This window comes from Anabaena subtropica FACHB-260 (genome assembly GCF_014697105.1).
Classification (GTDB): Bacteria; Cyanobacteriota; Cyanobacteriia; order Cyanobacteriales; family Nostocaceae; genus Trichormus; species Trichormus subtropicus.
Genome location: NZ_JACJRF010000012.1, coordinates 1 through 57,671, shown reverse-complemented (window position 1 = coordinate 57,671; position 57,671 = coordinate 1). Strand labels below are relative to the sequence as shown.

General features: G+C 40.9%; 52 protein-coding genes, 1 tRNA gene, 1 pseudogene and 1 other annotated feature (1 of these 55 running past the window's edge). Of the genes and pseudogenes, 27 read left to right on the top strand and 27 right to left on the bottom strand.

Annotated features, from left to right (window positions below; genetic code table 11):
• A protein-coding gene (locus H6G18_RS09475; RefSeq protein ID WP_190406841.1) for an nSTAND1 domain-containing NTPase crosses the window boundary here: on the bottom strand, positions 1-1,254 show its start. Its footprint begins 4,053 nt before the window's first position; only the first 1,254 of its 5,307 coding nucleotides appear in the window; it begins with the start codon at positions 1,252-1,254; its stop codon lies off the left edge, out of view.
• Positions 1,255-1,323: 69 nt separating this feature from the next.
• Positions 1,324-6,465, bottom strand: a complete 5,142-nt coding sequence (locus tag H6G18_RS09470; protein WP_190406840.1) for an nSTAND1 domain-containing NTPase — start codon at positions 6,463-6,465, stop codon at positions 1,324-1,326.
• Between the two features lie 509 nt (positions 6,466-6,974).
• Between H6G18_RS09470 and H6G18_RS09465 the strand changes: the two genes are divergently transcribed.
• Positions 6,975-7,190 carry a hypothetical protein gene (locus tag H6G18_RS09465; protein ID WP_242040258.1) on the top strand — a complete coding sequence of 72 codons (216 nt, stop codon included), beginning with the start codon at positions 6,975-6,977 and terminating at the stop codon, positions 7,188-7,190.
• Positions 7,191-7,345: 155 nt separating this feature from the next.
• Here H6G18_RS09465 and H6G18_RS09460 read toward each other — a convergent pair whose 3' ends face one another.
• From H6G18_RS09460 to H6G18_RS09440, 5 genes are all read right to left on the bottom strand, one after another.
• On the bottom strand, positions 7,346-8,326 hold the full coding sequence (locus H6G18_RS09460) for a metal ABC transporter solute-binding protein, Zn/Mn family (RefSeq protein ID WP_190406902.1): 981 nt from the start codon (positions 8,324-8,326) through the stop codon (positions 7,346-7,348).
• Positions 8,327-8,398: 72 nt separating this feature from the next.
• On the bottom strand, positions 8,399-8,674 hold the full coding sequence (locus tag H6G18_RS09455) for a hypothetical protein (RefSeq protein WP_206757210.1): 276 nt from the start codon (positions 8,672-8,674) through the stop codon (positions 8,399-8,401).
• 73 nt (positions 8,675-8,747) lie between these two features.
• Positions 8,748-9,020 (bottom strand): hypothetical protein, encoded by a 273-nt coding sequence (locus H6G18_RS24705; RefSeq protein ID WP_242040257.1) that lies wholly within the window; start codon positions 9,018-9,020, stop codon positions 8,748-8,750.
• A 152-nt stretch (positions 9,021-9,172) separates the two neighbouring features.
• Complete coding sequence (locus H6G18_RS09445; RefSeq protein WP_190406836.1) at positions 9,173-10,234, bottom strand: WD40 repeat domain-containing protein; 1,062 nt, start codon at positions 10,232-10,234, stop codon at positions 9,173-9,175.
• Positions 10,235-10,359: 125 nt separating this feature from the next.
• The gene (locus H6G18_RS09440; RefSeq protein WP_190406835.1) at positions 10,360-11,331 is read right to left on the bottom strand and encodes a CobW family GTP-binding protein; all 972 of its coding nucleotides are present in this window, start codon (positions 11,329-11,331) and stop codon (positions 10,360-10,362) included.
• Positions 11,332-11,613: 282 nt separating this feature from the next.
• Here H6G18_RS09440 and H6G18_RS09435 point away from each other — a divergent pair, with 282 nt between their 5' ends.
• Entirely contained in the window at positions 11,614-12,117 is a 504-nt protein-coding gene (locus tag H6G18_RS09435; protein WP_190406834.1) for a phosphate-starvation-inducible PsiE family protein, read from the top strand.
• Positions 12,118-12,491: 374 nt separating this feature from the next.
• On the top strand, positions 12,492-13,643 hold the full coding sequence (gene nifV / locus H6G18_RS09430; RefSeq protein ID WP_190406833.1) for a homocitrate synthase: 1,152 nt from the start codon (positions 12,492-12,494) through the stop codon (positions 13,641-13,643).
• 15 nt (positions 13,644-13,658) lie between these two features.
• Here nifV and H6G18_RS09425 read toward each other — a convergent pair whose 3' ends face one another.
• The 3 genes from H6G18_RS09425 to argS all read right to left on the bottom strand — a co-directional run bounded on the left by H6G18_RS09425 (position 13,659) and on the right by argS (position 17,273).
• Positions 13,659-14,171: a hypothetical protein gene (locus tag H6G18_RS09425; RefSeq protein ID WP_190406832.1), complete on the bottom strand. Its 513-nt coding sequence runs from the start codon at positions 14,169-14,171 to the stop codon at positions 13,659-13,661.
• Positions 14,172-14,339: 168 nt separating this feature from the next.
• Complete coding sequence (locus H6G18_RS09420; protein ID WP_190406831.1) at positions 14,340-15,179, bottom strand: hypothetical protein; 840 nt, start codon at positions 15,177-15,179, stop codon at positions 14,340-14,342.
• Positions 15,180-15,506: 327 nt separating this feature from the next.
• On the bottom strand, positions 15,507-17,273 hold the full coding sequence (argS, locus tag H6G18_RS09415; RefSeq protein ID WP_190406830.1) for an arginine--tRNA ligase: 1,767 nt from the start codon (positions 17,271-17,273) through the stop codon (positions 15,507-15,509).
• A gap of 112 nt (positions 17,274-17,385) precedes the next feature.
• Here argS and H6G18_RS09410 point away from each other — a divergent pair, with 112 nt between their 5' ends.
• Positions 17,386-18,093, top strand: a complete 708-nt coding sequence (locus H6G18_RS09410) for a Uma2 family endonuclease (RefSeq protein WP_190406829.1) — start codon at positions 17,386-17,388, stop codon at positions 18,091-18,093.
• Between the two features lie 17 nt (positions 18,094-18,110).
• Here H6G18_RS09410 and H6G18_RS09405 read toward each other — a convergent pair whose 3' ends face one another.
• Positions 18,111-18,662 carry a Uma2 family endonuclease gene (locus H6G18_RS09405; RefSeq protein WP_190406828.1) on the bottom strand — a complete coding sequence of 184 codons (552 nt, stop codon included), beginning with the start codon at positions 18,660-18,662 and terminating at the stop codon, positions 18,111-18,113.
• A 30-nt stretch (positions 18,663-18,692) separates the two neighbouring features.
• Complete coding sequence (locus H6G18_RS09400; RefSeq protein ID WP_190406827.1) at positions 18,693-19,358, bottom strand: peptidase M15; 666 nt, start codon at positions 19,356-19,358, stop codon at positions 18,693-18,695.
• 135 nt (positions 19,359-19,493) lie between these two features.
• Between H6G18_RS09400 and H6G18_RS09395 the strand changes: the two genes are divergently transcribed.
• On the top strand, positions 19,494-19,883 hold the full coding sequence (locus H6G18_RS09395) for a hypothetical protein (protein ID WP_190406826.1): 390 nt from the start codon (positions 19,494-19,496) through the stop codon (positions 19,881-19,883).
• Between the two features lie 193 nt (positions 19,884-20,076).
• Here H6G18_RS09395 and H6G18_RS09390 read toward each other — a convergent pair whose 3' ends face one another.
• The 5 genes from H6G18_RS09390 to H6G18_RS09370 all read right to left on the bottom strand — a co-directional run bounded on the left by H6G18_RS09390 (position 20,077) and on the right by H6G18_RS09370 (position 24,741).
• Complete coding sequence (locus H6G18_RS09390) at positions 20,077-20,271, bottom strand: heavy-metal-associated domain-containing protein (RefSeq protein WP_190406825.1); 195 nt, start codon at positions 20,269-20,271, stop codon at positions 20,077-20,079.
• A 418-nt stretch (positions 20,272-20,689) separates the two neighbouring features.
• Positions 20,690-21,793: an AI-2E family transporter gene (locus tag H6G18_RS09385; protein ID WP_190406824.1), complete on the bottom strand. Its 1,104-nt coding sequence runs from the start codon at positions 21,791-21,793 to the stop codon at positions 20,690-20,692.
• Positions 21,794-21,881: 88 nt separating this feature from the next.
• Positions 21,882-23,315: a bifunctional orotidine-5'-phosphate decarboxylase/orotate phosphoribosyltransferase gene (locus H6G18_RS09380; protein WP_190406823.1), complete on the bottom strand. Its 1,434-nt coding sequence runs from the start codon at positions 23,313-23,315 to the stop codon at positions 21,882-21,884.
• Between the two features lie 78 nt (positions 23,316-23,393).
• Positions 23,394-24,116, bottom strand: a complete 723-nt coding sequence (locus H6G18_RS09375) for a molybdopterin-dependent oxidoreductase (protein WP_190406822.1) — start codon at positions 24,114-24,116, stop codon at positions 23,394-23,396.
• A gap of 25 nt (positions 24,117-24,141) precedes the next feature.
• Positions 24,142-24,741, bottom strand: coding sequence for a cytochrome b/b6 domain-containing protein (locus H6G18_RS09370; protein ID WP_190406821.1), 600 nt, complete (start codon positions 24,739-24,741; stop codon positions 24,142-24,144).
• 220 nt (positions 24,742-24,961) lie between these two features.
• Here H6G18_RS09370 and H6G18_RS09365 point away from each other — a divergent pair, with 220 nt between their 5' ends.
• The 3 genes from H6G18_RS09365 (at position 24,962) to H6G18_RS09355 (ending at position 27,403) form a co-directional block, all read left to right on the top strand.
• The gene (locus tag H6G18_RS09365) at positions 24,962-26,689 is read left to right on the top strand and encodes a peptidoglycan-binding protein (protein ID WP_190406820.1); all 1,728 of its coding nucleotides are present in this window, start codon (positions 24,962-24,964) and stop codon (positions 26,687-26,689) included.
• A 187-nt stretch (positions 26,690-26,876) separates the two neighbouring features.
• Entirely contained in the window at positions 26,877-27,113 is a 237-nt protein-coding gene (locus H6G18_RS09360) for a DUF433 domain-containing protein (RefSeq protein ID WP_190406901.1), read from the top strand.
• Positions 27,110-27,403 carry a DUF5615 family PIN-like protein gene (locus tag H6G18_RS09355; RefSeq protein WP_242040254.1) on the top strand — a complete coding sequence of 98 codons (294 nt, stop codon included), beginning with the start codon at positions 27,110-27,112 and terminating at the stop codon, positions 27,401-27,403. The genes H6G18_RS09360 and H6G18_RS09355 overlap by 4 nt, the downstream gene beginning before the upstream one ends.
• Before the next feature lie 141 nt (positions 27,404-27,544).
• Here H6G18_RS09355 and H6G18_RS09350 read toward each other — a convergent pair whose 3' ends face one another.
• Entirely contained in the window at positions 27,545-28,282 is a 738-nt protein-coding gene (locus H6G18_RS09350; RefSeq protein ID WP_190406819.1) for a Ycf66 family protein, read from the bottom strand.
• 328 nt (positions 28,283-28,610) lie between these two features.
• On the opposite strand from H6G18_RS09350, the gene gndA reads away from it, so the two are divergent.
• Positions 28,611-30,041: an NADP-dependent phosphogluconate dehydrogenase gene (gene gndA / locus H6G18_RS09345; protein WP_190406818.1), complete on the top strand. Its 1,431-nt coding sequence runs from the start codon at positions 28,611-28,613 to the stop codon at positions 30,039-30,041.
• Positions 30,042-30,121: 80 nt separating this feature from the next.
• Here gndA and H6G18_RS09340 read toward each other — a convergent pair whose 3' ends face one another.
• The 3 genes and pseudogenes from H6G18_RS09340 to H6G18_RS24700 form a co-directional block, all read right to left on the bottom strand.
• The gene (locus H6G18_RS09340) at positions 30,122-31,252 is read right to left on the bottom strand and encodes a serine/threonine-protein kinase (protein ID WP_190406900.1); all 1,131 of its coding nucleotides are present in this window, start codon (positions 31,250-31,252) and stop codon (positions 30,122-30,124) included.
• 72 nt (positions 31,253-31,324) lie between these two features.
• A pseudogene (locus H6G18_RS09335) lies at positions 31,325-31,607 on the bottom strand (type II toxin-antitoxin system RelE family toxin).
• Positions 31,594-31,980: a hypothetical protein gene (locus H6G18_RS24700; RefSeq protein ID WP_242040252.1), complete on the bottom strand. Its 387-nt coding sequence runs from the start codon at positions 31,978-31,980 to the stop codon at positions 31,594-31,596. The pseudogene H6G18_RS09335 and the gene H6G18_RS24700 overlap by 14 nt, the downstream one beginning before the upstream one ends.
• 149 nt (positions 31,981-32,129) lie before the next feature.
• Between H6G18_RS24700 and H6G18_RS09325 the strand changes: the two genes are divergently transcribed.
• The gene (locus H6G18_RS09325; RefSeq protein ID WP_190406817.1) at positions 32,130-33,161 is read left to right on the top strand and encodes a hypothetical protein; all 1,032 of its coding nucleotides are present in this window, start codon (positions 32,130-32,132) and stop codon (positions 33,159-33,161) included.
• A gap of 58 nt (positions 33,162-33,219) precedes the next feature.
• Here H6G18_RS09325 and H6G18_RS09320 read toward each other — a convergent pair whose 3' ends face one another.
• From H6G18_RS09320 to H6G18_RS09310, 3 genes are all read right to left on the bottom strand, one after another.
• The gene (locus H6G18_RS09320; protein WP_242040250.1) at positions 33,220-35,535 is read right to left on the bottom strand and encodes a two-partner secretion domain-containing protein; all 2,316 of its coding nucleotides are present in this window, start codon (positions 35,533-35,535) and stop codon (positions 33,220-33,222) included.
• Between the two features lie 176 nt (positions 35,536-35,711).
• Entirely contained in the window at positions 35,712-36,020 is a 309-nt protein-coding gene (locus tag H6G18_RS09315; protein WP_190406816.1) for a hypothetical protein, read from the bottom strand.
• Between the two features lie 174 nt (positions 36,021-36,194).
• Complete coding sequence (locus tag H6G18_RS09310; RefSeq protein WP_190406815.1) at positions 36,195-37,022, bottom strand: carbohydrate ABC transporter permease; 828 nt, start codon at positions 37,020-37,022, stop codon at positions 36,195-36,197.
• A 173-nt stretch (positions 37,023-37,195) separates the two neighbouring features.
• On the opposite strand from H6G18_RS09310, the gene H6G18_RS09305 reads away from it, so the two are divergent.
• From H6G18_RS09305 to folE, 5 genes are all read left to right on the top strand, one after another.
• Positions 37,196-37,891 (top strand): aldehyde oxygenase (deformylating), encoded by a 696-nt coding sequence (locus H6G18_RS09305; protein WP_190406814.1) that lies wholly within the window; start codon positions 37,196-37,198, stop codon positions 37,889-37,891.
• Between the two features lie 237 nt (positions 37,892-38,128).
• Positions 38,129-39,148 (top strand): long-chain acyl-[acyl-carrier-protein] reductase, encoded by a 1,020-nt coding sequence (locus tag H6G18_RS09300; protein ID WP_190406813.1) that lies wholly within the window; start codon positions 38,129-38,131, stop codon positions 39,146-39,148.
• A 99-nt stretch (positions 39,149-39,247) separates the two neighbouring features.
• Entirely contained in the window at positions 39,248-40,228 is a 981-nt protein-coding gene (locus H6G18_RS09295) for an acetyl-CoA carboxylase carboxyltransferase subunit alpha (RefSeq protein WP_190406812.1), read from the top strand.
• A gap of 361 nt (positions 40,229-40,589) precedes the next feature.
• Entirely contained in the window at positions 40,590-41,315 is a 726-nt protein-coding gene (locus H6G18_RS09290; protein ID WP_190406811.1) for an SDR family oxidoreductase, read from the top strand.
• 162 nt (positions 41,316-41,477) lie between these two features.
• Positions 41,478-42,185, top strand: coding sequence for a GTP cyclohydrolase I FolE (gene folE, locus H6G18_RS09285; RefSeq protein ID WP_190406810.1), 708 nt, complete (start codon positions 41,478-41,480; stop codon positions 42,183-42,185).
• Positions 42,186-42,234: 49 nt separating this feature from the next.
• Here the strand turns inward: folE and H6G18_RS09280 are convergent, their stop codons facing one another.
• Positions 42,235-42,903 carry a phosphoribosylanthranilate isomerase gene (locus H6G18_RS09280; protein WP_190406809.1) on the bottom strand — a complete coding sequence of 223 codons (669 nt, stop codon included), beginning with the start codon at positions 42,901-42,903 and terminating at the stop codon, positions 42,235-42,237.
• 115 nt (positions 42,904-43,018) lie between these two features.
• Here H6G18_RS09280 and psaK point away from each other — a divergent pair, with 115 nt between their 5' ends.
• Entirely contained in the window at positions 43,019-43,273 is a 255-nt protein-coding gene (gene psaK, locus H6G18_RS09275; RefSeq protein WP_190406808.1) for a photosystem I reaction center subunit PsaK, read from the top strand.
• A gap of 482 nt (positions 43,274-43,755) precedes the next feature.
• On the top strand, positions 43,756-45,522 hold the full coding sequence (locus H6G18_RS09270) for a choice-of-anchor I family protein (protein ID WP_242040248.1): 1,767 nt from the start codon (positions 43,756-43,758) through the stop codon (positions 45,520-45,522).
• 158 nt (positions 45,523-45,680) lie between these two features.
• On the opposite strand, the gene H6G18_RS09265 is transcribed toward H6G18_RS09270, so the two are convergent.
• Complete coding sequence (locus H6G18_RS09265) at positions 45,681-46,229, bottom strand: phycobiliprotein lyase (protein WP_190406807.1); 549 nt, start codon at positions 46,227-46,229, stop codon at positions 45,681-45,683.
• A gap of 538 nt (positions 46,230-46,767) precedes the next feature.
• On the opposite strand from H6G18_RS09265, the gene H6G18_RS09260 reads away from it, so the two are divergent.
• Both H6G18_RS09260 and H6G18_RS09255 read left to right on the top strand, forming a co-directional pair.
• On the top strand, positions 46,768-48,183 hold the full coding sequence (locus H6G18_RS09260) for an efflux RND transporter periplasmic adaptor subunit (RefSeq protein ID WP_190406806.1): 1,416 nt from the start codon (positions 46,768-46,770) through the stop codon (positions 48,181-48,183).
• Positions 48,184-48,323: 140 nt separating this feature from the next.
• Positions 48,324-51,569 carry an efflux RND transporter permease subunit gene (locus tag H6G18_RS09255; protein WP_190406805.1) on the top strand — a complete coding sequence of 1,082 codons (3,246 nt, stop codon included), beginning with the start codon at positions 48,324-48,326 and terminating at the stop codon, positions 51,567-51,569.
• A gap of 406 nt (positions 51,570-51,975) precedes the next feature.
• Here H6G18_RS09255 and H6G18_RS09250 read toward each other — a convergent pair whose 3' ends face one another.
• Positions 51,976-52,920, bottom strand: a complete 945-nt coding sequence (locus H6G18_RS09250) for a glycosyltransferase family 2 protein (protein ID WP_190406804.1) — start codon at positions 52,918-52,920, stop codon at positions 51,976-51,978.
• A 149-nt stretch (positions 52,921-53,069) separates the two neighbouring features.
• Between H6G18_RS09250 and rplS the strand changes: the two genes are divergently transcribed.
• From rplS to rplL, 8 genes are all read left to right on the top strand, one after another.
• Positions 53,070-53,432, top strand: a complete 363-nt coding sequence (gene rplS / locus H6G18_RS09245; RefSeq protein WP_044522592.1) for a 50S ribosomal protein L19 — start codon at positions 53,070-53,072, stop codon at positions 53,430-53,432.
• Between the two features lie 142 nt (positions 53,433-53,574).
• Positions 53,575-53,647, top strand: a tRNA-Trp gene (locus H6G18_RS09240).
• 195 nt (positions 53,648-53,842) lie between these two features.
• Positions 53,843-54,064, top strand: coding sequence for a preprotein translocase subunit SecE (gene secE, locus H6G18_RS09235; protein WP_190406803.1), 222 nt, complete (start codon positions 53,843-53,845; stop codon positions 54,062-54,064).
• A complete protein-coding gene (gene nusG / locus H6G18_RS09230; RefSeq protein WP_190406802.1) occupies positions 54,064-54,696 on the top strand; it encodes a transcription termination/antitermination protein NusG in 633 nt (210 codons plus the stop codon). The genes secE and nusG overlap by 1 nt, the downstream gene beginning before the upstream one ends.
• A gap of 6 nt (positions 54,697-54,702) precedes the next feature.
• On the top strand, positions 54,703-55,128 hold the full coding sequence (gene rplK, locus H6G18_RS09225; protein WP_190406801.1) for a 50S ribosomal protein L11: 426 nt from the start codon (positions 54,703-54,705) through the stop codon (positions 55,126-55,128).
• 94 nt (positions 55,129-55,222) lie between these two features.
• Complete coding sequence (rplA, locus tag H6G18_RS09220) at positions 55,223-55,939, top strand: 50S ribosomal protein L1 (RefSeq protein WP_190406800.1); 717 nt, start codon at positions 55,223-55,225, stop codon at positions 55,937-55,939.
• Positions 55,940-55,989: 50 nt separating this feature from the next.
• Positions 55,990-56,155 (top strand) — a sequence feature (ribosomal protein L10 leader region).
• Positions 56,156-56,215: 60 nt separating this feature from the next.
• Positions 56,216-56,761, top strand: a complete 546-nt coding sequence (gene rplJ / locus H6G18_RS09215; RefSeq protein WP_190406799.1) for a 50S ribosomal protein L10 — start codon at positions 56,216-56,218, stop codon at positions 56,759-56,761.
• Between the two features lie 86 nt (positions 56,762-56,847).
• On the top strand, positions 56,848-57,240 hold the full coding sequence (gene rplL, locus H6G18_RS09210) for a 50S ribosomal protein L7/L12 (RefSeq protein WP_190406798.1): 393 nt from the start codon (positions 56,848-56,850) through the stop codon (positions 57,238-57,240).
• Positions 57,241-57,671 lie beyond the last annotated feature (431 nt).

The following is a 57,671-nucleotide window of genomic DNA, read 5'->3' as shown; positions in this document are numbered from 1 at the left end:
ATCTAAGATGATAATTTGTTGGGTGACAGAAGAACGGCGTAACTGTTGTTTTATCCAAGAACGACTCAACCAAATATCATCCAACAAAACTAATGCTGCTTCTCCTGTAGGTGTTTCCTCTAGTCGTCCACGCAGATATAACAAGACGGTGACTGGTTCTGTGGTTTTGTATTGTGGTAGTTGATTGTGAGAACGCAGGCATTCTTTAATTGTTTCGCGGATATTTTGGGTAGTTGTTGTTGTGGAACGGGTTAAATATTCTAAGGTGAAATTTCCAGATTTACCTAATATTTTACAAAAATCCAAAGCTACTTGAGAGCCGCTAATGCCCTCAATGATTAAGGCTTTTCTTTGTGTTAGAATCGGGGCGATCGCTCCCATTCTACCAATAATTAATTCCCCAATTCCTTCGACAATTCGCTTTGGTGTTTGCAGGGGATATTCGCTATAAAGTTCGGTATCTCCTTTACCTCGTTTCTGCTGGTTAATTAACCTTAATTGTTGATTGGTTTTATCTATATATTGTAATGTTTGATGATAAACATAACGATATAATCCGTCAGCAGAAATGACTCCCTGATGATCAGCCGCATCACCACGCAAGCCCCGCATTAAATAATAAGTAAATACCCCATGTCCCAGTTCGGGAAATTCCCATGATTGCTGGTCTGTGTCGCAAGATAGCAAAGCATAAAAGCCCTTACTATTAGCAGCACGTTGTTGTAAAACTGCTACTAATTGCGGTGTGGGATTTAAGCCTCGCAGTGTCATTCCCCCACTATGACAAGCATCGAGCCAAACTAACTGATTTTGGACACCGCTATTACTTAAAAATTGTAATAATTCTTGAACAGCCAACCCTGTATTTTCTAAGTCATCTTTTTGTGTATCGGCTAAACATAAATATGCTTGCTGAGTGTTTGGTTGTAGGACTCCATGACCAGAGAAATAAAATAAGATAGTGTCAGCAGGTTGGGCAGATGCAGTAATTTGCTGTAAACTGGTGCAAACATCAGCTAATAATGGTAAGTCTTTCGCAAAATCATGATGAATTTGAATTTGTTTTTGAGAAAATTGCTCTTGGGTTGCACTTGTTAAAGCCTCTGCCAATACCTGACAATCAATTGCTGAATAACGCAAGCATGGCAATTGCTGATCCTGGTATTCATTAACACCAACCAACAGTAACCACAGTTTCGGGGCAACGGTGTTTTTGGTTTGATTTAAACTACTAGTTGCAACAGCGCGGGGCATTTTAATTAGTCAATAGTCAATAGTCAATAGTCAATAGTCATTGGTCAGTTTTACCTTACTCCCTACTTGCTACTGTCCAAAACACAGTTGATACTCTTGTGTAGTTATATTAGGGTTGGTCGTGAGATAATTATGCAGGCGATCGCAAGCTTTGTTCAGTAAATCATCCAGATCCAGAGTTTGTAGTTCTATCCCTTCCATGTTCCAAAGTTTGAGTGTAGCATCCTGTCCACCCGAAACGAGGATTTTACCATCAGGACTAAAACTTACACTCTTGACACCACCGCGATGTCCTAAAAAAGTCTTGAGTAAAGTGCCATTACTAATATTCCACAGCTTAATTGTGCCGTCATCACTAGCGGAGGCTAAGGTTTTACCGTCTGGGGAAAAACTGACGTTATCAACTAAGTCTTTATGTCCTTGGAAGGTCTGGAGTAATTGACCATTTAAATTCCACAGTTTGATGGTTTTATCTTGACTAGCTGAAGCCAGAGTTTTACCATCGGGTGAAAAATTGACACTCCAGACACTAGCGCTGTGTCCTTGCAATGTTCTGATTAGCTTACCGTCTAAACTCCAAATTTTGATGGTTTTGTCGGCGCTGGTGGAGACAATAGTTTTGCCATCTCGACTAAATTTGATATCAGTTACCCAACCATTGTGGCCTTTCATAGTTTTCAGCAAGCCACCATCTACACTCCACAGTTTGATGGTTTTGTCAGTACCACCAGAAGCTAAAATTTGATTGTCAGGACTGAAACTCATACTAGCTATCCAATGACTGTGACCTGATAGGGTACGCAGCAAACGACCATAACGGTTGTAAAGATAGATAGTCTCGCCACTAGCCAAGGCTACTTTATTTTCGTCGGTGGTGAAACTCACGCTAGTAACGTTAGCAATGGGAGAGGAGAAGGTTTTGAGTAATTTACCTTGCAAACTCCAGAGTTTCATGGTGCTATCAGAACTCAGGGAAGCAATAGTATTAGTATTAGGGATGAATCTGACGCTATTGACACTATCGTTATGTCCATAAATAGTTTTTGGTAGTGTGAGATTGACATTCCACAGTCTGACAGTGTTATCATCACTGCCTGAGGCTAACATCTTGCCATCTGGACTGAAGCTTAAACTATTGACTTCATGGTTATGACCAGAAAAAGTTCCCAGCATATTACCACCACGAGACCAGAGGGTAATAGTTTTATCAGCGCTGGCGGTAGCAATCAATTGACCGTTGGGTGAAAAAATTACTTGCCAAACAGCTTGATTATGTCCCTCTAGAGTTCTCAGTAAAGTACCGTTACGACTCCAGAGTTTGACAATATTATCTGCACTAGCCGAGGCAATTATTTGTCCATCTGGGCTAAAACTCACACTTAAAACTTCTTTTGTATGGGATGGAATAGTTGTTAATAAACGACCGTCTAGACTCCACAGTTTAATTGTACCGTCATCACTGGCGGAGGCGATGGTATCACCTTCTGGTGAAAAACTGACACTCTTGACATTTTGGCTATGTCCGTTGAGGGTAAGTAGTAATTTACCTCCACGACTCCAAAGATTGATGGTACTATCATCACTACCAGAAGCGATAATCTTACCATTGGGTGAAAAGCTGGTGCTATTTACACTCTGATCATGTCCTTTGAGTGTGGTGATTAATTGACCATTGCGTTGCCAAAGTTTAATTGTGGTGTCTGCACTACCAGAGGCTATTATTTCACCGTCTGGGGAAAAATTGACACTGTTCACTCCATCATTATGACCTGCGAGAGTGGTGAGTAACTTGCCATCTCTACCCCAAAGATGGACGGTGTTATCGGCACCACCAGAAGCGATGATTTCACCATCAGGTGAGTAACTGACGCTAGTTACCCAAGAATTGTGTAGTAAACGGTTGTGTTCTTGGGTGCTGTAGACTGCTTGTTGGAGGATAGTTGCAGTTTGAGTGCGGGTATCTAAAGGGATTCCCAGCCTAATTTTTTGTACTTCCTTACCCGCTTGTACACTAGCCATCAGTGCTTCTAGTTGCTTGTGGGAAAGAAGAAAGTTTTCCGACAGGGAATTTAAAGCTTGGATTTCTTGGAGTTGGGCTTGTTGGGTTTGCTGGTAAGCAAAAACAGCTAAACCAAAAGCCGTCAAACCCAAAGTACTGATAATAGCTACCGCCCTTTGTGCTTGTCTGAGTCGGCTTTGTTCCTTGCGCTGCTGCCGTTGTCTTTCTTGCAGACAAGCTTCGATGAAATGTTGGACATCCCCAGATAATTCATCAGTGTAATTGAGATAAATGTCCTCGGCTTCTACTAGACGTATACCTTGTAATAAAAAATCAGGTTGTTGGTTATGTTGTTGCCATAAAGCCGCAGACTGTTCAATTTGTCGATGCGATCGCAATCTACTACGATTTTCCTCCAACCACCAGCGTAATGTTGACCAGTGACGAATTATCACTTCATGGGCTACTTCTACTGTGACCGAGGAAATGTTGAGTGCTGTGTGCTGAGTATTTGCTGAGGTTATTCCCTCTACCCCCTGCCCCCTGCCCCCTGGCTCTTGCCCCCACTCTCCATTCATCACTACCAACTTAGCAGCAGCCAATGCTTGCAGAGTCCTTTCTACCAATGCAACGGGATATTTTTTGACAATTAATTCTGATTTCAGTACCCGTCGCCGAGTATCTTCCGTCCCTTCACCTAACTGTGTCAGTGATAAAAAAATCCACCGCGCACATTCTTGGGCTTCTGGGTCTAAACTATCGTAAATTCCTTGGGCTTTCTTTTCTAATGCTCCTTTAATCCCACCCAGGTATTGCTGGTAAGCTTGTAAGGTAATGACACCATTATCTCGATATTCCCACAACTGTTCTAAGACAAATTCCAGTAGTGGTAAATCTCCTGGGGAATTATGTAACTCTTGCAACAGCACTTCCACTAATTCCGGGTCTACTGTTAACCCGACTTGTTCGGCGGGGTGAATAATAATCCGACGATACTCTTCTTGTGTTAAGCAAGGTGGTAGCAAAACACTAGACTGCTGCAATAGCTTCACCAAAGCCGGGATTTCTAAACAAGGAGCAATGAAATCTGCCCGTAAGGTAATAATTAATTTAAATTTATCTGGTGATGACTCCAGCGCCCCTAAAACTGTGTCGAGGAACTTCTGCCTATCTTCAGTAGAAGTAAGGGTAAATAATTCCTCAAACTGGTCTATTACCAACACTATCATCGGTTCGCTACGCTGATTTAGCCAATGAGTAAACCCTTGCTTACCTTGGGATAAAATCCCCTCCAGCTGCATTTGTTGGTAAACCTTTTCCCTTTCTGTACCGCTATCTACTAAACAGTGTGATAAATTTTCTAAGGGATTTTCTCCAGGGCGGAGGTTTCTCATCCACCATTCTTGACTCCCTGGTAATTGCTTACCACGCCGGAGTTGGGCAATTAAACCAGCCTGAACAATTGAAGATTTCCCGCTTCCCGATGCACCAACTATGGCAATAAATGATTTAGTTGCCAAGTCGGCTATGAGTTGTTGAGTTAGGGTTTCTCTACCGTAAAAATACTGGACATCTTTTTCTTGGAAGGCTTGCAATCCTCGATAAGGGCAAATACCTAAATCAACAGTGACATTTGAGTGATTACCCTTAGTGGCTATACTTGCGGGAATAATTTCAATTACGCCTTGTGTACCAGATAGCCAAATATGTAATGGTAATGTGGAGGATAGTTGCAATTGACTAATCCAAGCGGCAGCTGATAGGCTTGGTTGTGCTTGGGCTGCTTGTAGGGTAGAGTGTAGAACTTGAATGAATTGTTCAGGGTTTTCTGGTGATGGGGCAGCAGCTATGATACATTGTCCCTGCTCAAACCCCAGTTGTAAATCTTCTACCCAATCTTGTAAGGATATGTGACTGTGGTTGCCGAAAGGACTGTCTAAGATGATAATTTGTTGGGAGTAGAGCGATCGCCTCAATTGTTGTCTTAACCAAGAACGACTCAACCGGATATTTTCCCCCACTACTAACACAGGTTCACCATCTACGGTTTCGTCTAATCTTCCATGCAAATATAAAAGTACTGTGGCAAAACTTTCTCGGGAATTTTCTGTTTCTATGTCTCTGCTTTTTAAGCAATGCCCAATTATAGTCTGTAAGTCTTGACTAGTATGAGCTAACGGCCAATACTCAATCTCAAAACCTCCTACAGTCCCCAAAAGTTTACTGAAAGCCAGAGTCGTTTGATTAGTCGTCAGTCCTTCCACAATTAAGGCTTGTCGGGAATCGGGAGACACAACTAACGCAGGCTTGATTCCCAGAATTACTTCCCCCACACCTTCGACAATCCGCTTGGGTGTTTGCAATGGATATTCTGAATAAACTTTTGTATCCCCTCGGCTACGATTTTGTTGATTAATTAGCCGTAATTGCTGGTTAGTTTGTTCGATATATTGACGTGTCTGGTGATAAACATAACGATAAAGTCCGTCAGCATCAATCAAACCTTGTATGTCTGCTGCTTCACCCCGCAACCCCCGCATCAAGTAATAAGTAAATACTCCATGTCCTAATTCGGGGAATTCCCAAGACTGTTGATTGGTATCACAGGAAAGTAAGGCGTAGAATCCTTTACTCTGTTTTGCCCGTTGGCGTAATAACTCCACCATCTGGGGTGTAGGATTGGGCAAAGATGGTTGTGTGTTGTGACTCTTTGCACCCCTAAAGGTGAGACTACCGCTATGACAAGCATCCAACCAAACTAACTGCGTCTGTGCTTGACTGTCTCCTAAACATTGCAAAAGTTCTTGTAAACCTAAACCTGTGTTGAGTAAGTCGTCTGTTTGAGTATCTGCTAGACACAAAATCGCTTGTTGAGAATTTGACTCTAGCATTCCGTGACCAGAGAAGTAAAATAAAATCGTATCCTCTGGTTGAGCCGTATTAGTAACTTGGTTTAAACTTTGCCGGACTGTGGAGAGTGTCGGTAGTTGAGACGCAAAATCATGATATACCCACTCTGCTTTTTCGGGGAAACGCTCAGTTGCATCGGCTAAAGCTGTTGCTAAACCTTGACAGTCTACAGCTGAGTAACGCAATAAAGGTAGTCTTTCATCTTGGTATTGGTTAACTCCCACCAGCAACAGCCAAAGTTTTGCTTTCCCTGTTGCTAGGGTATGAGTTGAATGACTGGTAGCAACACCGAGTGGAGACATTTTTTAATTCAAAATACTCTACAAGAAACAAGCTGGAAAATTCAAAATTTCCTACAGGATGCAGGCTATAAAATTTCAGATTTTCCGACTGCTAACTATATGATTTTCCGACGCTTACTAATATTTTTGTACTACTTTGGCAATATGCGATAGTTTAGTCCTCCGAGGAGGCGATCGCCCAAAGCTTATATATCTACTATTTTCTATAACTCTGGTTTTCTTATAAATACCATATTGACATACCTCGGACTCTAATTGATTGAGTTTTTATACAGTTGTATACAATCCCCAAACAAAAAATTTCCCAAAACGTTAACAATAAAATATATTTCTGAATATAAGACTCCTATTTGATTTTTGCTGTTATTTAGACACACATCTAAATTGGTAAATATTTGTAATATTTAAGATTTTCTTTAGATTTAGTCGTGTAAGATTTTCTCTAAGATTGTTGATTGCATTTTCCTGTGTTGACAAGAAAGGGAAGGGTTGTTATGAAAGTTTGTCCGATGAACTCACAAATACTACGTCAAATTTGGTCTTTAGTTGAACAAACCCAGTCCAGTACTCTTCTCAAACTTAGTGATACAGATTTGGTCAAACAGTTGTTAATGCAGCTTGATAGCCAACAAGCTCTTAGCTGTGAAGAAATTAATTCCGTCAACAGTTACCTATTCTCTAGAACTAATTTAATCCGCGATTTAGCTATTGCACGATTGACATAATCGATTTAGATAGCACTCAAGTCTAGATTTTTGAACTTGTGCCTACATAGCAGTTCCAAATTACATTAGTTACAGTACACCTAGCCTCTAATTTTCACGAGATGTAACTAACTAAAACGAGAAATGCTGTATTATGTGTTTCTCAAGATTAAATACTACTTTTGGGCTTTTGGTTGAAATATCAAGTATGTTCCTCCTAAACCTTCAACAATTGTGCGTGTGTTAGCAACCATCATATTTTGGTAGGTGTCACCATCGCTTGTTGGTTCTCCTAATCCTTGAGTATATAATTGCCGTTCTGATAATTTTACTTCTGCCTCTGTAGCAACAGATTCCATTAGTCTGGAGGTGTCTGTCATATCTGCAAAAATTGTTAGTACGTTAGATTTTTGGACATATGCGGTCAAATTTTTTACTCGTTGATCTGTTGCTTGTGCTTCAGTACCAATAGTAGCGGAAGGAACGCCATAGGCTTTTGTATAATAATCTATGGCATTATAGTTTGTCACCAATCTACGCTTGTCTTGAGGGATAGTGGCAATCTTTAATTTTATCCAATTGTCTAACTGAGTTAATTCACTTTTAATTCTTATGGTATTGTCACTATAAATTGTGGCATTATTTGGTTCTAATTTCTTCAGGCTACTATTAATCACCTCCACTATCTTGATGGCGTTTTTAGGATTGTGCCAAACATAGGGATTGCTTACTTGACGAGAATTTTCGGGAAATTTTTGTGGTTGAGGAACTGCAATTTGACTCACCGCAATTTTAGGTGCAGAGTTCTTTGTAGCATTGATGAGCTTGATTAATTCTGGCTCAAGATTGTAGCCATTGTAGAATATCAAATTAGCTTGCTCAATAGCACTGCTATCTTCAGTTGTTGGTTGATAAGCCTGAGGTACTTGATTGGGGGGAATCAAGCAGATGAGATTAATAGTATTTTCTGCAATCTGTCTAGTTAAGTCACATAGTACACTGGTTGTGGCTACGACTTTGGGAAGATTTTCATCAACTACATTAGCAGTCTGAGTCAAGGACGTGCTTGTAATTTGATTTCTACAAGCAACAAATCCACTGGTAAAGAGAAGCAGAATAACTCGTAAAGAATTGTTTGCTAATAAATTTTTTGACATCATTTACTGCTGCTGGCTGAATAAAAATAGTGATGGTGTTCAGTCTGCCTACTTCCGCTTTTAGGGATAACTTCACTGATAAACCAATATATTGATTATATTGATAATAGCTTCTTCAGTCTTGATTGCTGGCAAAAATAGCTGATATTCCCACCCCTCTCCAGGCTGACTATCCCTCTTAGCAATATAATCTTGACGAACTTTGCCCTGATATTCTGGGTCAAATTTCGTGGGGTAATGTTCTACCATTTGCAGGGAATAAATACGAGCTAACCCATACCCAGTTATATATATTCCCAATAATCCAGCTACCAAGATACGCACGTTACTTATATCGCAACAAATCATACTTATTAAATCAAATAAATACACAATAAAGGCACAGCATTGCTGTGCCTCTAAAAAGTTATACTTTTTCACTTCAAAGATTATTGGTGGGTAACTTTCCTTGTAGCAACTGAAGTTTAGTCTGAACACAGCTAGAGCAGCTACAACCCAATTGATCGATGATAGGATTAGACGATTGATTTAAATGTGGGGTTGCCAATTCGGAGATTGGCTGCATGGATACTGCTGTAACGGCTGGTGTACTAGGTAAAGAGTTGATACTAACAGCTTTTGCTGGATTAGCTACCAGTAGGATAGATGCGATCAATACAGGACAGGCAAGCAAAACTAGTTTAACTAAGTACATAATTCACCAATAATTACTATTTCTGCTACAGCATAGCCAATTTATTAACTATCTTCAACTTTAGTTAATCAATAAACACTCTACACACAAGGAGATGGGGTATGAAACTTTCATCAAAAGCAACTGACTATTGACTACTGACACACACAGAATTAACTACGTCCAAATCCTTGACCCCGCAAAATCTTTGACCAGATGAGTAATTCTCCTTTTTCACCACCTGCGGCTAGTAGCTTACCTTGGGGATGCCACGCTAGGGTAGAAAATCCATCAGCAACACCTGTGAGAACTTGGGATACTTGCTTGGCTTTGTTCCACAAACATAACCAGCCATCAGTTGCAGCTGAAGCGAGTAAAAAACTTTTAGGTGCAAAGGCGATCGCATTAATCACACCCACATGATTAGTCAAAACTCGCGCTTCCCACCCCATGTCCTCATCTTCTAACTTTTCCCAAACAACAATACCTTCCACGCTGGAAGACGCTAGTATTGGCGCACCTAGTTTGGTAGTTGCTTCTGACCATGCTAGTTGGCGAATCTTCCCAGGAAAGCCACGCATTACCCAAGGGTCGGGATTATTCCATTCCAAAACAGTCACACTACGATCCATATTGCCAGAAGCCAGGAATTTACCATCAGGCGACCAGGCCATAGCCACACTCACCGTAGGCATATTTAGAATATATGGTTCTTCGTTCCAGTCTTGAGCGTGCCAAATTTTGGCTCCCTTATTACCACCAATCGCTAGGTATTTGCCATCAATACGCCAATCAATACTCAATGCGGATGAGTCGGCAAAATTCAGCGTGGTGATCACCTCATTAGTATCAGCATCCCAAACTTGTACATTACGCCCTAAACTAAAAGCCAATTGGTTACTAGCGTGACTCCAAGCCAGCTTGTCCACCCACGCAGGTACATTTTCTAAAGTGGCGATTAATTCCTGTTCCCGCCAAATTTTCACCCGTCCATCTTGTCCACCAACGGCTAAAAACTTGCCATCGGGGGAGAAAGCAAGACAATCTACAGACTGGCCATGACCAGTTTGCAGCGTTGTTAATTCACCATTTTGCCAAAGTACTACTTCCCCAGCCGCCGAACTTGCGGCTAAAATATCTCCTTGTGGACACCAGGCGATCGCAGTTACATATTCTGCCAGTGTCCCTGAATAGTGTTCTTCAAATTCCTTAGTTTTGCTGGTTGTTAAATCCATAAGTATATAGAGAGGCTAGAGGTTGGAGGTTGGAGGTGAGAGGCTAGAGGTGAGGGTTTGAGAATCTGAACATCTAATAACTAGTTTCTATTCCCTAGCCTCTAGTCCCTACTCCCTAGTCTCTTTTAGACTAGACAAGCGAGAAAATCTTGCTTAAGTTGGGCTTCATCTAGGTTACGACCGATAAAAACTAGTTCGTTTTTGCGTTTTTCGTCTGTTTTCCAAGGGCGATCGGGTCTACCATCAAATATCATGTGTACCCCTTGGAAGACAAATCTATTATCTTCCCCAGCAATGTTTAATATGCCCTTCATCCGGAATATATCCGGGCCTTGGGTACGCAATAATTCTGAAAGCCAAGCGTTTAATTTTTCCCCATCCAGTTCGCCATCTTTTACTAAAGCCACAGAAAAAACAGTATCATCATGTTCGTGGGCATCTTCACCTAAAAAATTTGGATCTATTTCCAAGGCTCGATCTAAATCAAAGGCTTTCACACCCAACAACGCATCCATTGTTAATTCTGAATTGCGAGTACGGTAGATTTTCGCCATCGCATTCATCGACCTAATCCGCTTTTCTAATTCATCTAATTCTGCTGGTGTGACTAAATCAGTTTTATTAAGTAAAATTACATCAGCAAACGCAATCTGTTCTTGAGCTTCGTCTGCATCCCAATGTTGCCAGATATGCTTGGCATCTACCACTGTCACTACTGCATCTAAAGACAGTTGGCTTTGCATATCTTCATCCACAAAGAATGTCTGAATTACTGGTGCAGGGTCAGCCAATCCAGTAGTTTCAATTACTAAGTGGTCAAATTTATCACGGCGCTTCATCAAATTATTAATGATGCGGATCAAATCACCGCGAACTGTACAACAAATGCAGCCGTTGTTCATTTCAAAAATTTCTTCATCTGCATCAATAACTAATTGGTTATCAATGCCTACTTCTCCAAATTCATTAACGATCACAGCAACTTTTTTGCCATGCTCGTATGTGAGAATGTGATTGAGTAGGGTTGTTTTACCTGCGCCTAAATAGCCAGTCAAGACAGTAACGGGAACTGAATTGGTAATTACGTCAGCCACCATACTATAAAAGCCTCTAATCTTACCATACGGATAATCATTATCACCTATGATAAGTCTTTTTATATTTTTAGGCGAATCTTATCATATTGAACAGGTTTTTCCCTACTCCCCACCCACGCAAGTCAAGTCAGGAATCTCATAGGATTACTATATATGCGCTGAGTCTTATAAAAATTGAAAGCTCTTGCGTTTTTTCTCTCTACAAGGTGTAAATTGTTATAAAAATTATTTTTTCAATTGCATATCATAAGAATAGATAATTCATAATTCTCCAGAGAATTTATGCCTAAAAGAATAATTACGAAAATAAATAGTTGGTTCAATAGAGATAGAATTGTCAGCAATCTAGAAATTTTTCAAGATATTATTGTTATCTCTCTTTGTGTAGGCTTATTTTGTGTAATGCTCATTCGTCTGGGTGATATGTTTTTGTCATTTTTGCGTCCATTAGATTTACGAGAAGTAACATCTGATATCTTGTTTATTTTGATTCTAGTAGAACTGTTTCGTTTGTTAATTGACTACTTACAATCACAAAAAATATCAGTAGGAGCCGCAGCAGAAATTACGATAGTTTCTGCATTGAGAGAAGTAATTTTACGTGGCGTATTAGAAATTCCCCGTGATCAAATCATAGGTATTTCTATATTTTTATTAGTTTTAGTAGGAATTTTAATGGCTCTGCCTTGGATATCCAGCTTTTTTAAACATATTAGAATTACTGATTATGAAAATATAGAAGACATTACAGAATTAGTATCAGAAAAATCTCTAAGCACAGATTAAATAGGAGATTAAGTAGCCAGAAATTAATAACCTCTGAGAATGGCGATCGCTGCAATTTCCAGAGGTTATTTATACATTAAAAATCAAATACTATAGATGAGATATTATGTTCACAGTGTGCATAATTGAATAGAGGTGATATGTTAAGACTTACATCTAGTCAAAAAATCAGACTTTGTGTAAAACATTGACTAATTTGTTGTACCAAATGCTGTGGCTTAACTAATTAAGTGTTTGGCTGTGGTACTGAAAATTTTTGCTCAATGTGAGTTAGCAATTTATTGACTTTTAAGGTATTCTGTTTCAGATTCCTTTGGTACTTAGCCGGACTCAGGCGAATAATCTACCTCTGTTTCTTCGGAGACACTTTGCCAATGAATAAAACTCTAATTAATGACACTACACTACGTGATGGAGAGCAAGCAGCTGGTGTTGCTTTTAGTGTAGAGGAAAAAATAGCGATCGCCAAATTTCTCGACGCTATCGGCGTTCACGAAATCGAAGTAGGAATACCCGCAATGGGTAAAGCAGAACAACAGGCGATCGCAACTATTGTTAACTTGGATTTGCAAGCACAACTACTAGGTTGGAACCGTGCTTTAATTTCCGATATCCAAGCTTCCGTCAGTTGTGGTTTACAGCGAGTACATATCTCTGTCCCCGTTTCTGCAATCCAAATCGCTGCCAAATTTCAAGGACAATGGCAAGTAGTTCTACAAAAACTCCGAGAAAGCATCAGTTTTGCAGTTGATCGGGGTTTGTTTGTATCCGTTGGTGGCGAAGATTCATCCAGAGCCGAAGAAAACTTTCTCCTTGATGTCGTCCTGGCTGCTCAAGAATGGGGTGCATCAAGATTTCGCTTTTGTGACACAGTAGGTATTCTCGACCCTTTCGCCACTTATGCCAAGGTAAAACACTTGGTAACATCCTTGGCGATACCTGTAGAAATGCACACACATAATGACTTTGGTTTAGCTACAGCCAATGCTCTTGCCGGTATTAAAGCAGGAGCTTTATCAGTAAATACTACTGTTAATGGATTAGGTGAAAGAGCTGGTAATGCTGCTTTAGAAGAAGTGGTTATGGCTCTTAAGCACTTGTATCACTACGATTTGGGGATTGATACACGGCGTTTACTAGAAATATCTCAACTCGTAGCATCAGCATCAGGTTATGGTGTACCTCCTTGGAAAGCGATCGTCGGTGAAAACACCTTTACTCATGAATCAGGGATTCATGCTCATGGTGTACTACAAAATCCCCATACTTACGAACCGTATGCACCAGAAGAAGTAGGTAGAGAGCGCCGTTTAGTTGTAGGTAAACATTCTGGCAGGCATCTATTATCTAGCGTATTGCAGCAACATGGTATTATCCTCAATAACGAAGAAACCCAATCTGTTCTAGATGCAGTCAGACAAGAATCAGTAGAAAAAAAACGTAGTCTCACTCCCCAAGAACTTCTAGATTTAGTACGGGTACAACAACATTCCCTCGCTACTATGGCAATCAAGTCGGATTGCTAAGTGATTAACTTGGTTCTAATCACTTCCACCCCAAGTCCAGGCCGGATTACCATTCTTTAAACTGTTGTTGAGAACGACTAGGGGATAATCATTAGGATCAAAGCCACCTGCCAAATCTAAGATAAAGTAAACCTTACCTTTAACAAAGTGCATCCGTAAGTAATTAATGTTTCCAGAGTAGTCTTGTCCATCAACCTTAGTCATGCCAGCAGATCCCACGCATTTGGCATATCTTGGTTTGAGTTTCCCGACCCATGTAACGCTAAAATTATTACTTGTGAGAACTGAGATGTTACTAGCATAGGTATTCAGGTTAACAGAGCCATCTGTAGTAAAACTGCCTTCTTGATAAGGACGGGGTTTTTCAGTAACAATTACTGTGTCTGGACAAGTTTGTTTTTGCTCGTTGGTGCTATAAACTTTTAGCTCAATTTTCTGTAAGTTATTTTGTGCAGAGGCGCTTAAGTTGGACAAAAGCGGTAGCAACGCAATACTTGCGCTGATAATCAAAAGTCGAAACGAAATCATAATTTTCTACTCAATAGCTGACATAATATTAGAAATACACTGAGTCAGTACCAAATTTCAGGCAATAGTCTTCGACCCTATACGGTTTGGATAGGATAACTTGCCACAATAATAGCGCCTGTAGAGACGTTGTATTGTAACGTCTCTGTGGCAAAAATTATATAAATTTTAAATAAAACCTGCTTTTTCAAAATTATCCCGCAACAAATTCTTGGTTAAAAAGACATCAGTTCCTTCTGGTTTAGGTGGTGCGTTGCTAGGTGCATCTTCAAGGGGTTTATCTGTAAATTTATTCAATTCTTTCACAAGCTTTTGATCACCCTTAGCATCTTTAGTTGCGTAAAATGTCCTGATAATTGTATTTCTTGAATTACCAATAAAAGGAGGCTGTAAATTCACCAACTTTATCCCATATTCCTGATTTATTTTTTCATAAGCTTTCCATAAAGTTAGCTGATCAATGTACTTTGTATCTTGAGGTTCTGCAAGCATTTGCCAAAGTTGTGCAATCCACTCCTTGGTTAGTGCTTTACTTGCTGGAGAATTATTCAAACCCAGTACATTCATTGTCAATCTTAAAAATTCATATTTCATTTGAGGTCTAGCAAAGATGCAGAAATCTCCCTGCTTGAAAAGATTACCAAATCTATTTAGATCCCTCTTAACAATGGCATCAGCATCTAATTGTAGTAAATTTTCAATAGAGCTATCTTGTCTTAGTTCATTCACCAAAAAAATTCGCCTAGCTATGGTGTATAAGCGTTGCTCATACTCATGGGCAAATTCTTTTTTCTCATGAATTATTTTAAAGTTCTTCAACTCTGAAAATTCGTTTAAACTATCTTCGTGAGTATTAATTGCTAATACTACAACTTTGACGTTGGGAGAATTTTTATTAATAGAACGCAATAATATTTTGCCATAATCTAAATACTTATTATCAAAGCCGACACTAACGGTAATATTAGCGTCCTTAGGTTGAAAGGCTTTAATCAGCTGATTTATCATACTTTCCTCCTTAAATTATGTAGTGTTTCTTAGACTAACTACCTACCTTAGCAGTAATGAGTAAATTAGTTACAAACATGAGTAACATCATGGGGGCAAAAGTATTTTTTTATACTATTTTCCCGTGAAAGCTTCACTACATGGAAAAACCCCTCTCCACACTTCTCCCCTGCAAGGTTACTCAGAACTTTTAAAGACAGAGGGGTTGGGGTGAGGTTCGTCTAACTTAATCACGTTAACGAAATGCACTACTGTTAAGTACTGCAAGGTGTGTAGATATCAGCTACCAGGATTTGTAGAGTTTGATAACGAATCGGAAGATGGTAATCACATCCTCTCTAGCACTTGGATACCCAACAAAGACAAGCCTAGTTTCAAAGTTCTGGCTGTCAAATCACACAAAACTAAACGGGATGTCCGCAGTGGTTCTTCTGCATTCAAAACTTGTACCCCTTGATTGCGGTCATAAAAAACATTAAACTTTTTACTTAATTCGTAGAGATATTCACACAACCGATTAGGTAGCAAGTCTTGCTCTACAATGCTAATGACTTCACCTAGTTGCAGTAAGTATTTAGCTAATGCCAATTCCGTTTCATGCTGTAATATAACTTTGGTATTATTTCCCAACTCTGCAAAGTTAATCCCACCCTTGCGACTAATCCCTTGAATCCGGGCATAAGCATACAACATATATGGTGCAGTATTACCTTTGAGATCCAGCATTTTATCATAGCTGAAAATGTAGTTACTGGTGCGATTTTGGCTTAAATCAGCATATTTTACCGCACTGATACCAACTATCTCAGCCACGTTATTAATAAATTCTGCGGTTTCTTCCCGTTCTTCTTCCTTGAATCTAACTTCTAAATCTGCATGAGAACGAGAAATGGCTTCATCTAACAAATCCCGTAGCCTTACAGTATCACCGGAACGGGTTTTAAATTTCTTCCCATCTTCCCCTAATACCAAACCAAAGGGGACGTGAACTAATTCCACATCATCAGGAATCCATCCAGCTTTACGCGCTACTTGAAAGAATTGGGAAAAATGATTTGCTTGTCCCGCATCGGTGACATAAATTATGCGTTTGGCTTCATCTTTTTGAATCCGGTAACGCAGTGCTGCTAAATCTGTTGTGGCGTAGTTATAGCCACCATCAGATTTCTGCACAATCAAGGGTAAAGGTTCGCCTTCTCTATTAGTGAAGCCATCTAAGAAAACACATTTTGCACCTTGATTTTCAACCAATAAACCGGATTTTTCTAACTCTTCTACAACTGTGGGTAATAAGGGGTTATAAAAAGATTCGCCTCGTTCCGTTACGTTGACATCTAACAAATCATAAATTACCTGAAACTCTTGGCGTGATTGTTCACACAACAATTTCCAAGCATGGAGTGTATCTTCTGCGCCTGCTTGTAATCTAACAACTTCTTGACGTGCTGTCTCTTGGAAGGCTTCATCTGCATCGAATCGTTGCTTGGCTTGGCGATAAAAACTAACTAAATCACCAATATCTAAAGCATTCGCCGTAGTTAACGCTTCTGGGTAGACTTCCCGCAGATAAGTAATTAACATCCCAAATTGCGTACCCCAATCACCTACATGATTTAGCCGCAATACATCATGTCCGCGAAATTCTAAAATTCGGGCGATGGAATCACCGATGATAGTAGAACGCAAGTGTCCGACGTGCATTTCCTTAGCAATATTCGGACTGGAAAAATCGACAATTTCTCGTTGTGGGTGTTTAGCTGTGGGAACGCCTAGTCTAGTATCTGCATGAATAGCGTTAATTTGCGCTTCTAGGTAGGTAGTTTTCAACTTGAGGTTGATAAAACCAGGGCCAGCGATTTCTGGAGTTTCACAGATTTCTGATACATCTAGTTTCTCTACAATAGCAGAGGCGATCGCTCTCGGTTGCTGTCCTAATTTCTTACTCAACGACAAAGCAACGTTGGCTTGATAATCACCAAACTTAGGATTACTAGCAGCAACTAAAATCGGGTCTACTCCGGCGTACTCATCACCAAAAGCAGCAACCAAAGCCTGCTCAAGTTTTACTTTTAATTGTTCTTGTGTAGCGTTCATATATAAATGTTATCTGTCACAGGCGTAATGTGGCTATTGAGAGTGGGATATTCTCAAAGGCTTGATTATTTTAACCTTAAAATATAGTCAGCTAATCTCACTGAGGACTGTCATGGTACAGTACAATCCCCTCGACTGTCTGCCATCCTCGGCAGAATTGCCAGACTCCGATGATACACCAGTGGATAACGAACTACAAAATCTGATTCCCAATTTACTAGATGCGATTTTAGCTTTAGCTTGGAGTCAACGCACAGATTGGTTTTTCGGCGTTGATATGGGAATTTATTATGCACCCAGCAACCCGCCATTAGTACCCGATGGTTTTCTCAGTTTGGGTGTTGAACGTTTCATAGGTGAAGAGGGACGTTTAAGTTATGTGCTGTGGGAAGAAGATGGTATTGTTCCCATTTTCGCCTTAGAAGTTGTTTCTAAAACCTACGGCGGTGAATACGAAAAGAAAAAAATCGACTACGCCAAATTAGGGATTTTATATTATGCAATTTACGTACCTAGTCGTAAATATCGGCGTAAACGAGAACCCTTGGAAGTTTATCGTTTAGAAAATAGTGAATACATATTACAACCAGGTTCGCGGGTGTGGATGCCAGAAATTGGTTTAGCATTGGGACGAGAACGCGGTACTTACTTGGGACGAACACGGGAATGGTTGTATTGGTATGACGAAGCAGGACGGAAATTACTTACACCAGAGGAATTAGTAGAGGCGGAAAGGGAACGCGCACAACAAGAAAAACAACGCGCTGAACGACTGGCGCAAAGGTTGCGGGAGTTGGGTATTAATCCTGAGGAGATTTAGAAAATTGGGTAGTGATTTTAATTACTAACAATGGCGGAAACTGATATGGCAATATCTGGAAATGCTATTGGGTAGATTGTTCCGTCTATTAATGTAGATTTTGCAGCATACTCCCCATCTTGGGGTTGTCGAAAGACGACAAGTTGTCTTTTCTTTAAGTTCACTACCCAATACTCAGCAATTTTGACTTCAGCGTAAATTTTACTTTTTATCTCTAAATCCTTTTCTAAGCTGGAATTTGCATATTCAATCAGCCAAAAAATATTTTCTGGATATGGATGATGTGCCAAATATTCACGTCCTAGTCTTTGCACAATAGCAATATCAGGTTCCGGTTCGGACGCGTTAGGTAAAGTTATCGGTTTATCTAGACGAACCATTGCTAGTTCACCCAATAACTTAATTAGATATTCCCCGGCTTCACTGCTGAAATATGCGTGGGGTTCTCCTTCTGGCGACATCTCGACAATTTCCCCCTTCAGTAGTTCCACCCGTCGATTATCTAAAATACCCGCCGCCACCATTTGATGATATTCATCTATCGTCCATTTTGCTGTTGTCAGAGTCATAGCGATCGCTTTTATTTCGCTGTCGTTATTTTATAACGTAATCATCTTGCCAAACTCTTCTATAAACTTTTTATAAAACTGCTGATGTGAACCCTCATAGTTATCTGCACCCTTCTTTGTCAAATAACCTTTTTTACCCGTATGAGGATTCGGCACATAACTAGATATCCAGGCTTTTTTACCATCTGGATTTTCAGACCAATTAATATTAAAAGCGGCATACTTAGGAAAAAATTCCATACTGCTATAGTTATCAATATGATCATGAATCCACCACGCTAAGGCTGTCCAATCAGACGTTTTCTCATAATAATCAATAAATGAATTAACGATAATACAGGCTGTTGCACCCATATAACCCTTAGCGTCCCGAACATCCCAGATATGTCCTGCGTAGTTAGATTCATTTTTGGCGCAGTTGTATTGATTTTTATTCTCGGAGCCTCTAGCATTGACCATAGACGAGCGAAAGGCAGAGCGAATGCTGATGCTGCCTAAAGCGTCTTGAATTGGCTCTAGAACTTGCTCACAGAGATTTTTACCAGCAGATATTGCCACATCAGGATCATCTGGTATGTTGGGGATACCTTCAATTTGCGAAATCTCAGAATAGAGAAAATCTCGCATAAAAAAGTTTTGGGAAAGACGCACTCTACCTAATTCTTCCAACGCTTTAACAGTTTGCGGACTTCTCATTTTTTCCACAGTAAAAACTATGGTTATTGTTCCCCCACTGTTCAGGATGAAATAGATAACTTGGGAAACAATTACTAAAGTTTATAACTCAGTTAGAGTGAAGTAACCAATTTTTAGGTAGTGCAGGAGAAAAGCATGAAAAAAGCAACTATAGTCAAAACACTCATCACCTCGTGCGGATTTTTAGCTTTATTAGCCCCAACACAAGCCTCTGCTCAACTAGTACCACAACCTTGGGTATCAGTAGGCGGCAAAGATGGCGATGTCACTTATGCTGTAGGGGCTAGGGCGTTAGATTTTGGTGTAGAGTTAGGTGTGGGAACGGATGGGGCGACTGGCGTAGATGTGCTGAGGTTTATCAGTTTGCCAGTAATTTCTCCTTATGTAGGTTTGGGATATTATTCAGAAGATAAAGGAGTAGCTTTTTCAGGTGGCGTACAAGTAGGTGCTACTGATAACATTTTCGTGGGCGCTGGTTATAATTCTGTGCGCGGTATTAATGGACAATTGGGCATTAGATTTTAACTTTTAAGACCATTTCACTAAAATTCTGATACACATTCAAACCCAGAAACCTTTGCAAAATCTAGATTTCTGAATCTAGATTTCTGAATTTTGAATTTTGTTGGCGCAGCCTTGCCGTAGGCTATTTTGAATTTTGAATTGGTATAAGACCCCTGAATTTTAGAAAAATCGGGGGTCTAGTTTTTCGCACAATTTACGCAGGTGGATAGCCAGCAGCAGCTAAAGCATCTTTAATTGATGTTTCTGATGCTTGCGTTTCTACGTTAACTAGCTTAGTTTGAGGATCAGCCTGAACGATCGCATCAGCATCAACTGTCTTCACTGCATTAGTAATGTTGTTTGCACAAGCAGAACAAGCCATGTTGGGAACTGTGAGTTGGATTGTCATAGATTTAGGGTATGAATGGAAATAACTTTTGAGTCTAAGCCTGACAACTGAGGCGATAGCCTAGAACCATCCTAAACTCTCTAGTTAGGTGGAGAGTCTAGCGAATTTTACAAGTTTTCCAATAAATTTCAAATTTGTTTACCCTGTTAATAAAAAGCCCCCGGCCGATACCAGGGGTGTTAAGTATGCCATCAACTCTATTCCTAAATATAGAGAATGCCATTTACTAGGTTTTAGCGCATCCGCATAAATGCAATTTTTGCATAACTTCGATGATGATTTAGCAACTAAGTGGGATTGCGGTTAAATAAAATGTATAGTAAAGATACTTTTTCATCAAGAATCACGAAGTAAATCAGGCGTAAACTCCAGAAAACACCATCTACGCAATTATGGAAATAAAGATAATTACATTACTTCAAGATGATGAAGATTCTGGTTTTAAGATTTCTGTTGCAGCTTCAGTCGGTAAAGCATTATCGATACTAGTAGACTGAGAGGAAAAATCATCTATTATATCTTTCGTTAAACCAGCAACAGGTACAGCAATGAGTAATCCTAACACTCCACCAAGGTATGTTCCCACAAGCAAAGAAACTAACACCCAAATTGGTCTAAGTCCGGTAAAACTACCTAAAAGACGGGGTGCGATCGCCTGATCAATAATTTGGTCAATGACAACAGCTACTGCTAAAATCTTCACAGCTAGCCAAAAGTCATGTGTAGCTACAATCAAAGTAATTACAATCAAGCTCACAACGTCACCGAAGGGAATTAAACTTAAAAACCCAACTCCCAAACCAAACAGTAACCCAAACTGCACTTGAAAAACTAAAAACAAGAGGGTTTGAGAAGTACCCATCAGTAAAGCCAAAGTTCCTTGACCAATTAAATAATTTTGAAAGTTTCTTTGAATAGATTGGTTTAACTTTTGAGCAAAAGACAAAGGTAACTTTTTAAATACCCCTTCCCAAATTCTAGGACCATCCACCAAGAGGTAAAAAGTAATTACCACTGTAACTAAAGCTTCGGAAATACTATCAACTGTTTCTATAATAAATTTTAAAATTTGATTAGAAAAATATTCTAATTCATCGGGGATTTTATCAATAATTCTTGTTAATGTTGTTGCTATATTAAACTTGAAATTTTGACCAAGCGCCCAATTATTCAAGTTCTGTATTTTTGCCTGGCTAGAATCAATCCATTGGGGTAAAACTTTAGCAATTTCATGAAATTGCTCTATTGCTATAGGCAATAATGTGATACCTGAAGCAACTAGAATTAGCACAGTACAAACAAAAACTAATGAAACTGCATTGCTACGTTTTACTCCTCGTTCCTGAAGAGAAGAAACGGGGTAGTTTAAAATAAACGCTAGTAAGATTGCTAAAACAAATATTGTCACTAAAGGTTTAAAATATTGGAAAAATTGAAAAATCAACCAACCATTCAGACAAACCAAGGGAAATATTAGGGTTAAAATTAACCACTTAAGCAATTGATTGAGTGAAATATTCATATCAATTATTTTCTATCTGGGTTAGCTCCTTATTTTGGCATAAACACTATCAACAATTATTTTCCATTACCACTAACAAAATTCAATTTTATTCAGCAGTTAGAGCCAAAAATTGCTCATCATTTATCCGTCCTGCTTGGTGTAAAACAGTTGTAATTTCCGAAATTGTTAAAACTGCATGACCACGATACCCATTTGCTTGTAATTTATCTTTCACTCCTTGTTCATGGTCAATAAACACTACAATATCATGAACATTTAACCCTGCTGACTTTAACTTATCTGCTCCTTCCATCACACTCTTACCACTGATGAGGATATCGTCAATTACTACCACTGTTTCACCCGCATGAAAATTACCTTCAATCAGCTTGCGAGTACCATGTGCTTTCACTTCTTTACGAGGAAAAATCATCGGACAATGAAGACGTAAAGCTAAACCAGTTGCTGTTGGTAAAGAACCATAGGGAATACCTGCTAATCTATCAAAAGTGAGATTTTTCACAATCTCTTCATAGCTACTGAGGACTTGATTAAATATTTGAGGATTAGAAATAATTTTGCGTAAATCTATATAATAAGGAAACACTGCACCGGATGCTTGGACAAAATTACCAAACATAATGCAATCAATATCATATAATTGCAAAATTAAATCATGTAGAGGATGCTGGTTGACAGCAGAAACATCGGGTAGCCACACAGCACAACTAGAACCATCAAGAACAATTCCCTCTCTCACCTGATTAATTTCTGCACGTAGAAACTGAATTTCTTCAGACAAGTTTTGACTTGCTAACATATCTTGGGGAACAGGAATTAATAAACCATTGCCGCTATTATTTAAACCAGCATCTAAAATATTCTTTAAATTCCCACCCCCAGCCCAGATACTACGTGCCATAATTATTCTTTCCGGCGCAGCTTGGCGAACTTTCGCCAAAACATCAGCATTTGTAGTACCTACTTCTAAGCCCAATTGTTCTGGAGTACCCCAATTTTTTGATTCTTGCACAACTTGTAAATAAAGGGGTGATTCTTTTGAGGGATATTGCTGTAAAGCCTCTGCACCAGGGTTAGATGTAGAACATAAAATGAACACAGTCTTATCAGGATAGACTAAAAAAGGAGCTACATGATCTTGTCCTGTATAAGGGCTGAGAGTAATTGCATCTACGCCCCATTCTGTAAACACAGTACGGGCAAAAATAGTACTCGTGTTTAAATCACCATGTTTAGCATCTAAGATTATAGGAATATGGCTAGGAATAGCAGCTAAAGTTTTCTGTAACAGTTCTAAACCAGGAATACCCAAAGCTTCATAAAATCCTAATGTCGGCTTATAAGCACAAACAAAATCAGCAGTTTCAGAAATAATAAATTGTAACCATGACCACAAATTAGAGATGATATCTTGATGTTGATATCTTGCAGGCATCATCTCAGGGTTTGGATCAAGTCCAACGAAAAGTATACTTTTATTTTGTGATATGTTGTTATGCAGTTTATCAAAAAAGTTCATTGGTAATAATTCAGTAAATTTTCTGGATAAATTTATTCATATTCAGAATTTGAGTGTTTAGTATCAACTCTCTAAAATCTAAATTCCCGCAAACCATTCATAACCCTGATCTTCCCAATAGCCTTTAAATATAGATAAACTATTAGTCAGAGTAATCTGAGTCACCCACTTACTTTGTTTATAACCAAGTTTAACGGGTGAAGCTAAACGTAAAGGCGCACCATTTTCGATTGGTAAAGATACACCATTTTTTTCATAAGCTAATAGTGTTTGTGGATGTAAAGCTGAGGCAATATCCCAACTTTCATAGTAACCATCAGCCGATTTAAAATAAGCGTACTGCACATTAGCTTTTGGTTGAGCAAGTGCCACAATTTCTCTTAGCTGTACACCGCCCCACTGCACAATCGCCGCCCAACCTTCAACACAAACATGACGTATAATCATTGAAGTCAATGGCAAATTTTGAATTTCCGCCATGCTGATATTCAAAGGATTATTAACTTCCCCATCGATAATTAAGCGATATTTTTCTACATCAATAATTGGCGTATTCCGAAAGCTGTTAACTATTAATGCTTCTGGTTGAATTTCCCTTTTAGAAAATTCCGGCACTAATTTTTGCGGATTAAATATTAACTTTTCTACTTTTTGGTTCAGTGGTTGAGAAACTGTACCCACCAAATCTTCAAAAACTGGTGTCCCACAACCGCCAAGCAGCAAACTCATACTGGAAATACCAGAAAGGTGCAAAAATTGACGGCGAGTTAATCGTGGACGACGTATGTGAATTAAACCCATATTTCCAATTCCTAGTAATTAGACCTTACCAAAACATTGACTCTGTTAGTTGCTCTCCGCCAGCTTTACGCCCTAATAAAGAGTGAATTATGACAAAGAGAATTACCATTGGTACTGAAGCAAAATGGACAATTCGTAGACTTTGCCAATCACCAAACATATCTACAATCCAAGGAAATTGAGCAGGTTTATACATACCTACACCTGTCAGTAATGCCAGCAACAGTATGGGAATTATCGATGTATAGATGATACGATGCCACGCATATATTAAACGCTGAGAATTTTGGCTTTTTTGTAATGCTTTGATATCATTAGCACCAACAAATCGATGCCGCCAACGGCGAGTAATCAAAATATAAAATCCGTACCACAAAAGATTTAAAGAAAACACCCACATAGCTGCAAAATGCCAGTGTCTACCTCCAGCTAACCACCCTCCCAAGGTAAATATCGGGGGAATGTGTAAGCCAGCGCGTCCACCAAAAACTGGATTGGCGTTGTAAATTTGCAGCCCACTAGTCAGCATGAGGAACAGGCTAATAATATTCACAGAGTGGAAAATTTTCGCTCCAATGGCTTGGGTTGGCAACTTTCGGCTTTTTGGGGGAGTAGTCGCAGTCATATATATTGCCAAATAAAATATTTAATCTACTACTTGGGTGTAAACACAGTTGCTATTGCTTATTTCATCCTAAGCTTTCAGCGATACATCCAGAGTATTACCACAGGATTCTTTTACCCAAGGAAAGCCAATTCAAATTTGGTGGGTTTTGTCAGTATGATAGATACAATGAGTTATAATTTTTACAAACTTTAGTCGAGTCTTGGTGATTCCCTAAACTATGGATACACTTGCTTATTTGCATTTAGCTGAGACTTATGAAGCATCTACTACAGATGTTGATTTACCAGAAGTATCTTGGACAAAAAACCAAGGTGGAGCCTTAATGTTGGTGGCTTCTTTGGCTATGGGTTCTTTGAGTTGGTCACTTCCTACTGCTGCGGCTTTGAAAAAAGGACACAGAAATGCTCAAGTGGTGTCACTCCAGCAAAAGCTGAAAGCAAGCGGATATTTTCCGCAAGTCGCCACAGGATATTTTGGTTCTGTGACAGAAGTAGCCGTGAAGAGATTTCAACAAGCCAATGGGTTAAAGGCTGATGGAATTGCTGGGACTGCAACCTTAGCCGCCCTAGAATCTAATTTGGGTGTATCAGATTTTACTATCAAGACTCCTCAAGTAACTGCTTCTCAAGCATCTCTCAAACGGGGCGATATTAGCGATCGCGTCATTTCTTTGCAAGAAAAACTACAAGCTGATGGATACTATAAAGGGGGGATTAGTGGCAATTTTGATGATGTAACCCAAGCCGCAGTCATACAATTCCAGCGAGCTAATCGGCTCATCGTTGATGGTATTGTCGGAAAACAAACATCATCTGTTTTAGCTTCAAGTTCCCGAAAATTAGCCGCTTCATTACCCCAAAAAACCACCCTCGAACCCTTTTTAGCACAGGAACTACAGAAGCCAGAAAATCAGCCAACCATAGCACCCCAATCAATTAAGTCTCCCAACCCCTCACAGAAAATGAGGCTAGTTAAAACTATTTCTGGGAGAATTTCCCCTAAATCTGTGGTTCATTCGGGGAATGGGTTATTTTTTGCCCAAAATATGATGTACAACCACACAATCACCGTGTATAACCGTGACTATGAATTAGTCAAAGTCATCCCCGATGAAGTGGATTTATCTAAATTTGGTCATGGAAAATTCCCAGGGAAATTTAGAGGCTCTCCAGTTGAAGCTAGTTTTTCCCATAATGGTAAATATGCTTGGGTATCTAACTATCAAATGTATGGGACTGGTTTTAATAACCCTGGTAGTGATAAATGTCATCCATCTCAAAAGACAGATAAAAGCTTCTTATATCGCATAAATACAGAAACTCTGAAAATTGACCGAGTTATCCCCGTTGGTTCTGTACCAAAATTTGTCGCTACTTCTGCTGACGAGAACCTGATACTAGTAAGCAACTGGTGTTCTTGGGATTTGAGCGTAGTAGATACAAATCAAAGTCGGGAAATTAGACGCATTCCCTTAGGCCGATATCCTCGCGGAATTGTTGTCGATGCAGCGTCAGAAACAGCATACATCGCCATCATGGGTTCTTACGAAATTGCTAAAGTTAACCTGAGAGATTTTTCTGTAGGATGGCTCAAAAATATTGGTCGTTCACCACGTCATTTGAACATTGACCCGGCTGGTAAATATCTTTATGCTTCTTTAAATGGTGAAGGTAAAATTGCTAAAATTAGTTTACCCCAAGGCAGATTAGTTAATAAAATTACCACAGGTAATGCTCCTCGGAGCATGGTTTTATCTGCTGATGGTCAAGTGCTGTATGTTGTTAACTATGGTGAACATACAGTCAGTAAGGTTCGGACTAGTGACATGAAAGTGTTACAAAAAATTAAAGTTGAACCTAATCCTATAGGAATCACTTACGACCCGCAAACCAGAGAAGTTTGGGTAGCTTGTTATTCTGGTAATATTATGATTTTTCAGGATTAGAAACTTTATGGTTATTGATGGTAGATTATGCGATCGCCCAATTTACTAAATATTTTAGGGCATTAAGAGGCGATCGCTATCCATATCCTATAAAATTCAGCAATAATAGTTAGCTTGGTAGACCCTCATAATTAAATCAATTAACCCGATGAATTAAGTATAATATTTGCAAATATCTTACACTATGATGGATTACACACTTCTACAACGTATTACCCTAAATGCCAATATTTGTCATGGAAAACCATGTATACGAGGACTTCGTTATCCAGTTGAGTTTATCTTAGAACTTCTTAGTTCTGGCATGACAACCGAGCAAATATTAGCAGATTATGACGACTTAGAATCTGAAGATATTTTAGCTGTTCTGTTATTTGCTGCACGACTCAGCCAAGTCAAAAGCATATATAAAATTGCCTCATGAAATTTCTTGTGGATGCTCAGTTATCAGTTCGTCTTGCCGATTTTCTGAGAGTATCAAATTACGACACAATCCACACTAGAGATTTACCAGAAAAAAATTCCACATCGGATATTGAAATTAATGCTATATCAATTCAACAAAACAGAATTTCAATCACTAAAGATTCTGAGTTTGTCAACTCTTTTTTAACAATTAAGCAACCACATAAACTACTGTTAATCACCACTGGTAACATCAGTAACTCAGAATTAGAAAACCTTTTTTCAAGTAATCTTTACATATCTGGTTGAACTATTTAAACAGCATTCTTATATTGAGATGAATCGACAGTCCCTCATCGTACATCAATAAGGGACTATAGCGTAAACACCAGGCGTAGCTTCTCATTTCAGGGAAACCCAACATTAACGTTGAGTTTCATTCAGCAAGCCTTAAGTATTCGGCGGTAAAGCTTCCGGTGGTGCTTCTGCGGGGGGAGCAAGTACCGCATCCGGTGCAATTTCTTCCACGGGGATTGGTTGCTTATCTTCCGCCTCAGAATGTGACTGTGCTGCTTCCACCAATTCAGGAGATGGGGGATGGGGTGGAACCACATCTGGGACAGTTTCGGTTAGAGAAGCAGTCTCTAATGAGACTGTTTCTGCTTCTGTTGATTGGGTTTCAGTAGTGGTAACTGCCTCTGCTGGTTTTTCTGTTTTGTCAATAATCTCAACAGCAGGTTTTGCTATGGTCTGTGTTGAGGCAGTTGTGGCTATTTTAGTATCAGTAGGTTGTACCTTGTTTTTCAACCCACTAAAAGTATTACCAATACCTTGCTGTAACTGGGCAACTTTTTCTGCAAGAGAAAACTTAGCCGCTTGTTCTTGGATGGTTGATTTCACAGCTTCCGAACTGGGTATTGGGGTTTGTTGTACCTGTGGAGTCACTTGGCGACGTAATGAGAGAGTTTGCCAGCCAAACCAAACTAGAAGTGCCACACTAGCCACATGACCTAGTAATAAACCGCCAGAAATGCGTGGCGCAAACACCCACAAAACTAAAGCATAGAAAAGACCCACTCCACTCCAGATAAAATCATTCTTGCGGTGGATTTCCGGAAAAAAGAAAGCTGAAATGTAAATTGCTAAACTACCAAGGCCAACCACTAAGGCTAGGACATTTGCCAGCATTTTTTGGTTACTCCTTTTACTAGGGATGGGGGATAAATCAATTCAAAACTCAAAATACCCTTTGGGTTCTCCGCAGGAGTGCAAAATTTCGAGGACATAGGAAATTGGGGGGAAGTTGCTTTTCCTTATCCCATAGTACCTAGCCCCTAATTTCGCAAATTTTACAAGTTAATTGTTGATTTGGATACAAATTAAAACTATTTATCTGTGTTACTAGTGAGCTTTTATTCTTTAAATTAACTCTTAATGTCTTCTTTAGGGGAGAAGAGAAAAACTCAGTCTACCCTTAAAGATGAAAGAACCTGCAAGAGTTAGCCAAACATAGTTTATGACACTACAAAGCTTTGGTGTGATTGGTTTAGCCGTTATGGGCGAGAATATCGCCCTGAACGTCGAGCGTAATGGCTTCCCAATTGCAGTTTATAACCGCTCCAGAGAAAAGACCGATGCTTTCATGGCGCAACGCGCCGGTGGACGCAACGTTAAAGCCGCTTTTACCTTAGAAGAGTTCGTTGCCGCCTTGGAACGTCCCCGCAAAATTCTTGTAATGGTACAAGCTGGTAAGCCAGTGGATGCGGTAATTCAGCAATTAAAACCTTTGCTAGATGAAGGCGATATTATTATCGACGGTGGCAACTCTTGGTTTGAAGATACCCAAAGACGGACTCAAGAACTAGAACCAGCAGGCTTACGCTTCCTGGGTATGGGTGTCAGTGGTGGTGAAGAAGGCGCACTGAACGGCCCTTCACTGATGCCCGGTGGTACACAAAGTTCTTACGAGTATCTGTCCCCAATTTTCAACAAAATTGCTGCTCAAGTCGATGACGGCCCTTGTGTAACTTATGTTGGCCCCGGTGGCTCTGGTCACTATGTCAAAATGGTACACAACGGTATTGAGTATGGCGATATGCAGTTGATTGCAGAAGCCTACGACTTGCTGAAAAATGCTGGCGGGCTGAATGCTCAACAGCTACATGAAGTATTCGCAGAATGGAATACTACCGACGAACTCAATTCATTTTTGATTGAGATTACAGCCAATATCTTCCCCTACGTTGACCCGGAAACCAAGTTACCTTTGGTTGATTTGATTGTTGATGCAGCCGGTCAAAAGGGAACTGGACGTTGGACTGTACAAACTGCTTTGGAATTGGGTGTTTCTATCCCCACCATTACCGCAGCCGTAAACGCTCGGATTATCTCTTCCATTCGAGATGAACGGATTGCTGCATCTAAGCAGTTGACAGGTCCCAGTGGCAAATATGATGGCGATACCAAAGAGTTTATTAACAAAGTCCGGGACGCTCTCTACTGTTCCAAGATTTGTTCTTATGCTCAAGGGATGGCATTGCTATCTACAGCTTCAGCTACATTTAATTGGAATTTGAATCTGAGTGAATTGGCGCGGATTTGGAAAGGTGGTTGTATTATTCGCGCTGGCTTCTTGAATAAGATTAAGAAGGCATTTAACGAAAATCCCGCATTACCCAACTTGCTACTCGCTCCTGAATTTAAACAAACAATTCTCGACAGACAAGCAGCTTGGCGGGAAGTAATCATCACTGCGGCTAAACTCGGAATCCCAGTACCCGCATTTAGCGCATCCTTGGATTATTTTGACAGCTATCGCCGCGATCGCCTACCCCAAAACCTCACCCAGGCACAACGCGATTACTTTGGCGCACACACCTACCTACGCACCGATAAAGACGGCGCTTTCCACACTGAATGGGTTCCCATTGCTGAAGCCAAGAAATAACCTGGTAATTCTCTAAATTCTGAACTTAATTTATTAGTGACTCTAAATCTTAGAGTCACTTTTTTATCAACAGTATAGACTTATGCGTTATTATTCCCAAGATACTTAGCTTTTAATTCTTCTAGCTCTAAATCTATTTCACTTTTAGCCGCATTATTATTAGTTGCAGGTTGCGGCGGTATGTTTTGCGGTTTTGATTTCCCTCCAGGCAAAAATTGCGTTTTCAATTCCTCTAATTCCAAATCAATTTGACTTTGGGATTTTGATACAGATTTTGGGGGTGTAGTCTGTGGAGGTTGATTATTAGATTTTGCTGGTGTGTTTGCTGCTGGTGAATGTTGATTTAAATTTTTTAAAACTTCCTCTACCGTTTGATAGCGTCTGGCGGGAACGCTTTGTGTCATTTTGTTGATAATTTTATGTAGATGATTGCTAACTGGTGGTTTTAAAGATTGCTGCCATATCCAAGTATCATTATTAGTGTCGTAGGAATCAAAAGGCGATCGCCCAGTTAATAAATTAATACAAGTCACCCCTAAACTATAAATATCACTGGCAAATATAGCCCTACCCCGCATTTGTTCTGGTGCAACATATTCAGGACTACCGATACTTGTACCAGTGTGATTTAAAGCTGTATTAGTAGCAGATTTAGAAGCACCAAAATCTACTACAACTAGTTTATTATCGCTATTACGTAAAATAATATTTTCTGGCTTAATATCTCTGTGAATCACTTGCCTAACATGACAAAATTGCAATACAGGCAATAAATCATTTAATAATTGAATAATCCGTGCTTCACTGAAAACACCTTTATGTGCTAGTTCCTGAGCTAAGTTTAACCCGTCAATAAATTCTTGTACCAAATACTGGCGATCGTCTTGGGTGAAATATGCTAAAAGTTCAGGAATCTGCGGATGTTTACCCAATTCATCTAACTGTACAGCTTCTTGGGTAAATAACTCCACTGCTTTTTGAACTGTGTTTGTGCCTTGGGCTTGGGGGTAAAATTGCTTAATAACACAGCGAGGTTTGGAGGGTTTATCCTCATCTACAGCTAAGAAAGTCCTACCAAAACCACCCTGTCCAATTGGTTTAAGAGAACGGTAGCGTTCTTTGAGAAGTAGTTTAGAACCACAACTCAGGCAAAATTTCACATCGTGAGGATTTTCAGGTTTGGAACAACGGGGGTTAAGACAGTAGCTCATTGGTGGGATAGCGTTCACATCGCTCTTACTGTCTTTATTTTGCCCTGTACTAGCCCAGAGTGGTTATGTTCGTTATCCTAACAACCGTTTTAATCTTTTGTACACGTCATCATCATTGCGTTTGCCAACTAAAATTACTTCTACTAAATCTTCTTCAGGAACAAACCGATAAACAATCCGATATTCGCCACTATCAACTCGGTAGTAACCTTGATAGCCCGATAACTGCTCACTATCACCAGGTAAAGGATCAATATTCAAAGCCAAGACTTTTTTTTGCAATCTGTGCTGCTATTTTTGGCTGCAAACCGTTCAAAAAATCCAGAACAGTTTCTAAACCATCAAGCTTCGGCATTAGCTAAACGCTCCAGAGCAGATGTAAAATTCTCCGTACCAACCATTGTTGATTCACTCAAAGCATTTTCTGCCGTTTGTCCTAAAAGCATATCCTCCAATTTGTTCAATTGATTGATTAATTTTTGATAGTTCTCTGGTGACATAACTAATGGGTGTGCTAATTGATCTTTCATTACCTCTTCTAGCATCTCCTCTACTGAGTCAGGATCATCAGCAAATAATTCCAGCAATTGCTCTGTTTGGGGTTCTACCACTGCTAGTTGATCAATTGCGTAGGCAAATAATTTTGACAAGTCACAATGGCGTGACTTTGCCAAAGCGATCGCTTTTTTCAGGGTTTTTTGGTCGAGTTGCAGTTCGATTTTTTCCATGCTGCCTTATCTGGAAGCGTCTGTAATAGGCTGATTCTAGCATTTGGGTATAGACGACGATTGCTGTATCCAAAATCTAAAATTGGCACTGTCAACGTCACCAGATTGTGTAATAATAAGCCGATCGCTAGACTAATAAGTTATCAACTGTGCAATCAACGGATAATATCAACGACCTGGCAGCAGCTTTACAACAGCCTGCGGATCTCACTTTTGAACTGCCCGATCCCGAAGATGAACAGATTCTAGAGTCAGACTTCCAACAGCAGTTGGATGTAGCTTGGCAGGTATGCGATCGCTTTGATTTACAAACTGAAATCTGGCGGGGGAGAATCTTAAGGGCTATCCGCGACAGAGAAAAAAAAGGCGGTGATGGGCGCGGTACCGGTTTTCTCAACTGGCTCAAGGAACGAGAAATTAGTAAGAGTCAAGCATATAACTGGATTCAATTGGCGAATAGTGCTGATACCCTCCTAGAAGAGGGCAAACTTGAGCCAAGTGCAGTTAATAACTTTAGCAAAAGGGCTTTTGTGGAAACTTCCAAAGCCTCCCCAGAAGTGCAACAGATGGTGAGTGAAGCCGCAAGCAAAGGCGATCGCATCACTAGGCGGGAAGTCCGCCAACTCACCGACGAATGGACGGCGATGAGTTCAGATTTATTACCAGAACCAGTCAAAGTAAAAGCCGCCGAAAATTCCCTTCCGCCACGCTACATTGCCCCTCTGGTGAAGGAAATGGAAAAACTGCCAGAATCACACCAAAAATTTATCCAGCGCGAAATAGCCGCTAATCCTGACGTGGATACTCTCAAGCAGGTGACTACAGAAGCGCGACAACTAGCCAAATATCTCAAATCAGCCGCCCAAGTCCAAGCTTTAACAGAGAATGATGTAGACATCGAAACAGCCCTAGAAGAAGCGCAAAGAGTCGGCTGTTTGAGTGTAGCGGCTGATTTAGTTAATCAAGCATCCCAGATAGAACAAACCATTGCCAAACTATACATGACTTGGAAACGCATTGGTAACTTAGCAGACAGATTATATGTAGATACTGGTGCCAGTACCCCAAATTTGCGATCGCTCCTTACTTGCATCGAACCATTGGGTGGCGAAGTCATGGAAGTACAACTCACTGGCGCAACTGAACACACAGTGCGCCTGCAAATTCAAGAAACGAATTAGTCATTAGCCATTAGTGATTTTCTCTCTCTGCCCCCTGCCCCACTCACCTAGAAGTTCTTTAATTTTGAATTGATTTCTCCCTACTCCCCAACACAGCACAAGCCGACGAATTAAGCATTGGGTTATGGGGAGTTACAGTCTGTGCTTGAGCAACTAGCACAACCTTACCATTGGGATCTACTATCCAGCCTTGAGCTTCGACAATTTCCGGGGAGCGATCACCTACGGTGGGACGTAGCCCATCGTTCCAATTAACTGGCTGTGTTTGTTGTTCCTGAATACTATCAGCAAGATTTTCTGTTTGTGACGGCAGTGCAGTCCAACCTACCAGCACAGCATCACTAGTCAGTGTATCAGTAGGACTGGGCGCAATTCCTCCCCGTCCTGTAGAAACAAATGAGCTTCTGGCATTGTTGCTGGCAAGACTGCAACTAGAAACAATTTGCTGAGAAGCTTCAACTGGATTTTTGGGCAGTTCAACTAAACTTTTACTAGGGTCAGCATCAGGTATAGCAGTATTTACAACACCATTTAATGAAGAACTTTGCTGAGAAAAAGCAGTAATATCGTTGGTTGACAAATTATTTGGATTTAGTATCTTCGGGTCTTCAGTATTTAATAGCCTTACTAAGTCTGAGCGATCGCGCTGTACAAACCCAAAAATTCTTTTAGCAAAGATGGTAATCTTACCCCCACTGCCTGAGAAGGCATTTGCAGTGATATCACTATTGCCTAAGGTAGAACCAATGACAAAGCCATTAGGTATATTAATGGTAATATTTCCTCCATTACCTGGAGCCATTGAAGTGCCTGCACTAGTAGATATAACACTATTACGGCGCATCAGTAGTAAGTCCTGCACCATTAAGTTTATATCTCCTCCTTGACCTAAATTAGTATTAGATAAAAGCTTTCCTTGGTTGTCCAGTAATATAGTCCTAGCAGTTATATTTAGTTGATCAGATGTTGCTAAGTTAACTGGAGGATTAAATACTCCAACACTGACATTTATTTGTCCTCCGTCTCGAACAATTAATTCTCCTGTAGTGATCTTAACTGTTCCTGTGTTTCTCGCATTTGTAGTCCTTGCAGATAAAGCACTGATAATATTTGCTTCTAAATTTCCCGCTATCTCCACTGATTCTAAAGCGTTCACTGTTACAGTTCCTCCTCTTGCTTCGGCTGCTATCACTTGTAAGTCATTATTGATTAAGGCACTAGACTCTGCTGTAATAGTTGCTCCGTTGAGGATACGTAACTTCCCGGTTGTAATTTTAATGTTAGCCGCAGAGCCTTGACTAGCAGTGATACCGATTAATCCAGTCCTACTAGTATTGGACAAATTATCGCTACCAATTATGTCCACAGATTCGGAAGCATTGACGATTAAATTTCCTGATGCTCCACGGTTTATGGTAGAAGTAGCTATTTGTGCGCCATCCTGAACAATTAATTTCCTGGCATTAATTGTTACATCTTTGCCATTTTCGTTACCCCTAGTCAGACTCCTTAAACGTACATTCTGACCACTGAGTGTAATTGAGTTACCCTGCAAATTAATGTTACCGCCATTGTTGCCACTAGTATCTATTTGGGAGGGCAAATTTTTCCCATCAACACTTCGCCGAATTCTTAGTTCAATATCCTGAAAATCCTGCACACCTTCATATCCCATAACCCAACCTTGGTTTATTGGGTTTAGCATGACTAGACTATTGGGAGCAACACTTCCTAGCTCAATTCGTCCCGACTGTGCTGTTAAGTTTCCACCTTCTAGAGTGATATTGCCACCCACAAGTGCCAAAGTTTTGCCAACAGGAACTTGTAGTCCAACGGACGCACCAGTTATACTCCGTGCTTGAGAGTAGTTCTTGATAGGATTGGCAGTTTCTCCAAATTGTAATCCAACAGGAATAGCCACGGTCAACAAAGGTTTATATTGGGAAGCTACGGCACTAAACTTACTACCATCGGCAAAATTCAGACTACTCGCCGTACTCGCCAAGAATGAACCACGAATATTTAAAGCAGCATTAGAACCAAAGATAATCCCATTAGGATTAATCAAAAACAAGTTGGCTATACTATCCGATTTGAGAATCCCATCAATGTGAGAAATAGAATTACTAGTTACTCGGCTAATAATATTGTGAACACTATTTATTGTTTTAAACTCAGCAGTATGCCTTTCTGGTATCGAAAACTCCTGAAAACTGTGGAATAAATTGCGTCCATCAGGAGATAAGGTTCCACCTTCAATAATTGTCAGATTTCCCTGGTTTGTAATTCGAGAATTTTCAGGTAGAGTACCATCCTGAGTAATTTGGGCAACGGCAGAGTTTACGAATAAACCTATTGCACAAGTTGTTGCCATTCCTATTCCTTTCAAGCATATCCAGAAAGCATTCATACTAAACATTACACCCCGACAGAATCAGCATTTTTCTGTTGACTCTAGTTTAGAGCATTGCTCACAGGTGTAACATCACAATAAATAATGGAGACATAAAATTTTTATGCCTCCACTTCCACTGGATAAATATTCAAAAATTATGGACAAGGACACTTAACAAAATCTTGAAGTGGCTCTGACCAACAAGTACAACAATTGCAATTCGTGGTTGTAATCTGTTGAGTTGTGAGGTCTCCTAAGAAATTCGGATCAAGTGCTTTAATTTTAGTAAGATCAATGCTGCACTGAATTCTAATAGCTGCTTCTGCTAGGATGTTATAGTTTCTAAAAATTTCTCCCAACCGAGAGTCCTTCAATATTACCAGCATCTCTTGCTGAATTTCTTCTTCTAACTGCTCTAATGTTTGGGAGGGCAGAACTGATAACTGTAATTTTTGAGCATCCATAAATTTTGATTTTTCCCTAACGCACTGGCAAATCTACTTAATTATTTACTCAGTTGGTTTGGGATGAATTACGCCATAAGTAACAAAACTTTGTGTTATCTGCGTAATTCCTCGAAGCTGTTATTGATAATTACCCCAATTTCTCATTTTTACGTATTTAATAAGATTACTTAATCAATTTTTAATACCAGTGGTAGCAATACCCCGAATAAACTGACGCTGACCGATAAGAAATAACACCATCACAGGTACAGTAGCAATTGTTACTGCTGCCATCATCAAAGGCCAATTATTGGTAAATTGCTCCTGAAACTCTGCCAATGCTAGCTGCACTGTTCTTAATTCTGGTCGGGTCGTGAATACCAAAGGTTTAAATAAATCATTCCATTCGGCAATAAAGGTGAATAAAAACAGTGTCACCAAGGCGGGACGTGCTAAAGGTAACATGACTCGCCACAAAATTTGCAGTCGGTTTGCTCCATCGATAATTGCAGCTTCTTCCAACTCTACGGGAATTGTCTGGAAATACTGACGTAACAGAAAAATGCCAAAACCGTTGACCGCCGTTGGTAAAATTAGCGCCCCATAGGTATTAATTAAATGTCCCCATCTCAACACCAAAAAGATAGGAATCACTAATAATTGAAAAGGGATGATCAAAGTTGCTAAAACAATCAAGAGCAGTGCTTGTCTACCCCGGAATTTCAACCTCGCCAAAGCGTAACCCGCCAAGGACGAAGTCACAATCTGAAATGCCGTCACTGCGATCGCTACCAAGGTAGAATTAGCAAATGCCAACAAAAACTTACCTCGTTGCCAAGCATCGCGGTAATTCGCTAACGACCAATTATTTTTGGGCAAAAGTTCTAAATTTGAACCTGGAGGTGCAAAGGAAGTGAGAAAAACCACAAACAGTGGCAATAGCACAATAAATGCCCCCAGCAGCAGTCCTGCTAGACTCCAAAAATCAGCAGATTTCCAATTCCAGTTTAGTTTGGACATGAGTTAAACAGCCAAGCACTTGTTTGGTAATAGAGCATCAACATCAGCAACCGCTAATCTATAACATAGGCACTTGTTAAGTAAAATTAAACCACAGTGAGTATTACCCTAAATTCATAGGGTAAATTAAAGTCTGGTATCAAATAATTCAGGTTTACAGGAGTAAACATATCATGCAGCAGGTTGCAGCCGATTTAGAACTTGATTTCAAGAGCGAAAAATATAAAGATGCTTATAGTCGCATAAATGCGATCGTGATTGAGGGTGAACAAGAAGCTTATGAGAATTACATCACACTAGCCCAACTGCTGCCAGAAGATAAAGAAGACTTAATTCGGCTCTCCAAAATGGAAAGTCGCCACAAAAAAGGATTTGAAGCTTGTGGACGGAACCTGCAAGTATCCCCAGATATGGAGTTTGCCAAAGAGTTTTTTGCTGGACTGCATAGTAACTTCCAGGAAGCGGCGGCTGAAGGTAAAGTTGTCACTTGCCTGTTGATTCAGTCTCTCATTATTGAATGTTTTGCGATCGCTGCATACAACATCTACATCCCTGTGGCTGACGACTTTGCTCGTAAAATCACTGAAGGTGTAGTCAAAGATGAATATAGTCACCTCAACTTTGGCGAAGTTTGGTTACAGAAAAATTTTGCTCAATCAAAAGCAGAATTAGAAGAAGCTAATCGTCGCAACCTCCCCATAGTATGGAAAATGCTCAACCAAGTCGAGCATGATGCCGCAACCTTGGCTATGGAAAAGGAAGCCTTAGTTGAAGATTTTATGATTCAGTACGGCGAAGCTTTGAGTAATATTGGCTTCACAACCAGAGATATTATGCGTATGTCAGCCTACGGACTCACGGCAGCTTAAATAGTTTCAGTGCTAAGAACCTTTGTTTGTAGTAAGGACTTTAGTCCTGATTTTCTAAGTGCTAAAGTCCTGACTACAAACTTAGATGCAGAGTTGAAAATATTTTCTACAAACTCTCAGCACTGCATGATATCGAACGCATCTTACGCTTTGTATAGTATTTTTAAGAGCTAAGTATTATCTCTTACCCACTGATTCCACGCATTCGCCAAGGCATACGCCTCAATATATCACTCCATGTTTGGTCTAATTGGACATCTAACAAGTTTAGAACACGCTCAAGCAGTAGCTAAAGAATTGGGATACCCAGAATACGCCGATCAAGGGCTAGATTTTTGGTGTAGCGCCCCACCGCAAATTGTCGATCACATTAAAGTTACCAGCATCACTGGAGAGACAATTGAAGGGAAGTATGTAGAATCTTGTTTCTTACCGGAGATGCTAGCAACTCGCCGGATTAAAGCCGCAACACGCAAAGTCCTCAATGCTATGGCTCATGCTCAAAAGCATGGCATTGATATCACGGCTTTGGGTGGTTTCTCCTCAATTATTTTTGAAAACTTTAAATTGGAGCAATTTAGCCAAGTTCGTAATATCAAGCTAGAGTTTGAACGCTTCACTACAGGTAACACTCACACAGCCTATATTATTTGTCGGCAGGTAGAACAAGCATCACAACAACTCGGCATTGAACTATCCCAAGCAACAGTCGCTATATGTGGGGCTACTGGGGACATTGGTAGCGCGGTTACTCGCTGGCTGGATGCCAAAACAGATGTGAAAGAACTGTTGTTAATAGCCCGCAACCAAGAACGTCTCCAAGAATTGCAAGGCGAACTAGGTCGAGGCAAAATCATGGCTTTGGATGAAGCGTTGCCCCAAGCTGATATTGTAGTTTGGGTAGCCAGTATGCCTAAAGGCGTGGAAATTAACCCCAAAGTCCTAAAGCAACCCTGTTTGCTAATTGATGGTGGCTATCCGAAAAACTTAGGTACTAAAATTCAGCATCCTGGTGTTTATGTGCTGAATGGTGGTATCGTCGAGCATTCCTTGGATATTGACTGGAAGATTATGCAAATCGTCAATATGGATGTGCCAGCACGCCAATTATTTGCTTGCTTTGCGGAATCAATGCTCTTGGAATTTGAGAAGTTGTACACGAACTTTTCTTGGGGGCGCAATCAGATTACCGTAGACAAAATGGAGCAGATTGGTCAAGCATCAGTGAAACATGGGTTTAGACCACTGCTGGTTTAGTCAATAGTCAATAGTCAATAGTCAATAGTCAATAGTTGATCAAGTCTGGACTTTTGACTATTGACTTATACTCAACCCTCAACCCACATAAATTTTACGATGGCTACAACTGAGCGTAAACCACTACTGTTGGATTTTGAAAAGCCACTAGCAGAACTGGCAAACCGAATTGATCAAATTCGGCAACTGGCAGAAGAAAATGGCGTAGATGTGTCTGGTGAAATTCGGAAACTAGAAACGCGGGCAATGGAACTGCGTGAGGAAATTTTTAGTACTCTATCCCCAGCCCAAAGACTACAAGTCGCGCGTCACCCCCGCCGCCCCAGTACTCTCGATTACATTCAGGCAATCAGTGATGAATGGATGGAGCTGCATGGCGATCGCTGTGGTGGTGATGATCCAGCCTTAATCGGTGGTGTGGCACGTTTGGGTGGTCAACCAGTGGTGATGTTGGGTCATCAAAAAGGACGGGATACCAAAGATAATATCGCCCGGAATTTTGGAATGGCAACCCCAGGCGGCTATCGCAAAGCCATGCGCCTGATGGAACACGCCAACAAATTTAGTATGCCAATTTTGACATTTATCGATACCCCAGGTGCTTTACCGACAGTGGTAGCTGAACGCCAAGGTGCAGGGGAAGCGATCGCCTATAATCTCCGCGAGATGTTCTGTCTGGATGTGCCAATTATCTGCACTGTTATCGGTGAAGGCGGCTCCGGTGGTGCTTTGGGTATTGGTGTAGGCGATCGCCTATTGATGTTTGAACACGCTGTCTATACTGTGGCTACTCCCGAAGCCTGTGCCGCTATTCTCTGGAAAGATGCTAGCAAATCTCCCCAAGCAGCAGTCGCTCTGAAAATCGTCTCCCACGACCTGAAAAATTTGGGCATTATTGACCAAATTTTGCCTGAACCCATCGGTGGCGCTCATTCTGACCCCTTAACAGCCGCTACAAACCTAAAACAAGCCCTGTTAGATAACTTAGATGAACTCAACCGTTTAACATCCCAAGAACGTCGCCAACTGCGTTATGATAAATTCCGCAAAATCGGTGTGTTTACAGAAGTTGCCCACTAACAAACCCTCTTAATTGATTTATTACCCAAAAGCAGTGTTATAATTACCTGTGGCTACTTAAAGATTTTTAACAATCTCATCAGCCATAGGTATTTATATCTAAAAAGCCACCAAATGTAGATGTGTGGCTTTGCCAGAGTATTCGCTAATTACTTTTAATGACACGAACTAGTTTTTAAACTAGCTTCTGTTATTTCTCGGCAAGAAAACAATTGAAGAGAAAACTAATTATAGCAAATCATCATAGCATTTGTTAGGGAATATCATCGAAACTTAAGATTAATTTAATCTATTTGATCCGAAAGATTTCGATAATTAGGTATCAAGGGCTTGCAAAAGTGCCAAAAAATTGGGAGAAAGCATGAGTTTGGAGCAGAAACGACGCGCTCTGATTACTGGGGCAAGTAGTGGAATTGGCAAAGCAACTGCATTAGCCTTTGCAAAAGCAGGAATAGATGTGGCTTTGGTGAGTCGTTCCTGGGATAGATTAACACCAGTAGTAGAAGCAACAAAACAGACTGGAGTAATAGCCAACGCGTATACTGTGGACTTAGCAGACGTATCGCAAGTAGAGGCTAGAATCCAAGCGATCGCTAATGACTTTGGAGATATAGATATTCTCGTAAATAATGCGGGTATAGGATATACAGCTACCTTGAGTGAGACCCCCTTAAAAGACTGGCAACAAGTAATTAACTTGAACCTGACCAGCGTATTTGAATGTATTAAAGGGATTTTACCCAGAATGCGCGATCGCCATACAGGCACAATCATCAATGTGTCCTCGATTGCTGCAAAACAAGCTTTTCCTAACTGGGGAGCCTACAGCGTCAGCAAAGCGGGACTAATGGCACTTTCTCAAACCTTGGCACAAGAAGAGCGTGTCCACGGCATTCGAGTCACAGCCATTTGTCCTGGTGCTGTCAATACTGAAATTTGGGACACAGAGACAGTCAATGCCGACTTTGACCGTTCCAAAATGCTCACCCCAGAAATTGTGGCTCAGTCTATTCTCTATACTGCATTGTTACCACCACAAGCAGTAATTGATGAATTGACACTCATGCCCAGCGCTGGTGCGCTTTAATTCTTAATTCGTAATTCGTAATAGCCTACGAGTAGGCTTATACCTGCTTAGCAAAGGCTAACTCCTACGTAGTTTGTAGGATGATTTTGAATTTTGAATTTTGAAGTTTGATTTCCCCTTACGGGGTTAAACATTGAACAAACCATAACCAAGACTGACATCATGACTATTGCTAGTTCCAACGGTTCCAATCGCTCTCAATCACCTCTAATTACCGACTTGGCAGAAGCCATCAACACCAGACCCGACCGCAATACCCATGATGGAAAGCAACCACAATTGCACCCACCTTCAGAAGAAGATATGGAGCAAATGCAAGATGCTGTCAGGTCGATATTATTAGGCGTGGGAGAAGACCCAGAACGAGAAGGTCTACTGAAAACACCAAAACGCGTAGCAGAAGCAATGCGGTTTCTGACCAGTGGCTACAACCAATCCTTAGAAGAATTACTCAATGGTGCCGTTTTTGATGAAGGTCATAACGAAATGGTACTGGTTCGGGATATCAACTTCTTTAGCCTATGCGAACACCATATGTTACCTTTCATGGGCAGAGCGCACGTTGCTTATATACCTAACCAAAAAGTAGTAGGGCTAAGTAAATTAGCCCGTATTGTCGAAATGTATTCCCGTCGCTTGCAAGTACAAGAAAGGCTAACCCGCCAAATTGCCGAAGCAGTGCAGACAATCTTGGAACCCCAGGGAGTAGCCGTTGTCATGGAAGCTAGTCATATGTGCATGGTGATGCGTGGTGTGCAGAAACCAGGTTCTTGGACTGTGACTAGTGCAATGCTAGGCGTATTCCAAGAAGAACACAAAACCAGAGAAGAATTCTTTAACTTGATTCGTCATCAAGCAGCATTCTTTTAGGGAGTAGGGAATAGGGAATAGGAAACAGGGATTATAAACTGGGTAATGGTTAACTATTATCCCCCTCATCTCTCTTACCTCTTCCCACTCCCCCACTCCCCAATTTTTGAAATAACAGCGCCACTTTATCTAAATCCTTATTACCTGGCTGGAGTTCGACACCACTAGATAAATCAATACCATCAGGATTAAGTTGACTCAAAGCTTCTAAAACATTATCGGGTGTGAGTCCTCCGGCTAGCAACCAAGGGCAAATTGGTTGAAATTGTTGCAACATCTGCCAATCTAAAGTTTGACCTGTACCACCCAATTGCTGGGGATGATAGGCATCAAGTAGTAAAGTATCTATGTATTTAGTATAAATAACTGCTTGCTCTAGGTGTTCAAAACTACGAACTCTCAAAGCCTTAAGTATTTCTACTTGGGGTAGAGATTGGCGTAGTTGGTCACAAAATTCTGGAGTTTCGTCACCGTGTAACTGCACACCTGTTAACCCAGAATCAAGCACTGTTTGACTAATTTCCGAAATACTACCGTTGGCGAAAACACCGATTTTATCAATATTTTCTGGTAAAGGTGTCACAGATGCCCTAATTTGTGCGGCGGTAACGTAACGAGGAGAGGAAGGTACACAGATAAATCCTAGCGCTGTTGCGCCCAAAGAGGCGATCGCTACTGACTGTTGTGGTTGAGTGATGCCGCAAATTTTTACACGCATAAAAATTTTTGATATTAGTCGAATATTGCTTGAGGAAGTTCGGTTGTGTCCTAACTAACTCTATAATTTTCTAGGTCTAGATGAACTTTGTTCTACATATTTAGGAGACAAAAGCTTGATTACATCAACTTTATTAGCAACTGCTGCAACAGTACCTGCAACACCTGAGTGGAACCCCACCGTAGCAATTATCATCAGTGTTAGCTGTGTAGTAGCTCTTTTGTTTACTCTCAGAATTGAACAGCCCCAAGTAGGCCCCAGATTACCTGGGCTACCTGTAAGCATTCCCGCCTTTATTGGTGCAATGGCTTTTGGTCATATTCTTGGTATTGGTATCGTCTTGGGCTTAACTAATATTGGTCGTCTGTAGAATTGTTTATCGGTAAGACTTCATTTATCAGTAAACACTTCTGAAGGCGTATGGTAGACGATTTAAACCCGCTAAATTGAGCCTGATTCGTCAGAAAGTTAAGCCGAGGGATTTAACTGATGACGGATAACTGATAACGACCATTAATAAAACTCCACCCGCAATCAGGTGGAGTTTTTATTTATCGTAAAGATAAGAGTCTAATACCAATTCAAAATTCGTCTGGGAAAGTTTTGTTCATAGGACACCTCCCCTCAGACTTTCCGCAAAATTCAACATAAATTTACGATAAATATAAATTGGAATTGCATAAAAAATAAGTAAAAATACGGGTTTTAATCTTTAGTTAACCCAAACTTATTTATTAGTTAATATTTGCCTAATAACTTTGCGAATGTACCTGTAATTGATAGCTAATTACAAATTACCTGAAGACTTCCCACTAACTTAGTCTGCTCGGTAACGAGTCATCACACTCCACTATGCTTTATCCAAGCTTGTGGAGAACTTCTCATGCTATCAATTGGCGGCGATACGTACAGCATTTTGTTGACATCAGCTATTCTATTCAAACCATGACTATCCAGAAGCTTATCAGCATCGTAGCACCATCTTTCATTATGTTGGGAGCCATGTTAGCCCCAGCAGAAGCGCTGACACTTAAACCTATCGGTACTTACAACACGGGTTTCTTTGATCGGGGTGGCGCAGAAATTCCCGCTTATGATCCTCTTACACAAAGGCTATTTGTGACTAATAGCGCAGCCAGTCGTATTGATGTCATCAGTATTACTGATCCAAGTAATCCATCGTTCCTGTTTGATATCGATATTCAAGCCTACGGTGGAGGAGTGAATAGCGTCGCCTTTAAGAATGGCTTACTTGCAGCAGCAGTTGAAGATTTTATTCCCCAAAACCCTGGTAAGGCTGTATTTTTTGATGCTGATGGCAAATTAATCCAATCTGTGGCTGTTGGTGCATTGCCAGATATGCTCACTTTTACACCAGATGGGCAACGCGTGCTAGTAGCCAATGAGGGCGAACCCAACGCAGATTATACAGTTGATCCAGAAGGCTCAGTTAGCATTATTACTTTGGCTGACTTCAGTGTAATCAATGCAGGCTTTTCTCAATTTAATAGCCAAATCGACCAGTTGCGGGCGGCTGGGATAAGAATTTTTGGTCCTAATGCTACCGTTGCTCAGGATTTGGAACCAGAATACATTACTGTTTCCGAAGATTCTACCAAGGCTTGGATAGCATTGCAGGAAAATAATGCGATCGCTACCTTAGACTTGATTACAAATGAAATTACTAATATCAGCCCCTTAGGCTTTAAGGATCATAGCCTGCCAGGAAATGGTTTTGATGCCAGCGATCGCGACATGGCCATCAATATCGCTAATTGGCCTGTTTTGGGTATGTATCAACCCGATGGTATAGCTTCCTATACTGTTGATGGAACAACTTATATTGTCACTGCTAACGAAGGCGACGCACGGGATTACGATGGTTTTAGCGAACAAGAGCGCCTGGGTAGTCTTCGGAATCTCCTTGACCCTACAGTATTTCCCAATGCTAGTAGTTTAACAGCCACTGCTAATTTAGGTCGTCTCAATGTCACCACAGCTTCAGGTGATGAAAACGGAGATGAGTTGTTTGAAAAGATTTACTCCTATGGTGCGCGCTCTTTCTCCATTTGGAAATCTGATGAGGCTACTGGTACACTAGAACTAGTGTTCGACAGTGGCGACCAATTTGAACGGATTATTGCCCAACGTCTACCTGCATTCTTCAACTCTAATCATACTGAAAATAGTTTTGATACCCGCAGCGATGACAAGGGACCAGAACCAGAAGACGTAAAAATTGCTGAAATTAACGGTCGCTTTTACGCCTTTGTTGGTCTGGAACGTGTAGGGGGAGTAATGGTATATGATATTACAAATCCAATCAGTCCCGTATTTTTGGACTACGTGAACAATCGTGATTTTACAGTTCCTACCCAGAATGCAGATGGAACGACAAACCCAGCAGCCGGAGACTTGGGTGCAGAAGGTTTATTATTTATCCCAGCTTCAGGTAGTCCCACCAGGAGGCCTTTGTTAGTTACAGCCAATGAGGTGAGTGGAACAACTACCATTTGGTCTATTGATGTAGAATCGGCATCGGTTCCTGAGCCTGGAACCATGCTTGCTTTAGGTGCAGTTGCTTCAGTTACCATCCTCAAATTCAAGCGCAGACGCTAAATATTACTCACTTAAAAATAAGCAATTTTAAGGACGTACAGATTTGTACGTCCTTATTTATTGCGCTGTGCGTGTCAGTTGTCAGTTGTCAGTTGTTATTTGTCATCTGCTGTGCGTGTCAGTCGTCAGTAGTCAATAGTCCACAGCAAAAACAAAGACTAATCACCAATAGCTGTTCTCTTTTCTAAATACTGACCTATCATTAACTGTTCACCAGCACGAGAAATGATAGTCTGTCTGGTGCGGTATTTGCTACCTATTAACTTTAATTCTTCCTCAAACACCGAACAATTGTACTCGGTTCGCAAATATAAAGTTTTGGGGTTAGGAAAATTATACTGGGCTGTAACTGGTTTAGATGTGGCAAAACCGCGATCGCGGTACAAGGTGTTTCCTAAAGCGCCAAACAGTGTAGAACCTTGCGACTCACTCCGATTTTTTAGAACATCTGTACTGCACCAATGAACTTCTGCACCACAGACCAAAATAACTGACTCGGCTAACTCATGTATCTGAGCTAGTTTTTGTAGTTCATCGCAGCCTTGTTCTAAAAATCGGATAGTGATGATACTCTCCATCTCTTTGGTTTCGCCATCAGGAAGAGTATAGTAACGCCTTTTTGAACGCCACTGACCAACAGATTCTTGAAAAAACTCGATGATTTGTGCTTCATCAGATGTGTATGCAAGTCTTAGCAGTGATGTCACTCGTGATTGTCCTCACCTAAAAGTAATAAATAATTTAGTTTGCCAATATAATACATCGTAACAAAAAGCAATGTATGTTTAAATTTTTTAATATATTTGCAAAATACCACTAATTACTAATGACATTTTTAGTATTTTTGCTAATATTTATGTATATTTAGCCTTTCTAAATATTTGTTTCTGATACTAATTGAATAAAAACTATAAGGACTAATTTTGATTGCCACAAGTTCCCTAATTTGGATATTTCCCCAGGAATTAGCAAAATTTATGCCAAATTTATAGCCCAATCAAATATCAAGCAAAATAATTCACTTGCGTTGAACGGAGTAGTAGCCAAATTCATTTGGACTTTAATTTCGTAGAATAAGTAAGGTTTTATACAAAAAATCTTTTCAAGAATTTGCCTTTCTTCAATATTATTTTTTTTAGCCAGCAATATGTTTACAAAACCGCTACGTAATAAGGGCTGTTATTTAAAACTTCCTTAAAGAAGCAAACTATAGATGATTTTGAACGAAAACACAGAGCAGAAATCATGAAACAGCAAACTTACCAAGCTAAACACCAGTTAATGAACCCAAAGTTAAAATTTAGTCAAGAAATATCTACTTATAGACAGAGGTTTCCTGACTGGAAATCTGCGAATTCTATCTTATTTGTTGCTTGTCTGTTGAGTATGGGAGTACTAACAGCCAGTTGCGGTTCCTTACCCAAAGAAACAGCCGAAGCCCAAACACAGCAACGCGGTGGCGGAGAGAGAGGAGGAACCGCACCTGTAGATGTAGCGATCGCCCGGACAGATAGAATAGAGAGACAACCGGAATATACAGGTACAACCACACCATTCCGGACTGTATCATTGCGATCGCAGGTAGAAGGCAGGCTGTTAGCTTTAAACTTAGATGTAGGCGACAGAGTTACAAGAGGGCAAAACATCGGGCAACTAGATGACATATTACTAGCTACTAACTTAAAGCAAACAGAAGCAGAACTCGCAGCCCTCCAATCAGAAGTAGCAAGAGCTGCAACCCAGGTAAGTAATGCCCGCGCCCAAGTGGAACGAGCCAGGCTAGAGGTAGTACAAGCCGAAGCAGATGCCCAACGCCAAGAGAGATTATTTAAAGAAGGGGCTATTTCCGAACAAGCCGCCGAACAAGCCCGGACTGAAGCCAGAACAGCCGTCCAAGCATTACGAGCAGCCACCGAACAAGTACGCACAGAAGAACAAGCCGTGGCTGCTGCCAAAGGTAGAGTATTTGCCCAACAAGCCGTAGTTTCCCAGACAAAAGAGCGCCGTTCTTATACTCGACTCACATCACCCATTACTGGTGTCATTAGCGAGAGAGTCACTGAGCCAGGTAATCTCTTACAAGCAGGTAGCGAAGTCTTAAAAATTGCCGACTTGAGCCAAATTAAAGTTGTAGTTCAAGTTTCCGAATTAGAACTATCGCAAATTAAAGTCGGACAATCTGTACAAGTGCGCTTAGATGCCTTCCCTGAACAAGAAATCATCGGCAGAGTTGCACGCATTTCCCCAACCGCCGATGCGACAGCTCGTTTAATACCAGTGGAAGTAGTAATTCCTAACAGACAAAACAACATTGGTAGCGGACTATTAGCACGAGTTAATTTTGCCAGCCAAACCCCAGAACGAGTAGTGGTATCACAAACTGCTATTCAAAGGGAAGGTAGAAACCAAGCATCTTCCACAACACCTCAAACACAGTCACAAAATCAAAGTGGCACGATATTTGTAGTCACAGATACTCCCGATAAGCCAACAGTCACAGCCCGTCCCGTCACTTTAGGCAAAAGCGCTGATGGCAAAGTAGAAATTTTATCAGGCTTACAACCAGGAGAGCGTTATGTTGCTCGCAGTGGTAGACCTTTAAAAGATGGGGAAACTGTACGCCTTTCCATTCTTTCAGAAACAGACCCCACAAGGAATTAAAAATTCACAGTAATTAAGCCTTTTCTTTGGCTATTACAGATTACGTTAGCGCAGCGTTAGCGAGTCTTCGTTCGCGCAGCGTCTCGTAGAGAGCGTCACTATGAATTACAAATTACCTTGAATTGGAGCGAAGCTACCTCATGCAGGAAGTTAATAAAAGCGGCGGATTTAGTATTAGTACTGTATCAATTCGCCAACATATCGGCACACTCATGCTTACCCTGGCAGTGATTGTCATGGGTGTATTTTTCATTATCAATTTGCCCGTAGATTTACTACCCTCAATTACCTATCCCCGTATCGGTGTCCGCATACAAGCACCGGGAATTTCTCCAGAGGTAGGAGTTGATGAAGTAACTAGACCCTTGGAAGAAGCATTTTCTGCGACTGAGGGTGTAGTGCAGATATTTTCTCAAACTCGTGAAGGACAAGTCAGTTTGGATTTGTATTTTCAACCGGGAGGGAATATTGACCAAGCCTTAAATGATGCGACAGCAGCTTTTAACAGGTCTAGAGGTCGTTTACCAGACACCATTGAAGAACCGCGTCTATTTAAAATTGACCCTTCTCAGTTGCCAGTATACGAATTTGCCTTAACTTCCCCCTCTTTGGAAGGCTTGGATTTGCGGGTTTTTGCAGAAGAAGAACTAGCCCGCGAACTGGGCGTTGTATCGGGAGTAGCCGGGGTAGACGTATCCGGTGGAGTGCAAGAAGAAGTTAGAGTCAATATTGATTTAGACCGCTTACAAGCCTTGGGTGTAGGTTTAACCGATGTTCTCAATGAATTAAGAAACCGCAACGTCGATATTTCTGGCGGTCGGATTTTGGGAACTGGTTCCGAACCTTTAACCAGAACAGTAGGACGTTTCCGCAGTGCTGATGAAATCCGAGACTTATCTTTTGAAGTCAACGGTCAACAGTCAACAGTCAACAATGAACCATCAACAATCCCCAGTCGCCGCGTCTATCTGCGAGACTTTGCCCAAATTATAGATGGCTCAGAACAACAACGCATCTATGTTTCACTGAATGGTGAACCAGCTGTCAAAGTCAGTATTCAAAAACAACCAGATGCCAACACAATTAATGTAGTTGATGCTGTCAAAAGACGTTTAGAGCAACTAAGAGAATCTGGTGTAGTTCCTGAAGGCACAGTAATTACAACTACCCTAGATGAATCAAAATTTATCCGTAATTCTATCTCTAACGTTACCACTTCTGGATTGATAGGTACAGGACTAGCAGCGATCGCTGTTTTATTATTCCTTGGTTCCTTAAGACAGACCTTTATCATCGTTGTGGCTATTCCCCTAGCCACCTTAGCAGCCATAATCTTGATGGGGTTATTTGGCTTATCCATCAACGTTTTTAGTTTGGGTGGTTTAGCCTTGGGTGTGGGTATTGTAGTCGATAACTCCATCGTCATGTTAGAGAACATCGCTGAAGGTGTGGGGGTGACTCCTGGTAAAACTGCCAGAAGCCGCTTAAATCAACAGCAAATCATCTCCCAATCAGAACAAAGTAGCCGAGAAGTAGAATCAGCGTTAATTGCTTCTACGAGTACTAACTTAGTAGCAGTGTTACCATTCTTACTTATTGGTGGCTTTATCGCCTTACTATTCAACGAACTAATTCTCACCATCACCTTCTCCGTTGCTGCTTCCATCGTCATTGCTATCACCGTTGTACCAATGCTCACTTCTCGTTTACTCGGCTGGAAAGTCTCCAGTCGCTTGAGCGATTTTTGGCCATTGCGGAAATTCAACGATCGCTTTGCCGCAGCTACTAGGGGATATGGTAGATTTTTAGCCGGGGTATTACGCTGGCGATTAGTAGTAGTAGCGATCGCTATTCTCCTCTTTGGTGGTGGTAGTTTATGGATGGCTCCCCAAATTCCTCAACAAATCCTTCCTCGGATCAGTACAGGACAAGCCAGTTTATTTGCTCAGTTTCCCCCAGGTACACCAGTGGAAACTAACCGCAAAGTCATGAACGCAGTAGATGAAATTATCCGCCAACAACCAGAAACAGAATATACTTTCACCACAGCCGGCGGTGCTTTATTCGGTACTAATACCAATGCTAACCCCCTAAGAGGTACTAGTACCATCACCCTCAAACCAGGAACCAACGTAGATACTTACGTTGAACGAGTTACCCAAGAATTAAATAAATTAAATTTAGCAGGTATTCGTTTACGCTTGGCTCCTGGTCAAGTACGAGGTCTAATTACCAATAATTCTCCTGTACGTAATGCTGACGTTGACGTTATCCTCCAAGGGAATGACGCAGACATATTACAACAAGCTAGTCGTCAGGTATTAGCAGCCTTAGAAGAACAAGCCACCCAAGTCAGATTTCGCCCTGATGCTGATGAAAGACAACCAGAAATTCAAATTCTCCCCAATTGGGAACGAGTCTCTGCATTAGGATTAACTACCAGAGATATCGGAGAAACCATTCAGACAGCCTTAGAAGGTAGTGTACCCACCCAACTGCAACGTGGCAACCGCTTAGTAGATGTACGAGTGCAGTTAAATGAGACAGCAATACAAACAGGCTCTCAATTACAGAGATTACCTTTATTTGTCGGCAACAATCGTCAAGTCCGCCTAAGTGATGTTGCTACAATCGCTGAAGGTCAAGCACCCGGAGAAATTCAGCGTATTAACCAACGCCAAGTAGTCATATTTGCCGGAAATTTAGTCGAGGGAGCCAGCCTTAGCCTAGCCATAGAACAAGTCAATAACGTAGTAAATAACCTACAGTTACCAGAAGGTGTCAGCGTTTTACCCAGCGCCGCCGCAGAATCCAATCAACAACTACAAAGTTCACTGCAACTATTGGGCGGATTAGCTAGTTTTCTTGTATTTGTGGTAATGGCGGTGCAGTACAATTCCCTCATTGACCCGCTAGTAATTATGTTTACAATTCCCCTAGCGTTAGCTGGTGGTATTTTTGGGCTATTCATCACCAATACAGCCATCGGTGCAACCGTTATCGTCGGTGCAGTATTACTAGTGGGTATTGTCGTCAATAACGCCATCATCATGGTAGAGTTGGCGAATCAAATCCGCGATCGCGACAAAGTTGATCGTCGTACCGCCATTTTACAAGCTGCTCCCCAACGCTTACGCCCCATATTGATGACTACCATTACTACTGTATTGGGGATGTTTCCCTTAGCATTGGGAGTCGGTGAAGGCTCAGAATTTCTGCAACCATTGGGTGTAGTAGTGTTTTCCGGTTTATCCTTAGCAACACTCCTCACACTATTCATCATCCCCTGCTTTTACACCATCCTCCACGATTTAGTTAGTGGCTCTTGGCTCAAACCGATGTTCATTTGGTGGCGGATGTGGAGTAAAAACTTCACCAAAGTCTAATCCATGATTGTTTGTACCCAGAATTTCAGTCATTGATCAACCACCCAGACCTTAGCGAAGTAGGCCTGGGTTTCTGCATTCAAACCAGTAGATGTTTCCAATCCAAAGTGGTATCACCTTATCCAGTGTTCATAAAATACTGTTACCTTGCAGTGGCTTTAAAAACGACATTACAACTCTTTCGATGGTTTCACTCAGGGGGGCTGCTACTAATCCAATGCGGACGATTACCCAGCCTCAAGTAGAATCTCGAATCGATTGATGGAGGAACTGGCGAATGGCGATCGCCATTCTTTCAGCCGGGTCATCGATCCCCACAGACTTTTTTCTTAGTAAGGACTTCAGTCTTTTGCCAACTTAACCATAAAGTCCGTAGCTTTTACTACAAACAATATAAAAACCAAAATTAAGATTCAATCAACACCAATTTATGAATACGTTTGTTATCCATTTGAGATTGGCGTGAAGATACAGTATTTAACAACAATTTCCAAGCAGAAACAGAAAAGATAGATTTATCTAACATTGCTAAAAAGCTTGGGAGCTTTTTTTGTTTCAGTGCCACTATAAACCAATGTAGTTTTAAATAATTTTTAATATCTTCCAGAGATGGAACATCCACAAGATGTGTCTCATCTACCAAAGCGTAGATTTTTTCCTTCATCAAGATATTGGTATTTAAACGCTGCATCAAGGAAAACTTTTGATTGTAAGCACCAGGCCAAATTGTCCGGTAAGCAAGACATTGATTTAAGAAAATAGCATGACCAAACTGGGCAATTTTAATCCAAGAATCAATATCGTCACAGTTAGTATTCAGTTGAGCATCCCAACCACCAGTTTTCAAGAAAGCATCACGACGACAAGCCACTTGTACAGGTGTACCAAATGGCACAAGTTCCAACAGCATCCCGTAATGAATATCAGCTTGAGGAATATAAAAAGCTAAACCAGGGCCAGTCTTAGGAGTGCGACTGAGTTCCACACCATTACTATCTACCTGAGCCGCGATACAAGAGCAAATCACCGCATCAGGACAAAGAGCGATCGCCCCAGATATCTGTTCTATACAATTAATATCTAAATAATCATCATCGTCTAAAAACTTAATCCAATCACCACTGGCTTTTTCAACTCCAGTATTCACTGCTGCTGCATGACCTTGATTTACCTGATTGCGATGATACACAACCGAGTCACCCAAGCTTCTCACATAGCTTTCCGTCTCATCCGATGAGCAATCATCAACAACAACAACCTCACACGGTAAAGTCTGTCGCCGAGCAGAATCAATCGCCCGACGCAGCAACTCTAAACGATTATAAGTAGTGATGACAACGCTAAATTTCATAAGTATCACACCTGTAACAAAGTTTTCTGCAATATAACTTTCATGTCTAGTCTGTGGTATCTGTAAAATTATCCATCATCAAAGCAGTGGACTGAAACATGATTCTCGATTTATGATGGATGATTGTGAGTTTTTGAAGCAAACAGACCATGAGCGCTCAAGAGATCATCCGCTCCATAGAAGCGGAACAACTAAAGTCTAACCTGCCCGAAATTTATATCGGCGACACCGTAAGAGTCGGCGTGAAAATCAAAGAAGGCGAAAAATACCGCGTCCAACCCTACGAAGGCGTTGTTATTGCTAGACGTAACGGTGGTATCAACGAAACCATTACAGTCCGCCGTGTATTCCAAGGTGTTGGTGTAGAACGGGTCTTCCTGCTGCACTCTCCTCGGATAGACAACATCAAGGTATTGCGTCGTGGTAAAGTAAGACGTGCTAAACTTTATTATCTACGCGGTCGTGTAGGTAAAGCTACTCGAATCAAGCAAAGGTTCGACCGTTCTTTATAACTTTTGTTCAGGGTATGAGAGAAATCTCAGCTGATCGGCGGCATCTGCCGCTAGTTCCCTCGACAAAAGTATGATAGAATGATAATCTAGTTGCGTTGAACTTTTTTAGTTCAACATAGTAAACAAAACCAAGCCAGCTTGTGCGCTCTTAGTTCAGTTGGTAGAACGCAGGTCTCCAAAACCTGATGTCGGGGGTTCAAGTCCTCCAGGGCGCGCTCGAAAGTAAAAAACACAGCCCGAACCAATAGTACATCTGCTAAAATAGCAGAAAGTGCTATTGCTTTCGGGTGTAGTTGTTTTATACTTACAGCTTTTTTGCTTCCAGTTAATTTGATGGAGTTAAAGCTGTCAACCTGGACGAAAATTAGCAGAATATAGCTGTATTGACTAAAGACGGGGGATAAACGACCGTGGCCAAGAAAAATGAAGCAGAAATCGCAGAGACTTCTGGAGGGTTTAACTTCCCTAACTTCTTCCAAGGAACTAGAGAAGAGTTAGAAAAAGTAGTTTGGCCCAGTCGTAAGCAACTGATAAGCGAATCAGCAGCCGTGTTGCTCATGGTGACACTCTCAGCTTCCTTGATCTATTTAGTCGATGGATTGTTTGGTTGGGTAGCAAAGCAGGTATTCTGATGACTTCTGCAACAGATGAACCAACAAACTCGGCGTTGCAGTCAGAGGAAACAGCAGAAACAGCGCTTACAGAAGCACGCTGGTATGCAGTACAGGTAGCCTCAGGCTGCGAAAAACGGGTAAAAACAAATTTAGAGCAGCGCATTCAAACTTTTGATGTGGCTGAAAAAATAGTCCAAGTAGAAATTCCCCAGACACCAGCAGTCAAAATCCGTAAGGATGGTAGCCGCCAGCACACAGAAGAAAAAGTATTTCCTGGCTATGTGTTAGTGCGGATGGTGATGGATGATGATACTTGGCAGGTGGTACGCAATACCTCCCATGTGATCAACTTTGTGGGAGCAGAACAAAAACGTGGCACAGGCAAAGGTCGGGGTCACGTCAAGCCACTACCCCTGAGTCACTCAGAAGTAGAACGCATCTTTAAACAAACCACCGAACAAGAGCCAATCGTCAAAATTGACATGGCTAGTGGTGATAAGATAATTGTGCTTTCTGGCCCATTTAAGGACTTTGAAGGCGAGGTAATTGAAGTTAGTCCAGAACGGAGTAAACTAAAAGCCTTGCTATCGATTTTCGGGCGAGACACACCAGTAGAACTGGAATTTAATCAGGTAGAAAAACAGAGCTAAATACAAATGGCGAAGAAAGTAGTAGCGGTCATTAAACTGGCCCTGAATGCTGGAAAAGCCAACCCAGCACCACCAGTAGGCCCTGCCTTGGGTCAACATGGTGTTAACATCATGATGTTTTGTAAAGAGTACAACGCCAAAACAGCAGACCAAGCTGGTATGGTAATTCCCGTAGAAATTTCGGTTTACGAAGACCGGAGTTTTACATTTGTACTCAAAACCCCACCAGCATCAGTACTGATTCGCAAGGCGGCGAAGATTGAAAGAGGTTCCAACGAACCCAACAAAAAGAAAGTTGGCTCAATTACCACAGCACAACTGCGGGAAATAGCTCAAACCAAACTCCCTGACCTCAACGCCAACGACATAGACGCGGCGATGAATATTGTGGCAGGAACAGCCAGAAATATGGGTGTAACCATCACAGATTAATCAAGTGATGAGTTTGTCGAAAATCTAAAAATCTAAAATCCCAACTTGAATTGGGGGAGAAGCCAAGCTTCGTAACTGACCCCAGGAGATAAAAATGACAAAAAAAGTATCACGTCGCTTGCAAGGCTTGCAGGCCAAAGTGGAAGATAGAGAATATGCGCCTCTAGATGCTCTAAGTTTGTTGAAAGAGACAGCTACAGCAAAATTTGCCGAAGCGGCAGAAGCGCATATTCGTTTAGGTATTGATCCAAAATATACAGACCAGCAATTGCGGACTACAGTTGCACTGCCCAAAGGTACAGGGCAAATTGTGCGAGTAGCGGTAATTGCTCGTGGTGAAAAAGTTACAGAAGCCTCCAACGCTGGTGCTGACGTAGTTGGTTCGGAAGAACTAATTGACGAAATCCAGAAAGGCAGAATGGACTTTGATAAGCTAATTGCCACTCCAGATGTGATGCCACAGGTAGCAAAACTTGGTAAGCTATTAGGCCCTCGTGGTTTAATGCCTTCACCAAAAGGTGGTACAGTCACATTTGACATAGGAAGTGCGATCGCTGAATTCAAAGCTGGTAAACTAGAATTCCGGGCTGACCGTACAGGTATTGTCCATGTTATGTTTGGTAAGGCATCCTTCTCGCCGGAAGATTTGTTGGTGAACCTGAAGGCGTTACAAGAGACGATTGACCGTAACCGTCCTTCAGGAGCCAAAGGACGCTACTGGCGGACATTTTATGTATCTGCCACAATGGGGCCATCTATTAGACTCGATATAAACGCTCTGAGAGATTATAAACTGACTGAAGCTGCATAAGTTAGGTAATAGGTAATGAATACAATGCCATTACCTCATGACCAATAACTAAAACTAAATATGCAAAGCCGGAGACAGCAGGTGCTATTCGCTTAAATATCCTGCCGAGGTAAAAGCTCTATTGCCGAAAGTGCCACAAAAACACTGTGTCACTATGACAGCGAGAGTCTTGATACTAAACCCCGGCTGAGATAGCTGGGGTTTATTGTTGTACCCTGGTCAGATAAAAATCATCACGAGAGAAATCGAAGATTATTTTGAGGAGGTGAAACCAACATGGGTAGAACGCTAGAAAATAAACAAGAAATCGTAGCTGACCTCAAAGAAACTTTGAGCGAGTCAACTTTGGCACTGGTAATTGAATACCAGGGGCTAACAGTTGCCGAAATTTCCGACTTAAGGCGGCGGCTGCGACCAACTGGCACTGTCTGCAAAGTAACTAAAAATACTTTGATGGGTATTGCCATTCGAGACGATGAAAAATGGCAAGCTTTGTCAGATTTGCTCAAAGGTTCTTCAGCCTTTTTGTTAGTTAAAGAAGATTTCTCTGGAGCAATTAAAGCTTACCAGGATTTCCAAAAAGTTACCAAGAAGACCGAACTTCGCGGTGGAGTTCTGGAAGGACGCTTACTCAAAGAACCAGATGTCAAGGCTCTAGGAGACTTGCCATCTAAGGAACAACTCATGGGTCAAATCGCTGGAGCTATCAACGCTTTGGCGACCAAGATTGCTGTGGGTATCAACGAAGTTCCTGGGGGCTTGGCGCGTGCATTGCAAGCTGTCGCTGACAAAGAAAATGGTGGCTCTGACAGCGCTTCCTAATTAGTATTAGTAGTTAGTTCTGATAACTAATTACTGACAACTGACACCGAACAAATAACTAAATCAACTTTACAGGAGTTATATCAATGTCTGCTGCAACCGATCAAATTTTGGATCAATTGAAATCCTTGTCTTTGTTAGAAGCTGCTGAATTAGTTAAGCAAATCGAAGAGGCTTTCGGCGTTAGTGCTGCTGCTCCAGCTGGTGGAATGATGATGATGGCTGCTCCCGGTGCTGCTGCTGCTGCTGAAGTAGTAGAAGAAAAAACCGAGTTTGATGTAGTTCTCGAATCTGTTCCTGCTGATAAGAAGATTGCCGTATTGAAGATTGTCCGCGAAATCACTGGTCTAGGCTTGAAAGAAGCTAAAGATTTAGTAGAAGCTGCGCCTAAGGCTATCAAGGAAGCTATTGCTAAGGATGCTGCTGAAGATGCTAAGAAGCGGATTGAAGAAGCTGGTGGTAAGGTAACAGTTAAGTAATTAAGGCAGAAGGAGGGAAGCAGAAAGTATTCTTAAAATAGTTTTCTGCTTTCTAGGGATTTTATCCCCTTTGTAATTTTTGAAAAAAGGAGTCTAATTAGACTCCTTTTTTGTGTTTATTTATGACTGCTTGCTATTGTTTGCATCTGATTTAATGTGAGTTGGACAAATATAAAAAACCCTCTCCATAGAGCGTTTACATAGTAATTTCTAGGTGGGATATAGGTTCAGCACGAAAATTTTCAACTTGTGTATTTATGAAACACAAAAGTGATCGCCTAAGATCATATTCATTATGCGATCGCTTTTGTGTGAAGGTGCGTTAGAGGTGATTCGTAAAGAAAATCTAAAGAGCTTTTGAGTAATCTGGACTAGATTTTAATCTAGATCAGGTTGAGTAGTTGTAGAAAATATGAGTAGTCTACCTAAGA

Coding starts and splice junctions, on each gene's coding strand:
- H6G18_RS09365 (WP_190406820.1), top strand. CDS start 24,962: ATGGATACACTTGCTTATTTGCATTTAGCTGAGACTTATGAAGCATCT.
- H6G18_RS09405 (WP_190406828.1), bottom strand. CDS start 18,662: ATGACTCTGACAACAGCAAAATGGACGATAGATGAATATCATCAAATG.
- H6G18_RS09470 (WP_190406840.1), bottom strand. CDS start 6,465: ATGTCTCCACTCGGTGTTGCTACCAGTCATTCAACTCATACCCTAGCA.
- H6G18_RS09420 (WP_190406831.1), bottom strand. CDS start 15,179: ATGATAAATCAGCTGATTAAAGCCTTTCAACCTAAGGACGCTAATATT.
- rplA (WP_190406800.1), top strand. CDS start 55,223: ATGACAAAAAAAGTATCACGTCGCTTGCAAGGCTTGCAGGCCAAAGTG.
- nusG (WP_190406802.1), top strand. CDS start 54,064: ATGACTTCTGCAACAGATGAACCAACAAACTCGGCGTTGCAGTCAGAG.
- H6G18_RS09385 (WP_190406824.1), bottom strand. CDS start 21,793: ATGAATATTTCACTCAATCAATTGCTTAAGTGGTTAATTTTAACCCTA.
- H6G18_RS09295 (WP_190406812.1), top strand. CDS start 39,248: ATGGCTACAACTGAGCGTAAACCACTACTGTTGGATTTTGAAAAGCCA.
- H6G18_RS09300 (WP_190406813.1), top strand. CDS start 38,129: ATGTTTGGTCTAATTGGACATCTAACAAGTTTAGAACACGCTCAAGCA.
- rplJ (WP_190406799.1), top strand. CDS start 56,216: ATGGGTAGAACGCTAGAAAATAAACAAGAAATCGTAGCTGACCTCAAA.
- gndA (WP_190406818.1), top strand. CDS start 28,611: ATGACACTACAAAGCTTTGGTGTGATTGGTTTAGCCGTTATGGGCGAG.
- H6G18_RS09410 (WP_190406829.1), top strand. CDS start 17,386: ATGGTACAGTACAATCCCCTCGACTGTCTGCCATCCTCGGCAGAATTG.
- H6G18_RS09445 (WP_190406836.1), bottom strand. CDS start 10,234: ATGGATTTAACAACCAGCAAAACTAAGGAATTTGAAGAACACTATTCA.
- H6G18_RS09395 (WP_190406826.1), top strand. CDS start 19,494: ATGAAAAAAGCAACTATAGTCAAAACACTCATCACCTCGTGCGGATTT.
- argS (WP_190406830.1), bottom strand. CDS start 17,273: ATGAACGCTACACAAGAACAATTAAAAGTAAAACTTGAGCAGGCTTTG.
- H6G18_RS09375 (WP_190406822.1), bottom strand. CDS start 24,116: ATGGGTTTAATTCACATACGTCGTCCACGATTAACTCGCCGTCAATTT.
- H6G18_RS09440 (WP_190406835.1), bottom strand. CDS start 11,331: ATGGTGGCTGACGTAATTACCAATTCAGTTCCCGTTACTGTCTTGACT.
- H6G18_RS09455 (WP_206757210.1), bottom strand. CDS start 8,674: ATGATTTGTTGCGATATAAGTAACGTGCGTATCTTGGTAGCTGGATTA.
- folE (WP_190406810.1), top strand. CDS start 41,478: ATGACTATTGCTAGTTCCAACGGTTCCAATCGCTCTCAATCACCTCTA.
- rplK (WP_190406801.1), top strand. CDS start 54,703: ATGGCGAAGAAAGTAGTAGCGGTCATTAAACTGGCCCTGAATGCTGGA.
- H6G18_RS09350 (WP_190406819.1), bottom strand. CDS start 28,282: ATGCTGGCAAATGTCCTAGCCTTAGTGGTTGGCCTTGGTAGTTTAGCA.
- H6G18_RS24705 (WP_242040257.1), bottom strand. CDS start 9,020: ATGTACTTAGTTAAACTAGTTTTGCTTGCCTGTCCTGTATTGATCGCA.
- H6G18_RS09280 (WP_190406809.1), bottom strand. CDS start 42,903: ATGCGTGTAAAAATTTGCGGCATCACTCAACCACAACAGTCAGTAGCG.
- H6G18_RS09250 (WP_190406804.1), bottom strand. CDS start 52,920: ATGAAATTTAGCGTTGTCATCACTACTTATAATCGTTTAGAGTTGCTG.
- H6G18_RS09465 (WP_242040258.1), top strand. CDS start 6,975: ATGAACTCACAAATACTACGTCAAATTTGGTCTTTAGTTGAACAAACC.
- H6G18_RS09435 (WP_190406834.1), top strand. CDS start 11,614: ATGCCTAAAAGAATAATTACGAAAATAAATAGTTGGTTCAATAGAGAT.
- H6G18_RS09315 (WP_190406816.1), bottom strand. CDS start 36,020: ATGGATGCTCAAAAATTACAGTTATCAGTTCTGCCCTCCCAAACATTA.
- rplS (WP_044522592.1), top strand. CDS start 53,070: ATGAGCGCTCAAGAGATCATCCGCTCCATAGAAGCGGAACAACTAAAG.
- H6G18_RS09290 (WP_190406811.1), top strand. CDS start 40,590: ATGAGTTTGGAGCAGAAACGACGCGCTCTGATTACTGGGGCAAGTAGT.
- H6G18_RS09310 (WP_190406815.1), bottom strand. CDS start 37,022: ATGTCCAAACTAAACTGGAATTGGAAATCTGCTGATTTTTGGAGTCTA.
- H6G18_RS09400 (WP_190406827.1), bottom strand. CDS start 19,358: ATGAGAAGTCCGCAAACTGTTAAAGCGTTGGAAGAATTAGGTAGAGTG.
- H6G18_RS09270 (WP_242040248.1), top strand. CDS start 43,756: ATGCTTTATCCAAGCTTGTGGAGAACTTCTCATGCTATCAATTGGCGG.
- H6G18_RS09255 (WP_190406805.1), top strand. CDS start 48,324: ATGCAGGAAGTTAATAAAAGCGGCGGATTTAGTATTAGTACTGTATCA.
- H6G18_RS24700 (WP_242040252.1), bottom strand. CDS start 31,980: ATGGAAAAAATCGAACTGCAACTCGACCAAAAAACCCTGAAAAAAGCG.
- H6G18_RS09305 (WP_190406814.1), top strand. CDS start 37,196: ATGCAGCAGGTTGCAGCCGATTTAGAACTTGATTTCAAGAGCGAAAAA.
- H6G18_RS09355 (WP_242040254.1), top strand. CDS start 27,110: ATGAAATTTCTTGTGGATGCTCAGTTATCAGTTCGTCTTGCCGATTTT.
- nifV (WP_190406833.1), top strand. CDS start 12,492: ATGAATAAAACTCTAATTAATGACACTACACTACGTGATGGAGAGCAA.
- H6G18_RS09460 (WP_190406902.1), bottom strand. CDS start 8,326: ATGTCAAAAAATTTATTAGCAAACAATTCTTTACGAGTTATTCTGCTT.
- H6G18_RS09425 (WP_190406832.1), bottom strand. CDS start 14,171: ATGATTTCGTTTCGACTTTTGATTATCAGCGCAAGTATTGCGTTGCTA.
- H6G18_RS09370 (WP_190406821.1), bottom strand. CDS start 24,741: ATGACTGCGACTACTCCCCCAAAAAGCCGAAAGTTGCCAACCCAAGCC.
- H6G18_RS09260 (WP_190406806.1), top strand. CDS start 46,768: ATGAAACAGCAAACTTACCAAGCTAAACACCAGTTAATGAACCCAAAG.
- H6G18_RS09340 (WP_190406900.1), bottom strand. CDS start 31,252: ATGAGCTACTGTCTTAACCCCCGTTGTTCCAAACCTGAAAATCCTCAC.
- H6G18_RS09380 (WP_190406823.1), bottom strand. CDS start 23,315: ATGAACTTTTTTGATAAACTGCATAACAACATATCACAAAATAAAAGT.
- H6G18_RS09390 (WP_190406825.1), bottom strand. CDS start 20,271: ATGACAATCCAACTCACAGTTCCCAACATGGCTTGTTCTGCTTGTGCA.
- H6G18_RS09360 (WP_190406901.1), top strand. CDS start 26,877: ATGGATTACACACTTCTACAACGTATTACCCTAAATGCCAATATTTGT.
- H6G18_RS09320 (WP_242040250.1), bottom strand. CDS start 35,535: ATGGCAACAACTTGTGCAATAGGTTTATTCGTAAACTCTGCCGTTGCC.
- rplL (WP_190406798.1), top strand. CDS start 56,848: ATGTCTGCTGCAACCGATCAAATTTTGGATCAATTGAAATCCTTGTCT.